The organism is Nocardia mangyaensis (assembly GCF_001886715.1).
GTDB classification, from domain to species: domain Bacteria; phylum Actinomycetota; class Actinomycetes; order Mycobacteriales; family Mycobacteriaceae; genus Nocardia; species Nocardia mangyaensis.
In genome coordinates this window covers 5164739-5219892 of the sequence record NZ_CP018082.1, presented here as the reverse complement: position 1 = coordinate 5219892, position 55154 = coordinate 5164739, and the positions used below count along the sequence as shown (strand labels likewise).

General features: G+C 68.4%; 56 protein-coding genes, 1 tRNA gene and 4 pseudogenes (2 of these 61 running past the window's edge). 34 read left to right on the top strand and 27 right to left on the bottom strand.

Features of this window, described 5'->3' with window-relative positions:
- Positions 1-779, top strand: partial view of a hypothetical protein gene (locus tag BOX37_RS23755; protein ID WP_071929567.1) — the 3' portion only. Its footprint begins 73 nt before the window's first position; 779 of the gene's 852 nt are visible here — the last part of the coding sequence; its start codon lies off the left edge, out of view; the stop codon is at positions 777-779.
- A gap of 287 nt (positions 780-1066) precedes the next feature.
- Here BOX37_RS23755 and BOX37_RS23750 read toward each other — a convergent pair whose 3' ends face one another.
- Entirely contained in the window at positions 1067-1528 is a 462-nt protein-coding gene (locus tag BOX37_RS23750) for a mycothiol-dependent nitroreductase Rv2466c family protein (RefSeq protein ID WP_071929566.1), read from the bottom strand.
- 279 nt (positions 1529-1807) lie between these two features.
- Here BOX37_RS23750 and BOX37_RS35505 point away from each other — a divergent pair.
- A pseudogene (locus tag BOX37_RS35505) lies at positions 1808-2053 on the top strand (helix-turn-helix domain-containing protein); the annotation flags it as partial.
- Positions 2054-2121: 68 nt separating this feature from the next.
- On the opposite strand, the gene BOX37_RS23740 reads toward BOX37_RS35505, so the two are convergent.
- Entirely contained in the window at positions 2122-2919 is a 798-nt protein-coding gene (locus BOX37_RS23740; RefSeq protein ID WP_071929565.1) for an adenylate/guanylate cyclase domain-containing protein, read from the bottom strand.
- A 572-nt stretch (positions 2920-3491) separates the two neighbouring features.
- Here BOX37_RS23740 and BOX37_RS35870 point away from each other — a divergent pair.
- Positions 3492-3623: a hypothetical protein gene (locus BOX37_RS35870; RefSeq protein WP_276207215.1), complete on the top strand. Its 132-nt coding sequence runs from the start codon at positions 3492-3494 to the stop codon at positions 3621-3623.
- Between the two features lie 227 nt (positions 3624-3850).
- On the opposite strand, the gene BOX37_RS36255 is transcribed toward BOX37_RS35870, so the two are convergent.
- The 3 genes and pseudogenes from BOX37_RS36255 to BOX37_RS23725 all read right to left on the bottom strand — a co-directional run bounded on the left by BOX37_RS36255 (position 3851) and on the right by BOX37_RS23725 (position 4907).
- Complete coding sequence (locus BOX37_RS36255) at positions 3851-4042, bottom strand: FAD-dependent oxidoreductase (protein WP_071929564.1); 192 nt, start codon at positions 4040-4042, stop codon at positions 3851-3853.
- 162 nt (positions 4043-4204) lie between these two features.
- Positions 4205-4420 (bottom strand): annotated as a pseudogene (locus BOX37_RS36250) (FAD-dependent oxidoreductase); the annotation flags it as partial.
- A gap of 67 nt (positions 4421-4487) precedes the next feature.
- The gene (locus BOX37_RS23725; RefSeq protein ID WP_071929563.1) at positions 4488-4907 is read right to left on the bottom strand and encodes a hypothetical protein; all 420 of its coding nucleotides are present in this window, start codon (positions 4905-4907) and stop codon (positions 4488-4490) included.
- 190 nt (positions 4908-5097) lie between these two features.
- Here BOX37_RS23725 and BOX37_RS23720 point away from each other — a divergent pair, with 190 nt between their 5' ends.
- Complete coding sequence (locus BOX37_RS23720; protein ID WP_071929562.1) at positions 5098-5694, top strand: DUF1707 SHOCT-like domain-containing protein; 597 nt, start codon at positions 5098-5100, stop codon at positions 5692-5694.
- Positions 5695-5794: 100 nt separating this feature from the next.
- A complete protein-coding gene (locus tag BOX37_RS23715) occupies positions 5795-6916 on the top strand; it encodes an NADH:flavin oxidoreductase (RefSeq protein WP_071929561.1) in 1122 nt (373 codons plus the stop codon).
- A gap of 17 nt (positions 6917-6933) precedes the next feature.
- Here BOX37_RS23715 and BOX37_RS23710 read toward each other — a convergent pair whose 3' ends face one another.
- The 3 genes from BOX37_RS23710 to BOX37_RS23700 form a co-directional block, all read right to left on the bottom strand.
- Positions 6934-9459, bottom strand: a complete 2526-nt coding sequence (locus BOX37_RS23710; RefSeq protein ID WP_071929560.1) for a polynucleotide kinase-phosphatase — start codon at positions 9457-9459, stop codon at positions 6934-6936.
- The gene (locus BOX37_RS23705; protein WP_071929559.1) at positions 9456-10853 is read right to left on the bottom strand and encodes a 3' terminal RNA ribose 2'-O-methyltransferase Hen1; all 1398 of its coding nucleotides are present in this window, start codon (positions 10851-10853) and stop codon (positions 9456-9458) included. The genes BOX37_RS23710 and BOX37_RS23705 overlap by 4 nt, the downstream gene beginning before the upstream one ends.
- Before the next feature lie 117 nt (positions 10854-10970).
- Entirely contained in the window at positions 10971-13871 is a 2901-nt protein-coding gene (locus tag BOX37_RS23700) for a UPF0182 family protein (RefSeq protein WP_071929558.1), read from the bottom strand.
- A gap of 141 nt (positions 13872-14012) precedes the next feature.
- Here BOX37_RS23700 and BOX37_RS23695 point away from each other — a divergent pair, with 141 nt between their 5' ends.
- Together BOX37_RS23695 and BOX37_RS23690 are read left to right on the top strand one after the other, a co-directional pair.
- The gene (locus BOX37_RS23695; protein ID WP_071929557.1) at positions 14013-14396 is read left to right on the top strand and encodes a DUF1304 domain-containing protein; all 384 of its coding nucleotides are present in this window, start codon (positions 14013-14015) and stop codon (positions 14394-14396) included.
- Between the two features lie 238 nt (positions 14397-14634).
- Positions 14635-15303 carry an LppP/LprE family lipoprotein gene (locus tag BOX37_RS23690; RefSeq protein ID WP_084760020.1) on the top strand — a complete coding sequence of 223 codons (669 nt, stop codon included), beginning with the start codon at positions 14635-14637 and terminating at the stop codon, positions 15301-15303.
- An 18-nt stretch (positions 15304-15321) separates the two neighbouring features.
- On the opposite strand, the gene BOX37_RS23685 is transcribed toward BOX37_RS23690, so the two are convergent.
- The 3 genes from BOX37_RS23685 to BOX37_RS23670 form a co-directional block, all read right to left on the bottom strand.
- Complete coding sequence (locus BOX37_RS23685; protein WP_240505031.1) at positions 15322-16464, bottom strand: metallophosphoesterase; 1143 nt, start codon at positions 16462-16464, stop codon at positions 15322-15324.
- Between the two features lie 233 nt (positions 16465-16697).
- Positions 16698-17672: a serine hydrolase gene (locus BOX37_RS23675; RefSeq protein ID WP_084760018.1), complete on the bottom strand. Its 975-nt coding sequence runs from the start codon at positions 17670-17672 to the stop codon at positions 16698-16700.
- The gene (locus BOX37_RS23670) at positions 17669-18544 is read right to left on the bottom strand and encodes a LysR family transcriptional regulator (RefSeq protein ID WP_206045705.1); all 876 of its coding nucleotides are present in this window, start codon (positions 18542-18544) and stop codon (positions 17669-17671) included. Before BOX37_RS23670 ends, BOX37_RS23675 begins: the two co-directional genes overlap by 4 nt.
- A 223-nt stretch (positions 18545-18767) precedes the next feature.
- Between BOX37_RS23670 and bla the strand changes: the two genes are divergently transcribed.
- The 8 genes from bla to BOX37_RS23630 all read left to right on the top strand — a co-directional run bounded on the left by bla (position 18768) and on the right by BOX37_RS23630 (position 25661).
- On the top strand, positions 18768-19634 hold the full coding sequence (gene bla / locus BOX37_RS23665; RefSeq protein WP_071931818.1) for a class A beta-lactamase: 867 nt from the start codon (positions 18768-18770) through the stop codon (positions 19632-19634).
- Between the two features lie 60 nt (positions 19635-19694).
- A complete protein-coding gene (locus tag BOX37_RS23660; RefSeq protein ID WP_071929555.1) occupies positions 19695-20102 on the top strand; it encodes a RidA family protein in 408 nt (135 codons plus the stop codon).
- A gap of 279 nt (positions 20103-20381) precedes the next feature.
- On the top strand, positions 20382-21842 hold the full coding sequence (locus tag BOX37_RS23655) for a sensor histidine kinase (RefSeq protein ID WP_240505029.1): 1461 nt from the start codon (positions 20382-20384) through the stop codon (positions 21840-21842).
- On the top strand, positions 21839-22249 hold the full coding sequence (locus tag BOX37_RS23650) for a roadblock/LC7 domain-containing protein (protein WP_071929554.1): 411 nt from the start codon (positions 21839-21841) through the stop codon (positions 22247-22249). Before BOX37_RS23655 ends, BOX37_RS23650 begins: the two co-directional genes overlap by 4 nt.
- The gene (locus tag BOX37_RS23645; RefSeq protein WP_071929553.1) at positions 22246-22590 is read left to right on the top strand and encodes a DUF742 domain-containing protein; all 345 of its coding nucleotides are present in this window, start codon (positions 22246-22248) and stop codon (positions 22588-22590) included. Before BOX37_RS23650 ends, BOX37_RS23645 begins: the two co-directional genes overlap by 4 nt.
- Before the next feature lie 28 nt (positions 22591-22618).
- Entirely contained in the window at positions 22619-23185 is a 567-nt protein-coding gene (locus tag BOX37_RS23640) for a GTP-binding protein (RefSeq protein ID WP_156910774.1), read from the top strand.
- A complete protein-coding gene (locus BOX37_RS23635) occupies positions 23182-24441 on the top strand; it encodes a cytochrome P450 family protein (protein ID WP_071929551.1) in 1260 nt (419 codons plus the stop codon). The genes BOX37_RS23640 and BOX37_RS23635 overlap by 4 nt, the downstream gene beginning before the upstream one ends.
- Positions 24438-25661 carry a cytochrome P450 family protein gene (locus BOX37_RS23630; RefSeq protein WP_071929550.1) on the top strand — a complete coding sequence of 408 codons (1224 nt, stop codon included), beginning with the start codon at positions 24438-24440 and terminating at the stop codon, positions 25659-25661. Before BOX37_RS23635 ends, BOX37_RS23630 begins: the two co-directional genes overlap by 4 nt.
- 55 nt (positions 25662-25716) lie before the next feature.
- Here the strand turns inward: BOX37_RS23630 and BOX37_RS23625 are convergent, their stop codons facing one another.
- The 3 genes from BOX37_RS23625 to BOX37_RS23615 form a co-directional block, all read right to left on the bottom strand.
- The gene (locus tag BOX37_RS23625) at positions 25717-26862 is read right to left on the bottom strand and encodes an acyl-CoA dehydrogenase family protein (RefSeq protein WP_071929549.1); all 1146 of its coding nucleotides are present in this window, start codon (positions 26860-26862) and stop codon (positions 25717-25719) included.
- Between the two features lie 12 nt (positions 26863-26874).
- Positions 26875-27483, bottom strand: a complete 609-nt coding sequence (locus BOX37_RS23620; RefSeq protein WP_071929548.1) for a QsdR family transcriptional regulator — start codon at positions 27481-27483, stop codon at positions 26875-26877.
- A gap of 125 nt (positions 27484-27608) precedes the next feature.
- A tRNA-Glu gene (locus BOX37_RS23615) sits at positions 27609-27681 on the bottom strand.
- 38 nt (positions 27682-27719) lie between these two features.
- Between BOX37_RS23615 and BOX37_RS23610 the strand changes: the two genes are divergently transcribed.
- From BOX37_RS23610 to BOX37_RS23590, 4 genes are all read left to right on the top strand, one after another.
- Positions 27720-27965 (top strand): VOC family protein, encoded by a 246-nt coding sequence (locus tag BOX37_RS23610; RefSeq protein WP_084760017.1) that lies wholly within the window; start codon positions 27720-27722, stop codon positions 27963-27965.
- 50 nt (positions 27966-28015) lie between these two features.
- Positions 28016-28969 (top strand): DNA polymerase domain-containing protein, encoded by a 954-nt coding sequence (locus BOX37_RS23605; protein ID WP_071929547.1) that lies wholly within the window; start codon positions 28016-28018, stop codon positions 28967-28969.
- A 262-nt stretch (positions 28970-29231) separates the two neighbouring features.
- The gene (locus BOX37_RS35865; protein WP_276207214.1) at positions 29232-29357 is read left to right on the top strand and encodes a helix-turn-helix domain-containing protein; all 126 of its coding nucleotides are present in this window, start codon (positions 29232-29234) and stop codon (positions 29355-29357) included.
- Between the two features lie 416 nt (positions 29358-29773).
- The gene (locus tag BOX37_RS23590) at positions 29774-30100 is read left to right on the top strand and encodes a transglycosylase family protein (RefSeq protein WP_071929545.1); all 327 of its coding nucleotides are present in this window, start codon (positions 29774-29776) and stop codon (positions 30098-30100) included.
- An 84-nt stretch (positions 30101-30184) separates the two neighbouring features.
- On the opposite strand, the gene BOX37_RS23585 is transcribed toward BOX37_RS23590, so the two are convergent.
- Together BOX37_RS23585 and BOX37_RS23580 are read right to left on the bottom strand one after the other, a co-directional pair.
- Positions 30185-30679 (bottom strand): DoxX family protein, encoded by a 495-nt coding sequence (locus tag BOX37_RS23585; RefSeq protein WP_071929544.1) that lies wholly within the window; start codon positions 30677-30679, stop codon positions 30185-30187.
- Between the two features lie 28 nt (positions 30680-30707).
- A complete protein-coding gene (locus BOX37_RS23580; RefSeq protein ID WP_071931816.1) occupies positions 30708-31460 on the bottom strand; it encodes a dioxygenase family protein in 753 nt (250 codons plus the stop codon).
- 96 nt (positions 31461-31556) lie between these two features.
- On the opposite strand from BOX37_RS23580, the gene BOX37_RS23575 reads away from it, so the two are divergent.
- Positions 31557-32033 (top strand): MarR family winged helix-turn-helix transcriptional regulator, encoded by a 477-nt coding sequence (locus tag BOX37_RS23575; protein WP_071929543.1) that lies wholly within the window; start codon positions 31557-31559, stop codon positions 32031-32033.
- A 22-nt stretch (positions 32034-32055) separates the two neighbouring features.
- Here the strand turns inward: BOX37_RS23575 and BOX37_RS23570 are convergent, their stop codons facing one another.
- Entirely contained in the window at positions 32056-33288 is a 1233-nt protein-coding gene (locus BOX37_RS23570) for a PucR family transcriptional regulator (protein WP_071929542.1), read from the bottom strand.
- A 194-nt stretch (positions 33289-33482) separates the two neighbouring features.
- Between BOX37_RS23570 and BOX37_RS23565 the strand changes: the two genes are divergently transcribed.
- Together BOX37_RS23565 and BOX37_RS23560 are read left to right on the top strand one after the other, a co-directional pair.
- Positions 33483-34640 (top strand): esterase/lipase family protein, encoded by a 1158-nt coding sequence (locus BOX37_RS23565; protein WP_071929541.1) that lies wholly within the window; start codon positions 33483-33485, stop codon positions 34638-34640.
- Positions 34637-35947 carry a lipase family protein gene (locus tag BOX37_RS23560; RefSeq protein WP_240505028.1) on the top strand — a complete coding sequence of 437 codons (1311 nt, stop codon included), beginning with the start codon at positions 34637-34639 and terminating at the stop codon, positions 35945-35947. Before BOX37_RS23565 ends, BOX37_RS23560 begins: the two co-directional genes overlap by 4 nt.
- Before the next feature lie 580 nt (positions 35948-36527).
- On the opposite strand, the gene BOX37_RS23555 is transcribed toward BOX37_RS23560, so the two are convergent.
- Positions 36528-37505, bottom strand: coding sequence for a cation diffusion facilitator family transporter (locus BOX37_RS23555; RefSeq protein WP_071929540.1), 978 nt, complete (start codon positions 37503-37505; stop codon positions 36528-36530).
- A 192-nt stretch (positions 37506-37697) separates the two neighbouring features.
- Entirely contained in the window at positions 37698-38033 is a 336-nt protein-coding gene (locus BOX37_RS23550; protein ID WP_071929539.1) for a hypothetical protein, read from the bottom strand.
- A 219-nt stretch (positions 38034-38252) separates the two neighbouring features.
- Between BOX37_RS23550 and BOX37_RS23545 the strand changes: the two genes are divergently transcribed.
- The 3 genes from BOX37_RS23545 (at position 38253) to BOX37_RS23535 (ending at position 42427) form a co-directional block, all read left to right on the top strand.
- A complete protein-coding gene (locus tag BOX37_RS23545; protein WP_071929538.1) occupies positions 38253-38789 on the top strand; it encodes a sigma-70 family RNA polymerase sigma factor in 537 nt (178 codons plus the stop codon).
- Positions 38790-38964: 175 nt separating this feature from the next.
- Positions 38965-41220, top strand: coding sequence for an N-acetylmuramoyl-L-alanine amidase (locus BOX37_RS36245; RefSeq protein WP_071929537.1), 2256 nt, complete (start codon positions 38965-38967; stop codon positions 41218-41220).
- Positions 41221-41383: 163 nt separating this feature from the next.
- Positions 41384-42427: a CobW family GTP-binding protein gene (locus tag BOX37_RS23535; RefSeq protein WP_071931814.1), complete on the top strand. Its 1044-nt coding sequence runs from the start codon at positions 41384-41386 to the stop codon at positions 42425-42427.
- 94 nt (positions 42428-42521) lie between these two features.
- On the opposite strand, the gene BOX37_RS23530 is transcribed toward BOX37_RS23535, so the two are convergent.
- The 3 genes from BOX37_RS23530 to BOX37_RS23520 are packed head-to-tail and all read right to left on the bottom strand — an operon-like array spanning position 42522 to position 45341.
- The gene (locus BOX37_RS23530) at positions 42522-42953 is read right to left on the bottom strand and encodes a molybdenum cofactor biosynthesis protein MoaE (RefSeq protein WP_071929536.1); all 432 of its coding nucleotides are present in this window, start codon (positions 42951-42953) and stop codon (positions 42522-42524) included.
- Positions 42946-44139: a bifunctional molybdenum cofactor biosynthesis protein MoaC/MoaB gene (gene moaCB / locus BOX37_RS23525; RefSeq protein ID WP_071929535.1), complete on the bottom strand. Its 1194-nt coding sequence runs from the start codon at positions 44137-44139 to the stop codon at positions 42946-42948. The genes BOX37_RS23530 and moaCB overlap by 8 nt, the downstream gene beginning before the upstream one ends.
- Complete coding sequence (locus BOX37_RS23520; RefSeq protein ID WP_071929534.1) at positions 44136-45341, bottom strand: molybdopterin molybdotransferase MoeA; 1206 nt, start codon at positions 45339-45341, stop codon at positions 44136-44138. Before BOX37_RS23520 ends, moaCB begins: the two co-directional genes overlap by 4 nt.
- Before the next feature lie 143 nt (positions 45342-45484).
- Here BOX37_RS23520 and moaA point away from each other — a divergent pair, with 143 nt between their 5' ends.
- The 3 genes from moaA to BOX37_RS34220 are packed head-to-tail and all read left to right on the top strand — an operon-like array spanning position 45485 to position 46938.
- A complete protein-coding gene (gene moaA, locus BOX37_RS23515) occupies positions 45485-46543 on the top strand; it encodes a GTP 3',8-cyclase MoaA (RefSeq protein WP_071929533.1) in 1059 nt (352 codons plus the stop codon).
- The gene (locus tag BOX37_RS23510; protein WP_071929532.1) at positions 46536-46778 is read left to right on the top strand and encodes a MoaD/ThiS family protein; all 243 of its coding nucleotides are present in this window, start codon (positions 46536-46538) and stop codon (positions 46776-46778) included. The genes moaA and BOX37_RS23510 overlap by 8 nt, the downstream gene beginning before the upstream one ends.
- Positions 46771-46938: a hypothetical protein gene (locus BOX37_RS34220; protein WP_206045704.1), complete on the top strand. Its 168-nt coding sequence runs from the start codon at positions 46771-46773 to the stop codon at positions 46936-46938. The genes BOX37_RS23510 and BOX37_RS34220 overlap by 8 nt, the downstream gene beginning before the upstream one ends.
- A gap of 4 nt (positions 46939-46942) precedes the next feature.
- Here the strand turns inward: BOX37_RS34220 and BOX37_RS23505 are convergent, their stop codons facing one another.
- The 4 genes from BOX37_RS23505 to BOX37_RS23490 are packed head-to-tail and all read right to left on the bottom strand — an operon-like array spanning position 46943 to position 49486.
- A complete protein-coding gene (locus BOX37_RS23505) occupies positions 46943-47446 on the bottom strand; it encodes a hypothetical protein (protein WP_071929531.1) in 504 nt (167 codons plus the stop codon).
- Positions 47443-48000: a TetR/AcrR family transcriptional regulator gene (locus tag BOX37_RS23500; RefSeq protein ID WP_071929530.1), complete on the bottom strand. Its 558-nt coding sequence runs from the start codon at positions 47998-48000 to the stop codon at positions 47443-47445. Before BOX37_RS23500 ends, BOX37_RS23505 begins: the two co-directional genes overlap by 4 nt.
- A 40-nt stretch (positions 48001-48040) precedes the next feature.
- Positions 48041-48865 (bottom strand): ammonia-dependent NAD(+) synthetase, encoded by an 825-nt coding sequence (gene nadE / locus BOX37_RS23495; protein WP_071929529.1) that lies wholly within the window; start codon positions 48863-48865, stop codon positions 48041-48043.
- 6 nt (positions 48866-48871) lie between these two features.
- The gene (locus tag BOX37_RS23490) at positions 48872-49486 is read right to left on the bottom strand and encodes a TetR/AcrR family transcriptional regulator (RefSeq protein ID WP_071931813.1); all 615 of its coding nucleotides are present in this window, start codon (positions 49484-49486) and stop codon (positions 48872-48874) included.
- 133 nt (positions 49487-49619) lie between these two features.
- Here BOX37_RS23490 and BOX37_RS23485 point away from each other — a divergent pair, with 133 nt between their 5' ends.
- The 6 genes and pseudogenes from BOX37_RS23485 (at position 49620) to nrdE (ending at position 54754) form a co-directional block, all read left to right on the top strand.
- Positions 49620-50189, top strand: a complete 570-nt coding sequence (locus BOX37_RS23485; RefSeq protein WP_071929528.1) for an NAD(P)H-dependent oxidoreductase — start codon at positions 49620-49622, stop codon at positions 50187-50189.
- 468 nt (positions 50190-50657) lie between these two features.
- The gene (locus BOX37_RS23480) at positions 50658-50891 is read left to right on the top strand and encodes a redoxin NrdH (protein ID WP_071929527.1); all 234 of its coding nucleotides are present in this window, start codon (positions 50658-50660) and stop codon (positions 50889-50891) included.
- A 24-nt stretch (positions 50892-50915) separates the two neighbouring features.
- On the top strand, positions 50916-51386 hold the full coding sequence (gene nrdI / locus BOX37_RS23475; protein WP_071929526.1) for a class Ib ribonucleoside-diphosphate reductase assembly flavoprotein NrdI: 471 nt from the start codon (positions 50916-50918) through the stop codon (positions 51384-51386).
- A gap of 35 nt (positions 51387-51421) precedes the next feature.
- Positions 51422-51919, top strand: a pseudogene (locus tag BOX37_RS36240) (ribonucleotide reductase N-terminal alpha domain-containing protein); the annotation flags it as partial.
- Positions 51908-52885 (top strand): annotated as a pseudogene (locus BOX37_RS36235) (LAGLIDADG family homing endonuclease); the annotation flags it as partial. The pseudogenes BOX37_RS36240 and BOX37_RS36235, both read left to right, overlap by 12 nt.
- A gap of 129 nt (positions 52886-53014) precedes the next feature.
- Positions 53015-54754 carry a class 1b ribonucleoside-diphosphate reductase subunit alpha gene (gene nrdE / locus BOX37_RS36230; protein ID WP_420811637.1) on the top strand — a complete coding sequence of 580 codons (1740 nt, stop codon included), beginning with the start codon at positions 53015-53017 and terminating at the stop codon, positions 54752-54754.
- A 55-nt stretch (positions 54755-54809) separates the two neighbouring features.
- On the opposite strand, the gene BOX37_RS23465 is transcribed toward nrdE, so the two are convergent.
- Positions 54810-55154 carry the 3' portion of a fatty acid desaturase family protein gene (locus tag BOX37_RS23465; protein WP_071929524.1) on the bottom strand. Its footprint extends 702 nt past the window's final position, so only the last 345 of its 1047 coding nucleotides appear in the window; its start codon lies beyond the right edge, outside the window — the gene reads right to left on this strand; it ends in the stop codon at positions 54810-54812.

Genomic DNA, 55154 nt, shown 5'->3' with positions numbered 1-55154 from the left:
CGCGCGGGCAGGTGGAGTTCTTCCTGAGGTCGCGCGACAGATCACTGGACGAGGTGGTGGAGCGTGACCGGCGGACCCGCGCGGCGTTGGCCGAGGTCAGCGCCGCGATTCCGTTGGGATGGCGACGTGGCATGGTCGAGCGGGAGGACCTGTCGCGGTTTCTGTTCGCGCCCGAGGACGTCGTCGTGATCGTCGGACAGGACGGGCTGGTCGCCAACGTGGCCAAATATCTCGACGGCCAGGCCGTCATCGGCATCAGCCCGGAGCCGGGTGTGCTCGCCGAGCACAGTCCCGCCGACACCGCGGACCTCCTGCACCGCACCGACGACACCGACGACCTCACGATGGTCGAGGCGAGAGCCGACGATGGCCGGACACTGCACGCGCTCAACGAGATCTACCTCGGCCATCCGAGTCACCAGACCAGCCGCTACCGCATCCACAACGAACGCCAGGCATCCTCGGGCGTCCTCGTCGGCAGCGGCACGGGCGCCACCGGCTGGTGCGCATCGACGCACCGTGAACGGAAAAGTCCAGTGCTCCTGCCCGAACCCACCGAGCGCAGACTCGTCTGGTTCGTCAGGGAGGCATGGCCTTCGCCGACCACCGGGATCACGCACACCGAAGGCGAGATCACTGACGAAAGCTTGCACATCGACGTCGAGTCCGACGGGCTGGTGGCCTTCGGCGACGGCATCGAGCACGATGCACTATGCCTGTCGTGGGGGCAGCGGTTGAGTGTCGGACTCGCTGCCACCCGACTTCGCCTCGTGCGCTGAGGTCCCGGGACCTGGTCGGTGGCGTTGTGGGGGCAGGGGTTCGAGTTCCCTTGGTGCCGCCGAAACAGCAGGTCAGCTCCGATCATGGACCGGGCCTGACCCCAGGGCCGCGGTGGGGACCCGTCCTCATCTCTTGCGGGGACGCCAGAAGGGGGTGCAGGGTTCGGGCGTCGGATGTCCCGGGCACCATCGCTCGGGCGCGACACCGGACCGGACGGCCTCGATGTGGTCACCGCAGCCGGACCAAGTGGTTTTGCCGCAGGTACGGCATGGGATCGGTGAGCACATCAGTGGGTGTCCTCTGGGGTGGTCTCGATGCGGGGTGGGCTTTGGTAGGGGCGATGTAGCGCGGCGAATCCGGGAGTGGTCGCGGCGGTGACGAGCGCGTCGAGCAGAGCCGGACCGTGTTGCGCGGTAGGACTTTCGGTGAGGACGGGGCCGTTGAAGCCGTGTCCGTCGATGACGATGATCGGACTGCCACCGCTGCCGCCGAGCGTGTCGTACAGCCGCGCGAACGCGTCGTGTCCTGCGGTGGCGGTGGCTGCGGTGAACACCCGTCCCAGTCGGCGTGAGCGCTCGATCATCGGCTGATGATCAGCGTCGACGTCGTGGTCGTCGTTGAGCACGGCCAGGCTCATCTGTCGCAGCCGCACCGTGTGTGGGCTGCCCTCGGCGGCGGCGAGCAGCCACCGGGAGGTGACCCACGCGAACGGGCATACGGGATCGACGTACAGGTCGATTTCGGCCATGGAGGGCCTCCTTCGGGTGGTGGCGCGGGAGGCGCCCGGCGGTAGCGGCTTTGATCGAGTTCGCAGGCGCGCACAGGGTCTGCGTCGTGCCTGACCGACCTCGCCTGATGACGTCGAAAGCGTCGAGATTGGCGGGCGGCGAGGCGGCTCGGATACCGGCTCGACACGACCCATACCGCGGCCATCGCCTGGAGTGACATTCCCGGTGCCGAACTCGATGAACCGCATCGGATAACCGGGGCCATCGCCCACGCTGCCGGCTGGTCACCGTCGGGGGAGGTGCCACTGACCTCGCTGATCACCGAAAACGGTGCCCAGGCAGACAGATTCATCAAGTACACCCTCGGCGATCTGGAGCATGCCGACAGCGAACTGCGCGAGTCGGTTCTCGCCTATGTCAACGAGCAGTGCAACGCCACCCGCGCCGCGGCGCGCCTGTTCACCCACCGCAACACGATTCTGCGCAGGATCGCCCGCGCCGACGAGTTGCTGCCCCGGCCACTGGCGGACAACAGCGTGCATGTCGCTGTCGCGCTGGACGCGCTGTACTGGCGGCAGAACCTGCCATCACGCGGTCGAATGGCGACGCCGGGTCAGCGCGCCGCGCACACCGGGGTGAGGCGGTGCGTGCCTCGCAGACCCTTCAGTGTCGCGTCACGAGCCGTCCCGATGGTGAGATCGCTCCTGCTGCCGATGGCCTCGAGCACCGGTTCGCTGATGAGGACCTCGCCACCCTCGGCCTGGGCGGTGACGCGCGCGGCCATGGCGACGTTGCGTCCGAACAGATCATCGCCCCGGCGAACGGAAGTCCCCATGTGGATACCGATCCGGACCCGGAAATCGGTCTCGCTGCGCGATTCGACATCCTTGTGCAATGCCGCCTGGATGGCCACACCGCATCGGACCGCACGATCGGGAGCGGCGAAGGCGATCATGTACCCGTCACCTTGGTTCTTGACCACATGACCCTGGTGGCTGTGCACGCATCGTTCGACCAGGCGATGGTGGCGTCCCAGCAGCTTGACCCAGGCTCGGTCGCCCAGTTGTTCGTTCAGGGCGGTCGACTGTTCGATGTCGGAGAACATGATCACGACGTTGCCGTCTGGGGCCAGCCTGGCCAGGTCGGGACGTTCGACCTGTGCCCAGCCCGCGAGGTCTTCGATGGAGGTCAGCACTGCGGCTCGAAAGCCTTTGGCCCGGACCAGGTCCGCGGCCTGCCAGGCGGTTCGCACCGCTTCGCGGCTGCCCACCACCAACCGCTGCGTAGTCGTCGACCGGCGCGGGGCTCGGCGTTTGCGCCGACTGCGGGCCAGCAGGATCGACAGGGTGATCAAGCCGACGGCTTCACCGGCGGCGACGATCGCGAGCACGGTGATCACGACTGTGGTCACCGGCGCGACCCCGGCGGAGTAGCGTAGCTGGTCGAACTCTGTAGCGGCTGCGCGCCCGAGCTGGTCACGGAAAAATAGTACATGTGTTCACTCGGATACCGAATGCGATAGTGCAGAGCATGCCGACGGCGGATCAGCGCCGTGGCCGTGGTGTCAGACCTCCCGTCGCGGGCCTGCTTGGCGGTCCTGTTCAGGTGAGATGTTCGGGTCGTCGAATCTCGCGGTGATCCGGCGGCGATGCGCGCAGAGGTCGCTCATCGATGCGGCGAGCCGCGGCAGGTGGAGCAACAGGACCATCTCGGTGAACAGGTGGTGCGCGTATCCAGTCGCTGGTGGTGCCTAGTGCACAACCTGAACGTCATTCGGGTGCGAAGCGCCATTGGCATGCGGTTGTCGAGACCACACGATGGAGAGCACTATCGGGAAGTAGGAAACCAGCGCATGTCCGACAGCATTCTGTTGGCCCGTTCGGTCACGCTGGCGGGCCGACCGGCGACCGACTGTCTCCCCGCGGCATCGATGATCTCGGGCACGATCATGAGCCGAATCCCCGTCAGCAGTGCCCTACCCAGGTGCCCATCGCGGTGGTGCGTCGTGAGGTCACTGCGTTGATGAGCATTGGCCGCGAGGTGACCACCAGGCTGCTGGCCGGTGATGACACCGCGGCACCGCTGGCCGAGTTCCGCGTCGGCCTGCTCGAATGATCCACGCGGGCGTCGCGATGGAAGCGACGCACAAGACAGTGCACGCGGGCGTGCGGGTGATGTTCGACCACCTCCCCGATGCAACCGGATGGAGCCTGGCGCCTTCGTTCTGTGCTCGTCGCGCGCCTGATCGGTGCCGAGGAGGAGTCGACCGACCTGCGCGACCCTGATCGGACGCCCACCGCGCAGGCGTGTTGATCGGGGTGGACGAGGCGACGGGCTCGGGCTCAGCGGCTCCCGTTCGGCTGCGTGAGAAGCGCTTCGACGGCACGTTCGGCGCTCTGGACGGCGCTCGCCATCGTGGCCGACCAGTCGGTGCGGGTCCAGTCGCCCGCCAGCATCAGGTTCGGGACCGAGGCGCGCTGGCCGGAGCGCAGGTTGTCGGTGCCGACGACCTGGGAGAACGTCGCCTTCGGCATCTCACGACGTGACCGGCCACGACCTGGGCCTCGGCGGCTTCCGGGCGGAACAGATTTCGGCATGTTGGGGCAGGTCGTCGAGGAGACCGCCGAGGGCGGAGTTCGGGACCGCGCAGATCACTGCGTCGGCCTCGACCGTCGAGCCATCCGCGAGCCGCACGCCGGTCGAGCGGTCCCGCGCCGAGTGCCCACGCTGTCCAGGTATCGCCACAGGCTTCGGTACCCGCTGGCCACGACGTGCTGGCCGTTGTCGGCGAGGTCGTCCACCTCGGCGACCCGCATCGCCTGCGTGCGGCCGCCGAGCCGACCTCGCCGCTCGAGCAGGGTCACCTGTCCGCCGGCCTCCGCCAGCCATACGGCGGCGGCCGACCCGGCCAGGCCAGGGAAATGGTCGACTGGGCGGACCGCGAAACCGCTGTCGTCCTGGAACCGACCGAACCGGTCCTCAGCTGGAACCGGGCAGCAGTCCCGCCGAGCCGCTGCCGAGTTGGGGGTCACCGGTGACCTCGACGACGAGGGTCTTGGTGGAGGTGCCCTGGGTGGCCACGATCGTGTAGGTGCCCTTGGCCAGCGGGCGCCAGGTGCCGCGGATCGCGCTGCGTTGCAGGTCCGGGTAGTCCAGGCGCTCCGGGGAATCGAGCTCGCGGCCGTTGACGGTCACGGTGGCGGGCAGTGCGTAGTCGGGGCCGAACATCCGGGCCATGACGCTGCAGTTGGCGCCTACATAGTCGCAGCCGACGGGTACTTCGCTGTTGCCGTAGGAGTAGATGGTGATGTCCTCCACCTCCGCGGAGGCCGCGGGTGCCAGGAAGGCGGGGAGGATCAGTGCGCCCGCCGCGAGCGCGGTCAGTCCTGCGATTCGCATGGTTCGGTGGTCCTTTGTCTCGGTGTGGTCAGCCCTGGCGCTCGCCAGGAACCCGTGAAGCGGAGCGTTCCACAGTTCCCGCGGGGCTGGTACCCCGAAAACCCAGGGCTTGACCTGGGGTTCCGGTAGCGAGGTAGGTGGCAGATGGACCCAGCACGGCGCGCCGGCGGTCTTCGTTAGGGTGTGACTCATGGCCGAATCACTCCCTGACGACGATTTGCGGGTCGGCAACCCGGAGCGTGAACGCGCCATCGCGTTGCTCAATGACGCGTTCGCCGCGGGATATCTCGAGATCTCCGAGTTCGAGGAGCGGTCGCTGGTGGCATACAGCGCACGGACGCGCGGTGAGTTGCGCGGCGTGCTGGCACAGCTTCCCGTTGCCGGACAGTTGTTTCCCGATGCGGTAGCGCGGCCGGGCGCGATGGTGCCGGCGCCGGTCGGCGTGGCGCCGATGGAGATCGAGGCGGATTGGACCACGGTCCGTCGCAAGGGTCTGTGGCAGGTGCCCGCGCGGCTGCTGATCATCGGTTCGTGGGGCACGATCGACCTGAACTTCGTCAAGGCCGAGTTCCTTGGTCCGAGTGTCGATATCGAACTGCAGGTGTCGGTGTCGACGGTCAAGTTGATGCTCGGCGCCGACCACACGATCGACTACGGCGATGTCGAGTCCATCGGCTGGTCCAGCGTGAAGGACAAAGCGGGGCCACCGAAACGCCCTGGCGGGCAGGTGATCCGGTTGTACGGGGCGATCTCGGGAATGAGTGGAGTCGTCATCCGTCGGCGTTGACCGGCGGAGACCTTCGTCACATCGGCTCCGGCGCGGGATGCGGCCGACTCGCGCGCGTGTTGCCGGCGGTGGATCGGACCGACTGCGAACAGGACACGATGTGACCGACGAGAACGCCCACCGGGCAGCCGACGCGCTCGCGCGACCCTTCACGGTGCGCGGCTCGACCTCGCCCAACCGCATCGCCATGGCGCCGATGACCAGGCAGTTCTCGCCCGACGGCGTCCCCGGTCAGGACGTGGCGGACTACTACGGTCGACGCGCGGCCGGAGGTGTCGGGCTGATCATCACCGAGGGCACCTACGTCGACCATGCCTCGGCCGGTACCAGTGACCAGATCCCACGGTTCTACGGGGCGGACGCCTTCGCCGGCTGGTCGAACGTGGTCGACACCGTCCATCGCGCGGGCGGCACGATCATGCCGCAGCTGTGGCACGTGGGGGTCACCCGCACCGAGGGCGCCCCGCCGATCGCCGACGCGCAGCCGGTCGGACCCTCCGGGATCTCGCTGACCGGTAAACCCAAGGGCCGCGCCATGACTCAGCGGGATCTCGACGATGTCGTCGCCGCGTTCGCCGCCGCGGCCGCCGCGGCCGAGCGCCTCGGCTTCGACGGCATCGAGTTGCACGGCGCCCACGGCTATCTCATCGACCAGTTCCTCTGGGCGGGCACCAACCGCCGCACCGACGCCTATGGCGGCGACATCCTTGCCCGCACCCGCTTCGCCGCCGAGATCGTGGCGGCCTGCCGCGCGGCGGTCTCGGACGCCTTCCCGATCGTCTTCCGCATGTCGCAGTGGAAGTCGGGCGCCTACGAGGCGAAACTCGCGCAGAACCCTCAGGAACTCGACACCATCCTCACCCCGCTGGTCGAGGCCGGCGCCGACGTCTTCCACGCCTCCACCCGCCGCTACTGGCTGCCCGAATTCGACGGCTCCGACCTCAACCTCGCCGGTTGGGTGAAGAAGATCAGCGGCGCGCCGACCATCACCGTCGGCTCGGTAGGCCTCGACGGCGACTTCTTCGGCGCCCTCGCCACTGGCGAGAACTCCGCCGTCACCGGCATCGACCAACTCCTCGACCGCATCGAACGCGACGAATTCGACCTGGTCGCTGTGGGCCGGGCCCTCATCGCCGACCCTGAATGGGCCATCAAAACCCTCACCGGTCGCACCGAATCCATCACCCCCTTCGATGGGGCAATGCTGAAAACCCTGCACTGAGCGGTTCGAGTCAGCGGTCAGAGTCGGGGATCGGTGGGGACCGATTCCATCGCCAGGATCGCGAAGACCAGTTCGTGGACCCGCCACAGCGGTTCGCCGGTCGCGACGGCGTCCAGGGCGGCCAGGCCGAGGCCGTGTTCGCGCAGGGCGAGGCCGCGTTTGCGGCTGAGGGCGCGCTCGCGTAGGCGGGTGAGGTGGTCGGGGGCGGTGTAGTCGGGGCCGTAGATGATGCGCAGGTACTCGCGGCCGCGGCATTTGATGCCGGGCTGGACGAGCTTGCCGTTGGCACGGTGTGACAGGCCGGCGTGGGGCTTGATCACCATGCCCTCGCCGCCCGCCTCGGTCAGCGCGAGCCACCAGGCGGTGGCCTCCGCCTCGGTGGCGGGGTCGGACAGGTCGACCACCCGACGGCCGGTGGCGCGGAAGGTCGACGGGTCGGCCTCGACCAGCCGGTCGCTGATCGCCAGGTGCCAGCCGTGGTCGCGTCCGGCGTGGCTGGCGCCCGCACTGGCGAGCAGGGCGAACGGCGCGAACTGGACGCCGTCGAGATCGGTTGTCGGCCAGCAGTATCGGCGATACGCGGCGACGAAATCCTCGGCGTGGGTGGCGCGCGCGGCCGTCCGATCGCGCAGGGCGCCGAGGTCGAGCCCGCGCGCCAGACCGGCATCGAGGGTGGCCACGGCTGCGGGCAGTGCGGCGCGCGCGGCCGCGCCGGTGGCGGCGTACTGCGTGCGGATCAGCGCACCGGCCTTGGCCGACCAGGGCAGCAGCTCACCGTCGAACAGCAGCCAGTCGGTGTCGAGTTCGTCGAACAGCGGTCCGGCCGCCGCGCGCACCCGGGTCAGCAGCGTCTCGGTCAGTACGGCATCGGCGAAGAACGAGCGCCCGGTCCGGGTGTGGATCGCCCCGGAACAGCCGTCGCCGATACCGAAACGTGTTGCGGCAACGTCGGTATCGCGGCAGACGAGCAGCACGGCGCGTGAGCCCATGTGCTTCTCCTCGCACACGACCCGGTCCACGCCCGCGGCGCGATAGTCGGCGAACGCCTCGGTCGGGTGCTCGAGGTAGCCCTCGACCGTCGACGTCGACGGCGGTGACATGGTCGGCGGCAGCCACAGCAGCGCGCGCGGGTCGATCGCGAACCGGCTCATCACCTCGAGCGCCGCCGCGGAACTCTCGGCGTCGACCAGTACCGTGCCGTAGTCGGTGCGCAGGTGCCTGCGCCCGGTGACATCGGCGAGGGACAGCGTGGTGTCGTCGCGCGCGGGTTCCACCTCACCCAGCGGCCGGATCGGCTCGTAGTGCGTGTCCTCGGCCGGCACCGCGACGAAGGTCTTCTCCGGATAGCGCAGGGCTGTCAGCTCACCACCGAACACCGCACCGGTGTCGAGGCACACGGTGTTGTTGACCCACTCCACCTTCGAGGTCGGCACATGCCCGTAGACGACCATCGCCGCGCCCCGATAGTCACGCGCCCACGGGTACCGCACCGGCAGCCCGTATTCGTCTGTCTCCCCGGTGGTTTCGCCGTACAGACAGAAATCGCGCACCCGCCCCGACGCCCGCCCGTGATACTCCTGCTTCAGACCCGCGTGCGCGACGACCAGATTCCCGCCGTCCAACCGCAGGTGACTGACCAGCTCGTCGATCCACCGCGCCGCCGCGTCGACGAACTCCGGCGGCTCGTGCTCGAGCTGGGCCAGCGTCTCGGCCAGCCCGTGCGACACCGTCACCTTGCGCCCGCGCAGTGCCCGGAGCAGCTTCTGCTCGTGATTGCCCGGCACACACAGCGCCGCACCGCTGGCCGTCATCCCCATCACCAGCCGCAGCACGCCAGGCGAATCGGGACCTCGGTCGACCAGATCACCGACGAACACCGCCTGGCGACCCGCCGGATGGGTGGCGTCGACAGCCCGGCCCGCCTCGTCGCGGACCAGCTCCCAGCCCAGTTCGCCCAGCAGGCTCTCCAATTCGGACCGGCAGCCGTGCACGTCGCCGATGATGTCGAACGGGCCGGTGAGCTCGCGCCGGTCGTTCCACGCGCGCTGGTAGCTGATCTCGACCTCGGCCGGATCGCGCACGATGTGCACCTTGCGGAACCCCTCCCGGCCCAGCTCGCGCAGCGACCGGCGCAGATCCTGGCTCTGCCGCTTCAACACCCCGCGACCGAAGCCACGATCGGTGCGACCCTGGGTCCGTTCCCAGGCGACGGACTCGGGGGTGTCGAGCACGATCGCCACCGGCAACACGTCGAAAGAGCGTGCCAGCGCGACCAATTCGGCACGGGCGTGCTTTTGCACGTTGGTGGCGTCGATGACCACCCGTCGCCCCGCGCGCAACCGGATCCCCGCGATGTGGCGCAGCGCGTCGAAGGCGTCCTTGGTCGCGGACTGGTCGTTCTCGTCATCGGAGACCAAGCCGCGGAAGACGTCCGAGGACAGCACCTCGGTCGGCTTGAAGTGTTCGCGCGCGAAGGTGGTCTTGCCGGACCCGGAGATGCCGATCAGCGCGATGAGCGAGAGCTCGGGGATGTCGAGATTCATGCGGCCCTCCGGAAGAACGCGAGCTGGGTGGGGGAGCCGAGCTCCTGGTCGAGATCGCCGACCGGACGCAGGTCGACGGTGTAGCCGAAGGTCTCGGCCACGCGGGCACTCCATGCGGCGAATTCCGCACGGGTCCACTCGAATCGGTGATCGTGGTGACGGTGCCCGTCGAGGGTTTCGTAGCGGGCGTTGTATTCCACGTTCGGCGTGGTCACGATGACCGCGCCGGGCGCGGCATGGCCGAACACGGCGCGTTCGAGCGCGGGCAGCCGGGCCTCGTCGAGGTGCTCGATCACCTCCATGAGCACCGCCGCGTCGAAGCCGCGCAGGCGGTCGTCGTGATAGGTCAGCGCCGTCTGGATCAGGGTGAGCCGGGCGCGCTGCCGGTCGGACTTGCGGTCGAACTTCAACCGTCGTTCCGCGATGGCCAGGGCGGCCGCGGACACATCAGCGCCGACGATCCGGGTGTAGCGGGGTTCGGCATCGAGGGCGAGCAGCAGCGCGCCGGGACCACAACCGAGATCGAGGACGCGGGCCGCGCCGGATTCGGCCAGCGCGGCGAGCACGGCGGCGGTGCGCAGCCGGACCAACGGCGTGCGCCGCTCGGCGGCTTCGGCGCGCTCGACGGCGTCGGCGGGTGCGTCCACGTCCTCGGCCTGCTCGTCCACCCCGCGCAGGCGTTCGAGCGCGGACTGGGTCAGCGAGCGTCGTCCGGCCAGGTAGCGCCGGGCGATCAACTCTCGATCGGGGTGGTCGCCGAGCCAGCCGTCACCGGCGCGCAACAGCTTGTCGACCTCGTCCTGATCGACCCAGTAGTGCTTGGCGTCGTCGAGCACCGGCAGCAGCACGTAGAGGTGATTGAGCGCGTCGGCCAATCGCAGCGTGCCGGTCAGCCGCAGCTGGATGTAGGGCGAATCGCCCCAATCCGGGAACTCCGGGTCCAGCGGCACCGTCGTCGTCGTGACGGTCCAGCCCAGCGGCGCGAACAGCCGCTCCACGATCGCGCCGCCGCCACGGCACGGCACGGCGGGCACCTCGATCTCGAGCGGAATCGCGGTGTCCGCCAGCTCGGCGCGATCACGGCTGGTGCCGTTGAGCGCCGACCGGAACACCTTGCCCAGGGCCACCGACAGCAGGCTCGACGCCACATAGGGTCGGTCGTTGACATACCGTCCCAGCGCGGAACCGTGGTGGCCCTTGGCCGGTCGCGCCAACTCCACCGGGTCGATCTCGAGCAGCAGGGCGACCGTGCAGCGCTCGACATCGGCGCGCGGGTAGAAGACATGTGCCGTCCCGCCGGTCGTTTCGAACGACTGCACCCGGTCGGGGTGTTTGACCAGCAGGTACCCGAGATCGGTCGCGGGTGAATGGGTCGTGGAGATCGTCAACAGCACTGATTGATCTTGTCACGGCCAATCCACTGGTTTTCCCGACCGGCCCAGGGGTCGCAGACGACGCCCACTCATCGTCGCCGCCGAGCTGACCGCACTGCGCCCGTCGGAGCGACCCCCTCACTCGCCGGGCCGCAGCACCTCACCGAGCTGCTGTTCGAGCCGGTCGAGCGCGCGCCGGGCCGCGTCCAGCTCCGCCTCCAGCCGAGCGATCGCCGCCTCGTCGAGCACGGGCGGCGCCACCGTCGGCGCGTCCTCGCCGGGTTCCTCGGGCGGCGCCTCCGGTCGGCCCGGCGGTGGCGGCGCGGCGGGACTTCCACCGGGCGCGGTGGCCAGATTGCCGGTCGCGGGGCCGAAGACCTGATCCAACGCCTCGGCCAGGGTCGGGGCATAACCGACTCGCACCCCGCCGGTGCCCGGCTCGCGGTAACTCACCAGCACCCGCGCCAACTGCGGGAAGGTCGACCCGTTCGGGCTCGTCGAAATCCGTTCGGTGAACAGCGGTTCCACATACAGCACCCCGCCGTCGGCGATCGGCAGCGTCAGCAGATTGCCGTACTGGATCCGGTTCGATCGTTCGAGCAGCGTTCGCTCGGAAGCCACTCTGGTGTCGGAGATCATCGAGTTCTGGATCTGCTGTGGCCCCTGGGTGAGGGTGTCGGTGGGCAGCTGCAGAATCGTGAACTTGCCGTAGTCCTCGGGGTCGGACCGCACGGAGATATAGGCGGAGAGGAATTCTCGACGGAACCCGACCATCGCGCTGGCGAGCCGGAACGAGGGTGCCGGGTCGCCGAGCAGTACGTAGAACGGTGGCTGCTGCGGATTGGTGTCGGAGGTCGGATCACTGGGCACGGACCAGAACGCGTTGTTGGTGAAGAACTCTCGCGGCTCGTCCACGTGGTAGCGGGCCAGCATCTCGCGCTGGATGACGAACAGGTCCTCCGGATACCGGAAGTGCGCGCGCAGGTCCTCGCTCACCGCGTCCTCGGGTTCGACAGTGCCGGGGAACACTCGCATCCAGGCCGCGAGCACCGGATCCTGCTCGTCGACCTGGTAGAGCGTGACGGTGCCGTCGTAGGCGTCGACGGTGGCCTTGACCGAGTTACGCGCGTAGGAGATCTCGCGCTGCGAGCCCGGCGCGGTCGGTTCGTCGCCGCCCAGTGCCGACAGTGAGGTCCGCGCCGCGTAGGGATAGCCGTCGATCGTGGTGTACGCGTCGACGATCCAGACGATCCGGCCATCGACGACCGCCGGATAGGGATTGCTGTCGACGGTCAGCCACGGCGCCACCCGCTCGACCCGCGTGCTCGGATCGCGATGGAAGATGATCTTCGATTCGGGACCGATCGCCTTGGCGAACAGGATGTTTCGCTCGCCATAGCTGGCAGCGAAGGCCAGCCGATTGAGCCAGTTCCCGATCGGCACCCCGCCGGCACCGGTATAGGTGTACTTGGTCGTGTCGGTGTCGTATTCGCGTGGCTCGTCGCCACCGCCGACGATGGCGTAATCCGGGTCGGCCTGGGCGATCACCTCGCCGTAGTAGATGCGCGGCTGCTCCACCGGGATCACCTGGTTGCCCGCCTGCTGGGAGGCGATGTCGCTGACCGCGTAGATCGGGTAGCCGCTGTTGCTGGCCGAGGCGTCCCCGGCCTCCCTGACCGCCGCGTTGACCCGGTTGGCCGGCGCCGCGACGAACCCGTCGCCGTGGGTGTAGACGGTGTGCCGATTGACCCAGTGCGCCTGATTGCCACTGAGCGCGCTGGGCGTCAACTCCCTGGCCGCCACCACGTAATCGCGCAGGTCACCATCGAGGCGGTAGCGATCCAGATCGAGATTGTCCGGGAAGCTGTAGAAGTTCTTCAGCTGTTGCTGCTGGGTGAAGGTCCGCGAGAGCACCTGCGGGTCGAGCAGCCGGATATTGGCGATGGTGGTCCGGTCAGCGGGCACCTGTGGCGGCGGCGCGGAACCGACACCGGGATAGGACTGGTACTCGACGCGATCACTGCCGATGTTGTACGCCTGCCGGGTGGCCGCGATGTTGCGCTCGATGTACGGGCTCTCCATATCGGCGGCGTTGGGTCGCACCGAGAACTGCTCGACCGCCAGCGGCCACACGCCACCGGCCACGATCGAGGACAGCAACAGCAGCGCTGCGGCCATCGCCGGCACTCGCAGATCGCGGAGCACCAGGGCCGAGAACACCGCGACCGCGCAGATCAGCGCGATGGCGAACAGAATGAACCGCGCGGGCAGCACAGCGTTGACGTCGGTGTACCCCGCTCCGGCGAAGGTCGGCTCCCGCCGCTTGCTCGTCAGCAGCGCGTACCGGTCGAACCAGTAGGCGACCGCCTTCAACAGGAAGAACGTTCCGACCAGGACCGCGAGCTGGATGCGGGCCGCGTGCGACAGCCCGACGCCCTTGCCGCGCAGCTGGATTCCGCCGAACAGATAGTGCGTGGCCAGGCAGACCAGGAAGGCGAAGAACACGATGACGAACAGCCAGCTGAGCACGAGCCGGTAGAACGGCAGATCGAAGACGAAGAAGCCCACGTCGAGTCCGAATTCGGGATCGCGCTGGCCGAACGAGCCGCCGCGCAGGAACAACTGCACCGTCTCCCACCGCGACTGCCCGATCGCGCCGCAGATCAGCCCGAGACCGATCGCGACGCCGAGGCCGAACCGCAGCGGCCATCGGGCCAGGAGCTGGCGATACACATCGAGCGGATCGTCGGTTTTCGTGCGCGGGAAGAAGGCGGGGCGAAAGCGGTAAGCCAGCCACATCGCGGTGAACACGGCGCCGCCGACGCACAGACTGATCAGGGCGAACAGGGTGATCCTGGTGAGCAAGACGGTCGCCCAGACCGCGCGGTAGTCGACTTCCCCGAACCACAACCAGTTGATGTAGGCGCCGATCAGCTGCGGCACGATGATCAGCGCCACGAAGAACACCGTGACCGCGATCAGTAGCCGCCGCAGCCCTCGCGGCAGCTGGGTCGAAGCGGATCCGTCGTGTGCGCTCATCTGCCACTCCCGTGACCACACCCGGCCATCCGGCCGACGCTGGCCATCTGGCTGCGATTCTACCCGGCCCCCACCTGTCACCGTGGGTCATAATCACGATCAGCGCGCGGCGTTCGCCGGGCCACGTCGGAAGGCGGATCGATGACGGTAGTGGCGTTGGTCTTCACCGGGATCGCTGTGCTGCTGCACGGCTACATCTTCGTCATGGAATCGCTGCAGTGGACCGCACCGCGCACGCGAGCGACCTTCGGTACCTCCGCCCAGGAGGCGGAGGCCACCCGAGAAATGGCCTTCAACCAGGGCTTCTACAACCTGTTCCTGGCTATCGTCGCCGCGGTCGGCATGGGTTTCACCGCCTTCGGCGACGCCGGAATCGGGCTGGCGCTGGTACTGGCCGGGGCGGGTTCGATGGTGGCCGCGGGGCTGATCCTGCTGATCTCTTCGCCGGACAAGGCCCGGGCCGCCCTGATCCAGCTCACCCCGCCGCTGATCGGCTGCGCCGCGTTGGTGATCGCGCGCCTGTGACCTACTCCGGCCCGGCCCAGTCGGTGGTGGGGCCGGGTCGACGTGGTGGCCGCGCCACTGCTCGATGTGGACCTGCGGCCCCGCTGGATTCGTCGTTTTTCGGTCCGGCCGGTCAAAGGGTGATGATTTCGCACCCTAGGGTGCAGATCCCGGAAAATCGCCTAACGGCCCCCTCGAGTGTCCCGATGGAGTCAGCAGTACGCGCGCACTGCGCGGGGGATACAGAATCGAGGACATCATGAAGAAGACCGTGCGCATGGGAGCGCTGATCGCCGTCGCCGCAGCGCTGATCGTCGGATGCGGCGACGAGAGCGGTTCGGCCACCGGCACATCCACGTCCCGGGCCACCACGAGCACCCCGGTTCAGCCCGCACCCGGCACGGAGACCGAAGCCCCGGCCGCCGAACAGCCAGGCCCGACGGCCGGAAACCCCGGACCGACGGCGGGAAATCCCGGCCCGACCGCCGGAAACCCCGGACCCCAGCCCGGCGACGACATCAGCGGCCCCGATCGCTGCATCGATCCCGCGTCGGCCGGTGTGCAGAACGCGCTGGCCGGATTCGGTGGGGGCTGGGTCGCCGTGCAGGCGTCCCCCGATCAGCCCGGTAACTGCGGACAACTGCTGTGGGTCCGCGCCGTGGGCGGCAACTCCGCGGGCGCCCCGATCCACATCATGTTCTTCCACGAGGGGGCCTACCTGGGCACAGCCACGTCCGAGCCCTACGCCTTCACCCATGTGGCCGGGGCGAACGGCAACGCGGTCACCGTCGAGTACAAGTGGCTCGTCGGCGACGAACCCTTCGCCGCGCCCCAGGGCGGCCCCGCCACGATCACCTACACCTGGACCGGCTCGGGCGTCGCGATGAGCGACCCGCTGCCGCCGGAGGTCACCCAGCCGCACCGCTGACCCGGTTGGCCGTGCTGGTCAGGAGGCGTTGCGCTCCACCCGCAGGACCAGCACGGTGATCTCACTCGGCGCGAACACCCGCAGCTGCGGACCCCAGAATCCGGTGCCCCGACTGGTGTAGAGCTGCGTGTTGTCCGCATGGCGACTCAGCCCGGCGACGACCGGCTGATCGAGCCGGACCAGGTAGTGGAACGGCCAGATCTGGCCGCCGTGGGTGTGCCCGGAGATCTGCAGGGCCACCCCGGCGGCAGCGGCGTCGACGATCTGTTTGGGCTGATGGGCCAGCAGCACGACCGGCACGTCCGGATCGGCACCCTCGAGCGCGCGCGGCAGATCCGGGCCGTGGCCGGGCAGGATCGTGCCGGTCGGGTCGTCGATGCCGGCGATGACGAGCTGGTCCTCGCCCCGGGTGACGGTGCGGTGCTCGTTGTGCAGCGGCTGCCAGCCGAGCGAGGCCATGTGGTCCATCCAGCTCTCGGCATCACCGAAGTACTCGTGGTTGCCGGTGATGTAGAACCGGCCCAGCGGCGCGTCGACCTTGCCCAGCGGGTCGACCTGCGCGCTGCGCTGCTCGACCGAGCCGTCCGCGAGATCGCCCGTGTGCGCGACGATGTCGGGATTCTGCGCGTTGATCACGTCCACCACATCCTCCGACCAGCGCTGCCGGTCGAGAGCGGCGAAGTGGGTGTCGGTGACCACGACCATGCGCAGCCCGTCCATCCCGTCGGGCAGGCCGGTGATCGCGACCTCGACGGTGCGTACCTGCGGTACCTTGCGCGCCTCGTACACGCCCCAGGAACTCAACGAGACCGCTACCACCGCCACGCCGACCGCGACGATCTTCGCGGCCAGCCTGCCGTCGACCCCGCCGACCGCGAGCACCCCGCGCACGAACACACCGATCACCGACCAGCAGAACACCACCCACAGCACGCCGAGCGCGGTGTCACCGATGATCGACGCCGGATCGGACTGCATCGGTCCGTGTCCGAGGAACATCGCCAGGGGCAGGCCGATGACCCCGAGCACGCACAGTGCGGTGCCGATCCGGAACAGCGGCCCGCTGCCGCCGGTGGGCGCCGCGACCAGCGTCCACCACGGCACCGCGAACATCACGGCGGGGACCAGCAAGAACAACAGCAGTTGCACAGCGAGCTTCACGGGGTTCCGTCCTGGGCAGGGTCGCCCGGTGGCGCGACCACGAATCGACCACCCAGCCTAGCGTCCAGCTCCGCGACCGGGTCGCCCAGAATCCGTCGGCGACGGTAAACCGCCTGATCGGGTGTCGCGAGGTCGACGGCGACGAGCACGCGCCCGCCGTGCGCGACTCGACGAACTCGGTGGTCCGGATCGACGCGCCCCCGACCGATGTCCGTCACCTGTCACGGCGGCGGTCAGCGGGGACGGCGCAGTTCGGTGACCGCGATGCGCGCGGCCTCGCCGATGGCCGCATCGACCACAGGCAGCATCGGATCGGCGCGGGCCGCCCGCGTGAAGACCGCCACCGCGACCGGGGTTTCGCCGGGGAACTCCACGACAGCCACTTCGTTGCGGATCACCCCGATGGTCCCGGTCTTGCCCGCGACCAGCACTCCTCGATGGGGGAAGGCGGCGGCTATCCGATGCGGCCAGATCTGGCGTCCCATCACCGAGCGAACGAATTCGACACTCGCGGTCGACAACACCTCGCCAGTCCACAGCCGCCGCAGCAGCCGGGTCATCTCCTCCGGTGTCGTCGCGCTCGCATAGGAGGGGTCGTATGCCGCAACGGTCCAGGCTTCGTCGTTGTCGGCCAATGCGGCGAACGCCTCGGCGGTACTGTGCGTGTCGGTGTCACGCACCAGGCTTCGATGCTGGTCCGCGGTCCCGCCGAGTACCCGCGTCTCGGTCAGATCGAGTTCGTCGACCAGCTCGGTCATCGCGGCGAGACCGACTTCACCGAGCAGCACGTCGGCGGCCGCGTTGTCGGACACCGTCATCATCGATGTCGCCAGATCCCGGCGACTCAACGTCACCGGATCATGCAATGCGGCGAGGCCGGTGGGCCCCGGCGTGCACTCGGCCGGATCGATGGTGAGCCGAGCCGTCGGGTCGATCGTTCCGTCCTCGACCCGTCGGCAGAACGCCACCAACAGCAACACCTTGTACACCGACGCGAGCACCACCCGGTCCCGACCGTCCACGCAGACCTCCGCGCCGGAATCATCACACCGGCGGGCATGTAACCATCCGCTGCAACCGGCATCGGCGAAGACCGCGCGAATCCGGCCCACCGTGCCATCGGACGACCTCGCGCGTGTGCTGCCCCTGGCGACCGCATCGCCACGTCGTGGCCCGCCGCGGACACCGTCGGCGTGCGGCGCGTTCATCGCAGCCGCTCCCGGTACAGCACCCGATCCAGCGCATCTGCCTGCGTCTCGGCATCGGCGCGCCGAACCACCCTGACCCGCAGGGCAACCGACTGCGGTGCCAATGTCATCCAGGCCACCCCGGGCGTCGGGGTCGGCGGTGTCGCCGTCAATCCGAAACTCGATCCCGCGGCGACCGCGGCGAGCACCGCCCGATCATCGGCGGCGGCGAGCGGCTCGGCGTCGAGTCCGCGCTCGCGCAGCAGATCGCGCACGCTGTCGAAGGCGGGCGGGTTGGCCGAACGCGGTGGATGCGCGAACCGCAGGCCGGCCAGCATCGGGAAGGTGGGCCGCTCGGCGGTGGTGGTGCGATGCCGGCCGGGCACGACCAGCCAGCGCGGCAGCTTCACCACCGGCCCGGCCTCGACGCCGTCGACCAAGGCGGGATGCTCGATCACCGCGACATCGCACACCCCCGCGCGCACCTCGGCGACGAGATCGACGGTCGGCCTCAGCGTCGTGGACACCTCGGCGCCGTCCACCCGCAACGCCGTGACGCAGGCGGCGACCAGCCGATCAGGCAGCGCCGTCGTCGCCGCGAACCGCACCGACCCGCTGAGCTGGGCGATCCGCCGCGATTCGGCGAGCAGCCGATCGGCATCGTCGACGAGCAGCCGGGCGCGCGGCAGTAGCTGCCGCCCCGCCTCGGTGAGCATCGCGCCCTGGCTGGTGCGGTGGATGAGCTCGACCTCGAGATGCTGTTCGAGCCGGCGCAGACCCTGCGAGAGCGGCGGTTGGGTCATCTGCAGCGCGGCTGCCGCCTTCCCGAAATGGCCCTCGTCCGCGACGGAGACGAAGAACCGGAGATGGCGGAGCAGATCCATGACGGCCATTGAACCAGCGCGGCCGTTCTCGCCACGCCGATCGACCGGAAATCCGCTGGTCCACCCACCCGGTTCCGCCCACGCCGACCTGCCCCGATATCGAACGCGACTCGGACGCGCCGAGACCGGGTATTGGCCGCGAGCAGGCCGACGATGGTGTGGTGCACCGGTGACCACCTACACCCCATCCCACCGCGTGTTCCCGATCCGCAGGCGCCTCGCCGCCGTCGCCATGGCCATGGCCGCGGTAGCCGTGACCGCCTGCTCGACCAGCACCGAATCCGCCGTCCCCGAAACCGCGACAACGCTGGCAGCCACCCCGTCGTTCGCCGACCTGGAGTCGGAATACGGTGTCCGCCTGGGCCTTTCGGTGGTCGACACCGGTACGAACACCGCCGTCGATCACCGTGCCGACGAGCGCTTCCCGATCGCCTCGATGTTCAAGGGCATCGCCTGCGGCGCGCTGTTGCAGGCCCATCCGCTCGACACCGGCTACTTCGACAAGGTCATCCACTACACCGCCGACGATCTCGTGGAGTATTCCCCGGAAACCGAGCAGCACGTCGAGACCGGGATGACCGTCGCCGAACTCTGTCATGCCGCGATCACCGTCTCCGACAACACCGCGGGCAACCTGCTCCTGCGCGAACTCGGTGGACCGGAGGGATTCACCGCCTTCGTCCGTACCCTCGGTGACACCGTCACCCGCCTCGACCGCTGGGAGACCGAACTCAACACCGCCATCCCCGGCGACGAACGCGACACCACCACCGCGGCCGCCATCGCCGCTGACTATCGCGCCCTCGTCCTGGGCACCGCTCTGCCCGCACCCGAACGCGCGCAACTCGCCGACTGGTTGCGGGCCAACACCACCGGCGGCGAGCGCATCCAGGCCGGGGTGCCCGCTGACTGGACCGTCGGCGACAAAACCGGCACCCCCGCTTACGGCACCGCCCTCGATGTCGCCATCGCCTGGCCACCCGGTCGCGAGCCGATCGTGCTCGCGGTGCTGTCCACCAAGTCCGAGCGAGACACCGACCCCTCGAACGAGAGCATCGCCGAGGCGACCAGGCTCGCCGTGGATGCGCTCGGCCGATGACCGAAACCTGTCGGACCCCGCCGCTATGTTGAGCGAAACCGTCGAGGAAGGGGAGCGAGCATGGCCGTGGTACTGGTGAATCCGGAGGGACTGCCGCAACCGGAGGTGTATCGGCAACTTTCGATCGCGAGCGGCTCCCGGCTGGTCTTCCTCGCCGGACAGGTGGCGCGCGACGGTGAAGGCAATCCCGTCGGCGCGGGCGATTTCGCCGCACAGGTCGAACAGGCCTACCTCAACATCGGCACCGCGCTCGCCGCGATCGGCGGTTCGTTCGATGACGTCGCGAAGCTGACCATCTACGTCGTGGACTGGGGGCCGGACAAATACCCGCTGCTCGGCGAGGGCGTGGCACGAGCCGCGGCCAAACTCGGCGTCGACCCCGTCAAGCCGATCACCCTGCTCGGCGTGGCCGCGCTGGGTGAGCCGGATCTGCTGGTCGAAGTCGAGGCCACCGCCGTGCTCGACTGAGCGGCGGCGGTTGGGCCGCGCGTGATCGTTGGCACGCCGACGGCCGGTGACAGGGGGCGGGGCCAGAGGTGATGCGGGGTCGCGCACCAACGTGACCAGCGCGGAGCCGGTCAGCGGGGCGCGGTGGTGATCCGACGGTCCGCTGACCGGCGTCCGAACGGGCGATGAACCGTTTCCGTAGGAGTGGCAGGCAGGGCGAGGGCTCGATATGCTCTGCCGCGTTATCGAAACGTGCTGTGATGCCGCGTGTTCGATGGAGCGATCGGCGGTTGGGGGCCTGTGAGTACTGCGGAAGTCACGCCGATGGCACCGGTGGGGGAGTTCGTGCCCCGCGGTGAATCCGGGGGCTACGCGGGATATGTCGTGTTCGGTGCCGGTGTGGCCATTGTCGCGATCGCGGCGGTGACCGCGGTGTTCGCTCCGCAAGACATCGGCATTCCGGTGCTGGCCGCGGCACTCGGCGCGGTTCTGATCGGTTGCCCCGCGGTCTTCGTCGCCCTGCGCCAGCGCGCGCACGCCGCCACCGCCCGCGCCACCGCCCAGCGCGCCGAACAACAGGTGGCGGCCACCGTCGCCGAGGCGAGCACCCGCATCGCCAAGGCCGAGGAACACTCCGCCGCCTACGCCTGGGAAGCGCAGGAGAACGCGCGGCGCGGCGCGGCGGCGCTGGCCGCGTTCGCCGGCGCCGCGGGGCGCATCCAGGCGATGACCACCAGCATGCTGGCCGAACTGCGCGAGATGGAGCACCGGCACGCCGATCCCCGGGTGCTCACCGACCTGCTGCACATCGACCACCGCACCGCCCAGGCCGGGCGCCTCGCCGACAGCATCGCCGTGCTCAGCGGCGCTCGCACCGGTCGCCGCTGGGCGAAACCGATTGCGATGGAATCCATTCTGCGCGGTGCGATGGGCCGGGTCGCCGGATACCAGCGCGTGCGACTGCGCGCGGTCGCCGAAGTGGGCGTCGCCGGACACGCCGCCGAGGGCGTCATGCACACCCTCGCCGAACTGCTCGACAACGCCTGCAACTTCTCTCCGCCCACCACCGAGGTGCACGTTTACGCCGCGGAAGTGCCAGCGGGCGTGGTGATCACGATCGAGGACAGCGGCTTGGTGATGAGCGATTCGGCGCTGCGCCGCGCCGAGGCCGCCGTCACCGGCCGCGACCACAAGGGCAAGGGCACCGACCTCGCTTCGCTGTCGGGCACCAGGCTCGGACTCGCCGTGGTCGGCCACCTGGCCCGCAAGCACGAACTGACCGTGTCCTACCGGCCCTCGGCCATCGGCGGCACCGCCGTGGTCGTCGTCGTCCCGCGCGAACTCACCGCGCGCGCCGAGCGCCGCAGCCACACGCCCAATCAGCTCACCGCGCCCACCCCGCGCCCCACCGACACCCAGCTCACCACCCTCGGCCAGTTCAGTACCCCGACCCCGCGCGCCCAGCACACCAGGGCCGACACCCCAGACCTCGGCTGGGCCGACACCGTCGGGCAGCACGCGCGACCCGCGCCGGAGCAGCCGGCGGTCCCACCTCGGACCGCCGACACCCCCGCCCTGCCCCGCCGCCGCCGCGGCGACACCCTGGCCCAGGTTCATCCCGAAGGTCTGACCAGTACGCCGCCCGCGCCGGCCGCACCGGCCAGGCCTGGCGCACTGGGCGCCTTCCAACGTTCCGCGCCCGGCCACGGGCACGAATCAGGCAGCGCCGCCGCCGCTTCCGACCCCCTGGAGGACCGATGACCACCACCGCACCCACGAACCTGAGCTGGCTGCTCGAGAAGCTGCTCGCTCGCACCCCGCGCACCCGGCACGCCCTGCTGCTGTCCGGTGACGGCCTCAAGATCTGCCACACCCCGGAACTCGACGTCGATCGCGCCGACCAGCTGGCCGCCATCGCCGCCGGATTCCAGAGCCTGTCGCACGGGGCCTCCGTCGAGTTCGGTGACGGGCGTGGCGGTGTTCGCCAGTCGATGACCGAGTTCTACGGCGGCATCCTGTTCGTGGTCGAGGCGGGGCGCGGCGCGCATTTAGCGGTGGTCGCGGCCGAGGACGCCGACGCGGGCCTGGTCGGGCACACCATGCACGAGCTGGTCGAGCAGCTCGGCGAGCATATGGCTGCCCAACCCAGACACGGAGCGCCGAATTGACCAGGGCGGGCCGCGACGACGATCCCGACCGGTTCTACACGCTGACCGGCGGACGCACCCCGGTCACCGAGGATTTCGACCTGGTCACCCTGGTGGTCAGCGAGTCGGCGCCCACCGCGGGCATGACGTCGGAGCAGGTGGCGATCCTGGACATGTGCCGGGCGCCGACCGCGGTGGTGGAGATCGCGGCGGAACTACGGCTGCCGGTCGGTGTCGCCACCGTGGTGCTGTCGGATCTGCTGCACGCGGGCAAGATCACCGTCCGTCCGCCGCTGTCGGCGGCGATGTCGCTGGACGCATCCACTCTGGAAAAGGTGCTCGTTGGACTCCGCAAGCTCTGAAGACAAGCCCGAGCGTGCCCGTGCTCCGCTGAATTCCACGGCCAGGCACGGGTTGAAGATCGTCGTCATCGGTGGATTCGGGGTCGGCAAGACGACCCTGGTCCGCTCGGTGAGCGAGATCCGGCCGCTCGACACCGAGGCGACCATGACCGATGTCGGCGAGGGCATCGACGACGCCACCGCGGTGCCGGGCAAGTCGACCACCACCGTCGCCTTCGACTTCGGCCGTATCACCCTCGATGACGAGCACGTGCTGTATCTGTTCGGTGCCCCGGGGCAGCAACGGTTCTGGTTCCTGTGGGACCGGCTGTTCGCGGGCGCGCTCGGCGCGATCGTGCTTGTCGATCAGCGCCGGATCGCCGACTCCTGGTACGCGATCGACCGGCTCGAACACCAGGGCACGCCCTTCGTGGTGGCCTGCAACGACTTCGGTGACTCGCACGCCCCGCAGGACGTGCGCGACGCGCTCGACCTCGACCCCGCGGTGCCGCTGCTGATGTGTGACGCGCGCTCGCGCGAATCGAGCAAACAGGTGCTGATCGCCCTGGTCGAGCATCTGTATTCCGCTGTCCCGCAGGGGGAAACCATTTCATGAGCACATCGACCGGCACCGGCGCGTGCCCGATCACCGGCGCGGTTCCGCTGAGCGGACCCGAGTTCCACATCGAACCGCACGAGGTCTACCGGCGGATGCGGCGCGAGCACGGTCCGGTCGTCTCGGTCGAACTGCCCGGCGGCTTCCCGGCCTGGCTGATCATCGGCTACCGCGAACTGCACCAGGTGACCAGCGACCCGCTGCTGTTCCCGCGCGATGTCTCGCTGTGGAACCAGTGGGGCCGGGTGCCCGACGACTGGCCGCTGCTGCCGATGGTCGGCCGGCCCATGCCCTCGATCTACTTCACCGCCGGCGCCGAACATCGCAGGCATCTGGCGATGGTGGAACCCGCGCTCGACGCGGTGGATCACTTCGAATTGCGCCGCGCCTGTGAGGAACTCGCCGACCGGCTGATCGACGGCTTCTGCGGACGCGGCACCGCCGACCTGGTGGCCGAGTTCGCCGAATCGCTGCCGGTGCTCGCGCTGGCCCGCATCCTCGGCCTGCCCGACTCCGACGCCGCCGACCTGGTGCTGGTCATGAAGGCACTCGCCGACGGCGGCGCCGACGCCCAGGCCGGGCACGCGCGCTTCGCCGAGCACATGGTGCGCCTGGTGGCGACCAAGAAGGTGCACCCCGCGGGCGATCTGGTCTCGCTCATGCTGGCCGACCCGGAGCCGTTCACCGACGAGGAATACATGATGGACCTGATGGCCATCACCGCCGCCGGTCAGCTGCCGACGGCAGACTGGATCGGCAGCGCCATGCGGTTGATGCTGGTCGACGACCGGTTCTCCGCGGCGCTGGGCGGTGGCCGGCGCAGCGTCGGACAGGCCATGAACGAGGTGCTCTGGGAAGAAGGACCCACCTCGATCCTGGCCGGGCGGTGGGCCGCGCGCGACACCCGCCTCGCCGATCGGACGATCCGCGCCGGCGACATGCTGCTGCTCGGCCTCGCCGCGGCCAATCTCGATCCGCATGTGCGCCAGTCGTTCACCGACGGCGATGTGGTGCCCACCGGCAACAACGCGCACTTCGCGTTCAGCTATGGCGAATACCGCTGCCCGTTCCCGGCGCAGCAGATCGCCGAGATCATCGCCAGGACCGGGATCGAGGTGCTGCTCGACCGGCTCCCCGATGTCGACCTGGCGGTTCCCGCCGAGCACCTGACCCGGCGACCTTCGGCATTTCTACGGGGCATGACCGCACTGCCCGTTCGTTTCACACCAGTTCGACCCGTCGGAGGTTCCACGTGAGTTCGCAATGCCCTTTCGCCATCGACCCGATGGTCGGTGACCTCGACGGCGAGACCGCCCGACTACGCGAGCAAGGCCCGATCACCCGGATCGACCTGCTCGGTGTCCCGGCCTGGACCGTCACCGATCACGCCGTCGCCCGACAGCTCACGACCGATTCCCGCCTGGTCAAGGACATCGACGCGTGGTCGCTGTGGACCGATGGCGTGGTGACCCGCCAGTGGCCGCTGATCGGCATGATCGCCGCCGGTCGCTCCATGTTCACCGTCGACGGTCCCGAGCACCGTCGCCTACGGCTCAAGACCGCGCAGGCGCTGGCCCCGCGTCGCCTGGAGAACCTGCGCCCGGTGATCGAACGGCTCACCGTGGAACTGCTCGACGATCTCGAGGCCGCCGGGACCGATGGCGCGCCGGTCGACCTCAAGTCGGTCTTCGCCTACGCGCTGCCGATGCGGGTCGTCGGCGAGCTGATGGGCGTCGACCGGGAGGACCATCCGCAGCTGCTGCAGTGGTACAAGGCGTTCTTCTCGGTGATGACCCCGCAGGACGAGCGGCTGCGGGTGATCGACGAGCTCGACGTGTACTTCACCGATCAGGTCCGCCAGAAGATCGCGAATCCCGGCGACGATCTCACCTCGGCGTTCATCGTCGCCGACGAGGAGGGCGGCGAGCCGCTCACCGAGGAGGAGGCGATCGGCAATATCAAGGCCCTGGTCGCCGCCGGGCACGAGACCACCGTCAGCCTGATCGTCAACACCGTGCGCGCGCTGCTCAGTGAACCCGAGCAGCTGGCGAAAGTCCTTGCCGGAGATGTGGAGTGGAAGCAGGTGATCGAGGAGTCGCTGCGCTGGGACGGCCCGGTCACCCACCTGCTGATGCGCTTCGCTACCGAGGACATCACCGTCGGCGACACCGTGATCGCCAAGGGTGAGGGCGTGGTGATGTCCTATCGCGCCATCGGCCGCGACACCACGGTGCACGGCGAGACCGCCGACGACTTCGACGTGACCCGCCCGACCGCCAACCGCCACCTGGCCTTCGGCTACGGTCCGCACATCTGCCCCGGCGCCGCGCTCTCGCGGCTCGAGGCGGCCATCGCGCTGCCCGCGCTGTTCGAGCGGTTCCCGCACCTGCGGCTGGCCGTCCCCGAGACCGAGCTCGGCAACCTGCCGGTGCTCACGCAGAACGATCTGGCCGCCCTGCCGATCCACCTGAGCTGACCGGCGCAGCGTCGCGCCCGGTGGGTTTCCACCCCGGGCGCGACGCACCTACGTCCTACAGGCCCAGATCGCGGCCGATCAGTTCCTTCATGATCTCGTTGGAACCCGCCCAGATCTTGGTGACCCTGGCATCCATCCAGGCCCGTGCGACCCGGTACTCACGCATGTACCCGTAGCCGCCGTGCAGTTGCACGCACGCGTCGAGCACCTCGTTCTGCACCTGCGCCGACCACCACTTCGCCTTCGCGGCATCGACAGCCGACAACGTGCCGGCCGCGTGCGCGGCCACCCCCTGATCGACGAACGCCTGCGTCACTTCGATTTTGGTGACCAGCTCGGCGAAAAGGAATTTGTTGTATTGGAAGCTGCCGATCTGCTGTCCGAAAGCCTTGCGCTCCTTGGCATAGGCGAGCGTCTCGTCCAGGATCGCGGCGGCGTGGGCCAGATTGGAGACCGCGGCGCCGATGCGTTCCTGCGGCAGCCGCTCCATCATGGCGATGAAGCCGCGGTCGACCTCGCCGATCCGGTTGGCGTCGGGGACCCGCACATTGTCGAAGAACAGTTCGGCCGTATCGGATTCGGGTTGGCCCACTTTGTCGAGCTTGCGGCCGCGGGTGAACCCGTCCATGCCGTTCTCCACGGCGAAGAGGGTGATGCCCTTGGCCTTCTTCTCCGGGCTGGTGCGGGCGGCGACGATGACCAGGTCGGCGTTGAAACCGTTGGTGATGAACGTCTTCGAGCCGTTGACGATCCAGTCGTCGCCGTCGCGCACGGCGGTGGTCTTGAGCGCGGCCAGGTCCGAACCGCCGGACGGCTCGGTCATGCCGATGGCGGTGACGATCTCACCGGTACAGAACTTGGGTAGCCAGCGCTGCTTCTGCTCGTCGGTGGTCAGCTCGACCAGGTACGGCGCGCACACGTCGTAGTGGATGCCGAACGAGGACGACAGGGCCGCGCTGGCCTTGGCCAGTTCCTCGCCGAGCACCGCGTTGAACCGGTAGTCACCCGCGTCGCTACCGCCGAACTCTTCGGGCACACCGAGGCCGAGGTAGCCGAGTTCGCCTGCTGCCAGCCAGGTCTCGCGATCGATCGCGCGCTCCTCGGCGAACCGTTCGGCGTTCGGTTCGATCGTGCGCTTGACGAATTCGGCGACCGAAGCGCGGAAGGCCTCGTGGTCCTCGGTGTAGACGGTGCGCTGCATGGGTGTCCTCTCTCAATCTTTGCGTTCGGGCCGTTCGCCCAGCAGAACCAGCGACGCGCGGACGACCTTGTCCGCGTCGGGTTCCTCACCGATGATCACGTCGGTGTAGATGAAGGTCTCGGTGATCCGCGACAGCAGCAGGGCCAGTTCCGGCACTGGCAGCGGCGGATCGAGTTCGCCCGCGGCGATCTCCTCGGTGAGCAGTTCGGCGATCACCGCGACGATGCGGCGCTGCACCGAGCTCGCCGTGGTGGTCAGCAGCCGCAGTGCCCGTTCGGGTTCGCGCTGCAGGAACTGGCGGAAGCCCTCGGAGGTGTTGGTCGCGTGCGCGAAATCGCCCAGCGCCGTGGCGATTCGGTGCGCGCCGCGACCTTGGGCGGCCTGGGCCGCGCGGCGCAGCGTGGGTTCGGCCACCGACCAGATCACCTCGGCCTGCAGCTCGTCGCGCCCGCCGACCCATCGGAACAGCGTCGCCCGGTTGACCCCGAGTTCTACGGCAAGTTCCTTCATCTCGAGTCGGCGCCCCGCGAGAAACCCCGCACGCGCCGCCCGGAACGCGGTCACGGCATCGGGTCGAGCGGCGACCTCCGCGAGCCGTTGCCCCAGCGCCGTCTGCTCCATGCCGCCACCTCCTGTGCCCGCCGCAACATTTTCCACAGTGTATGGCGTGTGCAACATCTGTCAATGTGTCGCATCGCTGAGGGCGCAAAAAACTCCCCGGTCGCGATGACCGGGGAGTTTCGCTGTAGCCCCGACGGGATTCGAACCCGCGCTACCGCCTTGAGAGGGCGGCGTCCTAGGCCGCTAGACGACGGGGCCAGAACTGTTCACCCTGGGGTGAACGTGCGGGTCATACGATAGCCGACGAGCGGTCGTTCGACCAAAACGGCAGGTTCGAGCCTCGCCATGCCCTCCTCTACTTCGAGACCGACGACCTCGACGCCGAGTTCGCCCGTCTCGTCCGCGCGGGTGTCGCGTTCGACCAGCCGCCCACCGACATGCCCTGGCTCTGGCGCGAAGCCAGACTCCGCGATCCCGTCGGCCACCGCCTCTGCCTCTTCCACGCTGGCGAGAACCGTCACAATCCCCCCTGGCGCGTGTAGACCATCGCGCGGCGATTGACGGACGCTCGGTGCCGGGGGAGGGTGGAGCGATGGCGGGAGGCGAGGTGCGTGACGGGGTCGCGATGAGCAATCTCGATCAGTTGCTGTTCGACGGAGCCGAGGCGACCAAGCGGGATCTGGTCGACTATCTCGAGTTCGTCGGGGAGCGATTGGTGCGGGTGTTGCGCGCGCGGGCGCTGTCGGTGGTGCGGGTGCGGCCGGGGCAGGAGCCGTTCATGCAGAAGAACCTGCCCAAGTACACGCCGGAATGGGTGCCGCGGGTGACGGTGTGGGCGGAGAGTTCGCATCGGGAGGTCACCTACGCGCTGGGTGACGATGTGCGGACCCTGCTCTGGTTCGGCAATCAGCGCGCGGTCGAATACCACCCCACCCTGCTGCCGGTTGAGCACAGTGCGGGCCCGACGCATCTGGTGCTCGATCTCGATCCCTCACCGGGCCAGACATTCCGGGATGCCGCGGCAGGCGCCCACCTGATTCGTGCGGCCCTTACCGCCGACGGCCTCGACGGCGCGGTGAAAACCAGCGGCGCCAAGGGTTTACACGTCTTCGTGCCCATCGAACCGGGCGTCGCGATCGAGGACGCGGCAGCGGCGACCAGAGCGATCGCGGCCAGAGCCGAACGGATCGACCCGAAACTGGGAACCACGGCCTTCATCCGAGAAGACCGCGAGGGCAAGGTGTTCCTCGATTCCACGCGGGCGGGCGGGGCCACCGTCATCGCCGCCTACAGCCCCCGAATCCGCCCTGGAGTCCCCGTCTCGTTCCCCTTGCGCTGGAACGACATCGACGACGTGACCCCCGCCGACTTCACCCTCCGCTCCGCCCCGAACCTCCTCGGTGACACCGACCCGTGGACAACGGAAATGCCCGCACCCCAGAAACTCCCACCCGATCTGATCGCCGAGGGCCACACCATCCCGATCGCCCGAGTTCAGGCGATGCACGAGGGTAAGCGCCGAGCCCGCGCACGCCGCGAGCAATGACCAAGTGGCTGGGGCGCCGGGACGGACTGATCTGAGTCGCATCGTGGTCGCAGCACAGCGCTGACGTCTTCTCGAGGCGAGGCAACAGCCGCACCGTTGGCCCGCACCGGCGCCCCACCACCGAGGAACAGCGTGCTCGATGTCGCCGACGACGGCCGCGGCTTCGGCGCCGCGAATCCGGCGGACCACGCCGAACACCGGGGACAGGGGCTACCGGCCATCCGTGCGCGCGTGGGCCGGCTGCCCGAGGATGCCGAGGGTAGTGCGCCGCGACATCCTCGGGCAGCTGGCCCAGGGCCTGGGCAACCGCGAGATCGTCCGCGCGCTGCACAACAGTGAGGCGACGGTGAAACCCACCTCGGCCGGATTGACGACAAATTGGGCGTAGGCACGCGTACCGCGGCCGTCGCGGTGGCCACCGAACGCCGCCTGCTCGCCTGAACGCGAGCGCGTCGTGCCCGATTTGTCGGGTGGTAAACGTGACCGGGCTCTCTATCACCGGGTGATCCCGGACACATAACATGCCTATAACAACAGTGCTGTGATTACGGATTTGTCACGGCCGACCAGCGGCGAACAGTGTCCCTTTGGACAATGTCCGCTACAGATGCCCACGTGATCGGGGCGTGATCTCAGCGTGCATCCCGGCTACATTCGGTCACGGCTTGAACAACAATCCGAGCCGAATCGAATCGCAGAACACCGGAAAGCCTGCCCCGTGATTCGAGGATCCCCGACATACCTGAGGGGCAGGGACGCGGTAGTTTCCATCACCGAGCCGGTGGGCGCAGGCAGGAAATACTTATGTCTTTGAATCGCAAGTTCACCCGTGTCCTCGGCTTCGCCGCTGTCGCCGGTGCCATGATCGCCGTTCCGGCCGGTCTGACCACCGCCACCGCCTCGGCGAACAACTGGGACGCCGTGGCGCAGTGCGAGAGCACGGGCAACTGGAACATCAACACCGGTAACGGCTACTACGGCGGCCTGCAGTTCTCGCAGAGCACCTGGGAGGCCTACGGTGGCACCGGCTACGCGCACAACGCCAGCCGCGAAGAGCAGATCCGCGTGGCCGAGAACGTGCTCGCCGGACAGGGCCCCGGCGCCTGGCCGACCTGCGGCGCCTACCTGTAAAGAGCGCTGACTGCAAGACTTTCCTTGTCGGGAAACGAATTGCCCGCTATTCGATGCACACATCGAATAGCGGGCTTTTTCGAGTCAATTTCGAATGAGTAGCGTGATTCCCGCGGCGATGAATGCCAGCGCGATGGCCGCGATGCCATAGGAGAGCTTGTAATTACGCAGTCCGGGGAGGAACCGGTCGAGCGCGAAAGCGCCTGCGCCGGTGAGGGCGAGGCTCGCCGCGGCGACCGCGAGAATCACTTCGTATTCGACGCCGTTCGGCGCGAAGAAGCTGCCCCATTTCACCGAGATCGCGTTGAGCATCGTGCCCAGGATCGCCGCGGCGGCCAGTGGGGTGAGCACCCCGAGGATCAATCCGATACCACCGAGGGTCTCGCTCAGGGCGGCGAGGAGGGGGAACATCCTGCCCGACGGGTAGCCGCTCGCGGTGAAGAAGCGATCGGTGCCGTCGAGCCCGCCGCCGTCGAACCAGCCGAACAGCTTCTGCGTGCCGTGTACGGCCATGATCGTACCGACGCCGAGGCGTAGCACGAGCAGACCGGAGCTGGTGGCCGTGGTCGATGTCGTCATGACGTGTGTCCTTCCGTGTCTGCCCGGCTCAGCCGATCTGAACCGAGCGTCGTGCCATCCCGAACCAGTAGCCGTCGATGACGGTCCGCAGGGAGTCGATGTCCTCGGCGCCCGCACCGAGGCTGAGGAACAGGGGAGCGAAGTGCTCGGTGCGCGGATGGGCCAGTCGTGGCGCGGGTGCGGTGTGCTCGAAGTCGAGTAGCGCGTCGAGATCGCGATCATCGAGCGCCCGGCGGCCCCAGTCGTCGAACTCGGCGGTGAACGAGTGCACGTGCTGGTCGTCGGGGGTGAGCGCCCGCAGGTTGTGGGTGAAGAACCCGCTGCCGATGATGAGCACGCCATCAGCGCGCAGCGGGGCGAGTGCGCGGCCGAGCTTCATCAGGTCCTGCGGATCCAGTGTAGGGATCGACAGTTGCAGAACGGGCACGTCGGCATCGGGATACATCTGGGTCAGTGGTACGTAGGCGCCGTGGTCGAGGCCGCGTTCGGCGGCGTCGGTGACCGTGCCACCGAGCAGCGCGCGTACCTGTCGCGCGAGGTCGGGTGCGCCTGGCGCCGGGTAGCGCACATCGTAGTAGCGCGGGGCGAACCCACTGAAGTCGTAGACCAGCGGCACCGTCGTGGTGGCGCCGAGGGCGATCGGGGCCGACTCCCAGTGCGCGGAGACGATGAGAATCGCTCGCGGATGCGGCAGGTCATCGGCCCATGCGGCCAGTTCGGCGGGCCAGGTGTCGTGGTCGATCAGCGGCGGGGCGCCGTGGGACAGGTAGAGCACCGGCATGGTCACGGTCGGCTCCTTCACGCTCGGTCAGTCTTGTTCAAATTTGAACAACCTCGCGTGCGATGCTATTCCGCGCCGGTGGCTAGGGTTGTGCGCATGGACGAACCCAGGTGGCTCGACGCCGAGGAGATGCGGCTGTGGGATCGATTCCTCGCCGCGGGCGCCCTCGTCGACCGCGCGGTCGACCAGCACCTGAAAACCGAAGGACTCTCCCACACTCAATACGAGGTCCTGGTCCGCCTGTCCGCCGAACCCGGCGGCGCCATGCGCATGACCGATCTCGCCGCCGCCCTCTACACCTCCAAGAGCGGCCTCACCTACCAGGTGGGCAAGCTGGAAGACGCCGGACTCGTCCGGCGTGTCGACGACGACACCGACGTCCGCGGCGTCAACGCCGTCCTCACCGAGGCCGGTCGGACCCGTCTCGTCGAGGTGGCACCCCACCACGTCGCCCTGGTCCGCCGAGTTTTCCTCGACGTCCTCGACCCCACCCAACGCGCCGCCATCACCGCCGGCCTCAGCGCCGTCGCCGACCGCCTCACCGACCGCCCGGACGCGGATCTGGACCGTTGATCACCATGCTCTGGTGACGCTGCTACTCCTCGGCGCGCTGGGGGTGGAGGCGGTGGACGGTGAGGGCGGCGGCGAGCATGCGGGAGTCGGTGGGGTCGGCGGGGTCGAGGCCGGTGACCTCGGCGATGCGGCGCAGGCGGTAGGTGAAGGTGTTGGGGTGGACGTGAATTCGGCGTGAGGCAGTCTTGCGGTCGGCGCCGTGACGGAGGTGGGCCTCGAGCGCTTCGATCAGGTGTGGGCTGGACAGGAGGGGAATCACTCGCTGGGCAAGGCGTTCTCGGGCCGGGCCCGGTCGGGTGAGCTGGTATTCGAGCAGCAGATCGTCGAGGCGGTAACAGCCGCCGGGGCGGCCGCGGAGCCGGGCCAGCTCGGTCAGTTCGCTCGCGTCCTTGGCCGCGGCCGGGATGGCTTCGCGGCTCACGCCGGAGAATTCGGCCAGATAGACCGTGACCCCGAACTGTTCGCTCAGCAGGGCGGCCAGGTCGTCGAAGCGCTGGGCGTCGAGGACGTCGGTTTCGGAGTTGTTGCTCAGCAACGCGATTCCGCTCGCACCGTCGAAGGTGGCCGGCGTGGTGGTGCCGGTGAGTTCGTCGAGCGCGCGCTGGAGCACGCGGATTCGACGTCGCGTCACCAGGTTCGCGGCGCTGCCGGGGCGGGGCGGTTCGCTCAGGTGGATCGCCAGCACCGTGTACTGCTCGGCGAGGAGCGTGTCGGCGCGCGCGGCCAGTTCCTCGGCGGGCAGCCCGCGCACCAGCGCCGAACACAGCTCGCGCCGCGCCTCGCGTTCGGCGTGGTAGATCGACTGCTCGACCTCGGTGTAGGTCTCCACGACGGTCATGTTGATGTGGCGCAGCAACTCCAGCAATCGGCCGAAGACCCGGAGGAACTCGCCCATCTCCGTCGGATCCGCCAACGCCGACGCCTCGGCGAGTACTGCCTGTGCGGACCCGTGGATCGCGCTGACCAGCATCGGCAGCGGTAGCCGGTCCTCGGCATGGCGTTCGGCGACCGGCGCCACGAACGCCGACACCTCGGCATAGGTGAACTCGCGGTCGGCGGCGATCGCCTCGAGCACCGCTCGACCGCAGGCGTAGATGGTGGGCAGAACTTCCGCGGTGAAATGGTCGGCGGGCAGTTCGGCGGGCGCGGTGGCGCCGAGGCCGTCGGCGAGGATGCGCTCGGCGATCTGCGGCCAGCGGGTCAGCAGACGGACAGTCAATGTGGGTGACGCGGAGACAGGGTGTTCGACGAGCATGTCCTGATTGTGTCCGAGAACAGGGCGATGGGGGGCACTCCGGTGGAAGTCGTACAGAACTTGGCGCCCGCGCCAAACCGCCGGCCGTTTTCTCGGTTCACGGTGCAGTGACAGCGATGTGGTGTGGGTCATAGATTCACAGAGCGCGTCCGAGCCGTCCGCTCGCCGACGCGGTTCTACGGAAGTGATACCCCTTGATTGCAACGACGCATTCCCTTCGCCGTGTCCTGTGTGGACTCGGCATCGCCACCGGCCTGATCGCGGGGCTCGCGACCGGCTCGGTCGCGGCTGAACCGACACTCGAACCGACCGTCGAGTCACTGGCCGAATACCTCGACAGCACGGTCGCCGCGGCACCCGACGGGCGCCGCCCGACCGCCATCGCCGACACCGGCAGCAGTTCGGGCAGCGGCACCGGCTCGGCGTCGACCAGCCGGTCCTCCGACACCATCGGTGAGGGCCCCGCGATGTCGGCCTACCTGCCCGCCTTCGGCTATGGGCTCCTGCATCCCGACGCCGCACCGCCCAAGGCCAACCGCTGGGACTGCAAACCCACCGCGGAGCGCCCACGCCCGGTCGTGCTGCTGCACGGGACCTGGCTCAACGCCTACGACACGTTCTCCTACCTGTCCCCGCGCGTCGCCGACGCCGGGAACTGCGTGTTCACCCTCAACTACGGCAAGTCCGCACTGCTGGAGGGCGGCGGCCTCGGCGCGATCCTGCCGGGCCGCAACGGTGTCGGCCCGATGGGCGAGTCCTCCCGTCAGGTCGCGACGTTCATCGATCGAGTCCTCGCCGCGACCGGCGCCGACCAGGTCGACATCATCGGCCATTCCCAGGGCGGCACGATCGCCAACCACTACCTCAAATTCGAGGGCGGCCAGGGCAAGGTCGGCAAGCTGATCACCTTCGGCGCCACCCATCGCGGCACCTCGCTGCTCGGCATCGCCTCGCTCGGTCGCATGATCAACAACGTCGGCATCGACATTCTCGGCTTCTACCGGCCGATCATCGGCGTCGCCAATGTGGAGCAGGTGGTCGGCTCACCGTTCTACGACACGCTCAACGCGGGCGGCCACACCGTCCCCGGTGTCGACTTCACCGTGGTCGGATCCCGCTGGGACGAGGTGATGAATCCGCTCGAATTGACCTTCCTGCACGCCGGTCCCGGCGCCACCGTCGACAACATCACCCTGCAGGAGGGCTGCGAACAGGACCTCTCCGATCACCTGACGATGATGTACTCGCCGCGCGCCATCTCGATCGCGCTGCGGGCCCTCGATCCCGTCGGCGACGCGCCGCTGGCCTGCGCGTTCAATCCCTGGTTCTTCGGCGGTGGCGGCAGCCTGTGACGATCATCGATCGCGTCGGCCCGGACTCGGACGTCACTGTCCGGTCCGGGGTGCCGCTCCTGCCGCCCGAGGATCCGTTCTATGCGGCTCCGCCCGGCGTCGAGCTGCTCGCGCCGGGGGAGGTGGTGCGGTCCCGTCCGGTGGAACTCGGACTGTTCGGGGTGGTCCGCCAGCGCATCACTGCCTGGCAATTGCTGTACCGCACGTGCGATCTCGACGATGCGCCGGAGGTCGCGGTGACCACCGTGTTGATGCCGTGGGGCGCCGATCCCCGGCAGGCGCGTCCGTTGGTGTCGTTCCAGTGCGCCATTGATGCCGTTGCCCCGCAGTGCTTTCCGTCGTACGCCCTGCGGCACGGGGCGGCGACCATCGGCTCGATCGCGCCGCTGGAACTGCCGATCGTCGCGATGGCCTTGCGGCAGGGGTGGGCGGTGTCGGTGCCCGATCACGAAGGGCTGGGTGGGCGTTTCGGCGCGGCCCGCGAGCCCGGATACCGTGCGCTGGACGGGATCCGGGCCGCCCTCGGTTTCGCTCCCTTGGGTCTGGCGGCCAGTACTCCCGTTGCCCTGTGGGGGTATTCGGGCGGTGGTCTGGCGACGACCTGGGCCGCAGAACTGGCCGAGGACTACGCCCCGGAGCTCACCATCGTCGGCGCCGCCGCCGGATCCCCGGTCGGTGATCCGGCGGCGGCGTTCGTCCGGCTCAATGGCGGCTGGTTCGCCGGATTCCCCGCCGCCTTCGTCGCCGGGCTGCGTCGCGCCTATCCCGAACTCGACGCGGTCCTGCACGATCACCTCGACGAGCGCTACCGCGCCCTGCTCGGGGAGGCCGAGCGGCGCAGCACCTTCGCCCTGCTGCTGCGCTTCGCCCGCCGCGACGTCACCCGGCATCTGCGCGACGGCATGGCCGGACTGCTCGCCGAACCGGCCCTGCGCCGCATCCTCGCCGACATCGAACCCGGTACCCGCGCACCCGCCGCCCCGCTCCTGGTGGTCCAGGGCGTGCACGACGAGGTGATCGCCGTCGCCGACATCGACGCCCAGGTCGAGCGCTACCGGGCCGTGGGCGCCACCGTCCACTATCTGCGGGTACGTCGCGGCGCCCACCTGTCCCTCGAATTCCTCGCCGTTCCGGTGATCCTCGACTGGCTCACCGACCGCTTCGCCGCCCGCCCGGTCACCCACGGCACCACCACCATCGCCTCGATCGCCCGCACTCCCACCACCGTGCGCACCCACCTCGACTTCCTCACGCTGGTCGCTCAGATGCTCGGCGGCCGACCGGTTCGCGGCAAGCGCCCGGAGTAGCTGTGACCCGACGTAGCGCAATCGAGATTGGCGCCCCGATTTCCATGGGCATTGGAAACTCGGCCTTATCTGATTGCGAAACATGAATCTCAAAGATTTCTCATATTACCCTCAGGATGATGCTGTATTCGCGCATAAGGCCAGGTAGTGATAGATTTCGATGGGTTGTTGTTACGAGAGTCACGAAATCGGAAATTCGGTAACTCGGAGTGTTCGTGGGTCGATGTTCCCTCTGTAAGCCAGCTCCGGCTGGGCCTATGCGAGAAACAGAGGAATTACCATGATCCCCGTTATCATCGACACCGGTAGCGCCGCCCTGAACGGCCTCTTCGACACCTTCGGCGCTGCCCTCCACGGCCTGGTCGACACCCTGTGGACCGGCTCCTTCGGCGGCTGATCACGCCGCACAGGTCGATGAAACGACCGGGTCCGCCCTGACGCGTGACCGACGAGAAGGCCCCGCACCTGTCCGGCGGATTCCAGGTGTGGGGCCTTCCGCGGTGATCGACCCGTCACCGTCGCGCCTCGCCTCGCCCATGGCGCCATCGCCCCGCTGTCTCCGGTCCGGATCTCACTGGTATCAGTGCCGGTGCGCCACACTCGCGCGCGCGAGGTGTGTCGGTCCGTGCGGTCCGCCGCAGTGGCCGGAGTCGCTGTCGCGAACGCCGATGTCGAGCAGCTTCGGGCTGGCGTGGTCGACCTGCAGGGTGACGTGCTCGATGTGGTGTTCGTGGTCGAGCATGTGCGCGATGTCCTCGCGGACGGCGTGGCAATCGTGGCCGGTTCGCACCAGCACGTGTGCCGAGAGCGCGGGGGAGCCGGAGGTGATCTCCCAGATGTGCAGGTCGTGCACCTCGGTGACGCCGTCGCGATCGGCCATGTCGCGGCCGATCCGCTCGGGATCGAGATGTTCGGGGGCGGCCTCGAGGAAGATCCGGCTGGACTTGCGGATCAGGCCGACACCGGCCTTGGTCATCAGCGCCACCACGATCAGGGTCGCGATCACGTCGGCCCGCACCCAGCCGGTCAGGATGATGACCAGGCCCGCGACCGCGGTCGCGATGAACGCGTACAGGTCGTTGAGGATGTGCTGGAACGCGCCCTCGATATTGAGACTGGTGCGATCGGCCCGGCTGATCATCCAGGTGGCCAGCACATTCACCGCGACACCCACCAGTGCGGTGATCAGCACCAGCGGACCGTGCACGTCCGGCGGCTCGAACAGTCTGCGGATCGCCTCGTAGCCCAGCCACAGCGCCAGCAGTAGCAGCGTGAGGCCATTGGCCTGCGCCGAGAGGATCTCCACCCGCTTCCAGCCGAAGGTCATCCGTCCGGTCGCCGGCCGCGCCGCGAGCCGGATCGCCACCAGGGCGAGCACGATGGAAGCGGCATCGGTGGTCATGTGCGCCGCATCGGACAACAGGGCCAGCGACTGGGCGATGATGCCGACGATCACCTCGCCGATCAGGAAGGTGACGATCACCGCCAGCGCCCCGGCCAGCCAGCGTTTGTCGCTGTTGGCCGACACCCCGTGGTCGTGTCCGTGTCCTGCGCCCATCGCGTTCCCTTCTCCCCGCCATTCGATCGTCGCCATAGTATGCACACATGTCTATATATGCAATTTGCTCGTTGCCGAGTGGCACGCGATGTCCGAATCGTCGCTGGTCACCGCCCTGCGGGCGGGGGTGTTCGCACCGGAGTTCAGCCTAGGCCCGAGCGCGCGATCGTGGTGTAGCCACGTCCCGCGTGGTCAGTCCGGATCGGGCCAGTTCGCCTCGACGATCAACCGCCCCGACTCTCGCATCAGCGCGTACTGCGCGGCGATCAGGTCGGACGGATAGGTCGGCCAGAACGACACCGCCCCCGTCTCCTTGTCGATCACGTGTACCGAACCGCCCACCGGGATCGGTCGATCCGATGGCGCGTGCAGTGGCCGCACGTCGAAAACGGTGAAACCGTCGGCGAATTCGACGATATGCCGGTCGGTTTCCGGAATCTCGCCGGGCAGATGTTCGGCCGCGATGCGGATGGCTTCTTCTCGATCGACCGGCGTGCGTGCGTCGGTCGGGTATGCATGGATGTCCACGTACTCAGCTCCTCGTCGCGATTCTCGCCGCCGACGCGCGATCGTGTCAGCGATTCGGGCGAAGCCGGAAAAGGAACGAGCCCGGTGGCCCTGCTCCCCCCTCCTGGAGCAGGCCCGGCCGGGCTCGTGGGAAAAGTGTCGCGCGCCGGGCCATCAGGATCCTGAAGAGTCGCTTAACGCGACCGTTGTCATCGGAGGCGCCTGCGGCGATAACCGAACATGACGGAGAACTCCTGCGGTCCGCACTGCGCGCGACTGTGTACCACAGACGGGCTGGCCGAGGTGCTGGCCGCCGATCGTGGCCTGCTGCACTGGCGGGCGCTGCGCGACCTCGGTGATTCCGGGCTGGCCGAGCACGCGGTGCAGGAGGCATTACTGCGCGGGTGGCGGGCCTGCGGTGACTTCGACGCGCGCAAGGGCAGCGTGCGGACGTGGCTGCTGGCGATCGAACGCAATGTCGTCGTCGACATCGTACGGGCGCGCGCGATCCGGCCCGGTGATGTGGGCTGGGCCGACATCACCGAGGTGACCGGTTGCGGCGGGCCGGATTTCGCCGATGGTCTGGTCGACGGGTTGCTGGTCGATGACCTGCTGTCGAGGCTGCCGGAGCCGCAGCGCGCGGCCGTGGTCGAGGTGATCCTGCGCGATCGTGGCTACCGGGAAGTGGCCGAGGATTTCGGTGTTCCGGTCGGCACCGTGAAGACCCGGGTGCACTACGCGCTGCGTTCACTGCGTCAATTGCCCGAAGTTGCCTGACCGTCGCCCAGATCGCCCATTTGGGCGTTTTACCAGCGGAAACGGATCGTTGGGCGCGGTCACATTTCGGTAACTGTGCTTGCTCTGATGATACTCACGTTGCAAGAGTGAACCACTGGGTTTGATGTTACCAATGGGAAGGGAGGGGTGCTCCGTCCCGGGGCACCGACCGAACATGCAGCCAAACATCATCAAGGCCGGTCTCTGCTCCACTGTCTCCGCTGCGGTCGTCGTGTCGCTGTCCGGGCTGGCGCCCGTGAACGCACACGCGGCGCCGGATCCGGCTACCGGCGACAAACTCGCAGGCAGAACAATCTTTCTCGACCCCGGGCATCAGGGCCCGGCGCATTCGGAGAACCTCGCCCGCCAGGTCGACAACGGCCGCGGCGGCACCAAGGACTGCCAGACCACCGGCACGACTTCGCTCAACGGCATCCCCGAACACACCATCAACTGGGAAGTCGCCCAGCTGGTCAAGGCGTCGCTGCAGGCACTCGGTGCCCAGGTGGTACTGAGCCGCACCGACGACGCGGGCTGGGGCGGGTGCGTCGACGATCGTGCCCGCGCCGCCAATGAGTCGGGCGCCGCGGTCGCGGTGAGCATCCACGCCGACAGCGCCCCCGGCGACCAGCGGGGATTTCACCTGATCGTCCCGCAGTTGCCCATCCCCGACGCCGCTGCCGATCGCGCCCAGTCCGGCCCCGGGCGCACCGCCTCCGCCGCCGTCCGCGACGCCTACCTGGCCGCCGGATTCCCCGCCGCCACGTACGCGGGCGTCAGCGGCGGTCTGCAGACCCGCGCCGATATCGCCGGGCCCGCGCTGACGCAGGTCCCCCTGGTCTTCGTGGAGATGGGCAATGCCGCCAATCCCGCGGACGCGGCCCTGCTCGAATCTCGAGAGGGTCAGCTCGAGCACGCCATCGCCATCGTCACCGGCGTCGCCGGGTACCTGCTGAACACACCCGTCGCGGCCGCGATCCCGGCCGCCGAGCCCGCGCCGGCCGAGGGCGCGTCGGCTCCCGCCGATCCGGCCCCCGCCGCCGAGGCTCCGGTCGATCGAGCTCCCGCCGAGTCGGCCCCGGTGGACGAAGCCCCGGCCGACGCGGCTCCCGTCGAGCAGGCGCCGGCCGAGGGAACCCCGACCGACCAGGCCCCGGCCGAGGAGAATTCGACCCAGCCCGACGAACCTCCCGCCGAGGACCCGCCCCCGGCCGAATCGGAACCCGGCACCTCGACGGCACCGGCATCGCTGGCCGCGGGCCGGATCTCCGCCGCGATCCCGACCGGATCCAGCGGAGATTCTTCGCAGGCCGAAGGAACGGAACCGTCGACCGGTTCGAGCATCCAGATTCCGCCAGGGGCGGATCGTAGCCCCTCGACGGGCTCGAGCATCGAATCCGAACCTGCGACGGGCAACTCGGGCAGCGAGATCGAAATACCTGCCGCGAAAACAGCTTTCGGCCCGGTTGTGGCACCCGCAACCGGTTCGAGCGACCAGGCGGCACCAGCCGACGAAACGGCTCCGCCGAGTGGTTCGAGCGACGAGGCACCCTCCACCGAACCCGCGCCCGCTGACCCGAATCAGCCGCCGACCGAGTCCGACCCGGAATCCGCCGCAACCACCCCGGCATCCTCGGTGCTCGGCCGGATTCCGACCGCTGTCCCTCCGCCCAGTCCGCCGACCAGCCCGAACGAGCAGGACCGGCCCGCTGAGGATTCGAGTCGCCCCGGCACGGATTCGGGTCAGTCCGCCACCGCTGTGCCGACCACCTCTCACGGGGTGGTGACACCGCCCGCGAGCGACCCCACTGATCCCGCATCGGAACCGACCGCCACCACACCGGAAGCGGCACCCGCCGCAGCCCCGCCGCCACTCCCGAACGGTACGAGTGACCAGGCACCCCAGGCCGACGGGGCAGGCACGAGCGAATCCGCCCCACAGAACGGAACCGCCGCCCCCGACTCCGCTCTCGGACCTCTCCTGCCGAGCGGATCGAGTGACGGAGTCTCGCCCACCGACGAACCGACCCAGTCGGACCCCGCACCCGGTCGGCCCGCAACCGAACCCCAGGAGCCGGAGGCTCCCAACGGGCAGCCCGCCGCCGCACTGGCGTTCGCCCCCCGCGTGCTCCCGGTCCGCGCCCCCGCGCCGGCCCCGATCCCCGTCGCCCCGGCCCGCACCGCAGCCCCCGACGCACCCTCCGCGCCCTCCAACACCACGCCGAGGACGCGCGGCACCACGCCGAAGGCCGAACCCGCCCCGGAAGAGGCAGCCCCGGACCTGAGCTCACTCGGCGGCCCGATCACCACCGTCCTCGACCTGCTGATGCCACTGGCCAGGGCACTCGGCATGGACAACACCGCGATCACCAGCCAGCTGATCAACCTCGCCTACACCCTGGTCGGCCTGGTCTTCGGCCCGACGAAGTAGGACCGCGGCGCTTCGCCGTCGATGGTGACCAGCCAGATGTCGGTGACGCCGGCCGGTGCGCCGAGTCGGCGATTCGATCAGCACCGCAACACTGGTCGGCACCGGGCAACCAGTCGGATCGCGCGGGTGGGTGCTCGGGGGTGTCTGCGCGGCGGCTGGCACCATGGGTTCGGTGATTCCTGTGGTGATCGTTGCTGGGTTTCTCGGGTCGGGGAAGACGACCCTGCTCAACTATTTGTTGCGCAACAATCGGGGGACCCGGATCGGGGTGGTGGTCAACGACTTCGGGGCGGTGAACATCGACGCGATGCTGGTGGCGGGGCAGGTCGACGCGATGGTGTCGCTGGGGAACGGGTGCGTGTGCTGTGCGGTGGACGCCTCCGAGCTCGACGATCTGTTCGGGCGGTTGGCGCAACCGCGCAGCGCGGTGGATGTGATCGTGGTGGAGGCCAGCGGGCTGGCCGAGCCACGGAATCTGATCAGGATGGTGGTGGCCAATCCGAACCCGCGGATCGGATACGGCGGGTTGGTCGAGGTGGTCGATGCCGAACAGTTCGGTGCGGCGAGCGAGCGGCACCCGGAGTTGGTGACGCATCTGCGGCTGGCGGATCTGGTGCTGGTGAACAAGGCGGATCGGGTCGCACCCGAAGCGCTCGCCGCCCTCCGCGCGCAGGTCGCCGGATGGGTCGGCCAGGTCCCGGTCTACGCGACGACGCACGGCCGGGTAGATCCCGGCCTGCTGTTCGACGAGCACGCGCCCGAGGAACCGAAGGTGGCCCAGCAGCTGAGTTTCGACTCCCTGCTCGACGAACACGACCACGATCACGACGACCCCGAGCACCGGCACCTGCACGACGAGTACGTCTCGGTCTCGTTCACCAGCGAACGCCCCCTCGACCCGCGCGCCCTGGTCGCGTTCCTGGAAGACCCGCCACCGGGGGTGTTCCGCGCCAAGGGCTGCGTGGCGTTCGCGGTACCCGGAGAACGTCGCAAGTTCGAGGTGCACCTGGTCGGCAGGCATGTGGTGTTCACCCCGGGCACCTGGGCTCGCGGCGAACAGCGGGTGACGAACCTGGTCCTGATCGGGTCGGGTCTGAACACCGACGACGCACGGAAACGATTGGCCGACACCGTGTTCGACGGCGATTCACCGCTGGACGAACAGGCTATGCTCGGCATCTGGCGCTACACCCCGACCGTCGACTGACCCCCGACCCGGACAGCTGATCACCAGGCTGTGGTGGCCTCGCCCACTCGACCGATACCTGCACCAGAGCCTGGTGATCGCTGGTCCAGTGCGGTTAGCCGCAGGCGTTGACCCATTCGGAGAGTCCGTCGGCGAAGAGTTGGCGTTTCCAGATCGGCACCTCGTGCTTGATCCGCTCGACGAGCTCGGCACAGACGGTGAACGCCTCGCCTCGGTGGGGAGCGGCGACTGCTACCACAATGGCGAGGTCGCCGATGCTCAGCGAGCCGATCCGATGCGTCGCCGCGACCGGCAGCCCACTGCCGGTGGACACTTCGGCGCACACCTGGCGCAGGAACCGCTCGGCTTGCGGATGCGCGGAGTACTCCAGTGCCGAAACCGCTTGCCCGCCATCGTGGTTGCGCACCTTCCCGGTGAACACCACGACCGCGCCGAATTCCGGTCCGTCGACCGCCTTCTCGACCGCGATGGGGTCTAGATCGTGCTCGAGGATCGCCGTCAGGCGGACCGCCCCGTCCTCAGTCATGGGCGCCCCCTCCGGCTACTTGCGCGAGCAGATGATCCAGCAGCGGTTCCAGAACCGCGATCCCGTCCTTCACCCCGCCGGGCGAACCGGGCAGGTTGACCACCACGGTACCGCCGACCAGCCCCGCGACACCACGGCTGAGCGCGGCCAAGGGAAACTTCGCGGTGCCCCGCTGCCGGATCGCGTCGGCGACACCGGGCAGTTCCCGGTCGAGCACGGCGCGCGTCGCTTCTGGGGTGGCATCGGTGGGGGAGGCGCCGGTGCCGCCGGTGGTGACGATGAAGGAGGGCGCACCGTCGAGCGCATCGCACAACCCGGCCGCGATGTCGGCATCGGCGTAGACGAGCGGCCCGCGCACCGAGAACCCCTGCGCGGTGAGCCATTCGGCGAGAACAGGGCCGGTCGTGTCGGTGCGCGTTCCCGCCGCGGTACCGGTCGAGGCGACGACAACCACGGCGGTCCGCGACGAGACCGCGCGCCTGGAGCTGTCGGTGACGACCGGCGACGGCTCTGCGCGCTCGGCGCTGTCCGTAACCACCGCCGCTGATGCTGTGTGCTCGACTGCGGCATCTATCGCCGCTGTTCGTGGCGATTCCACCGACACCGTCTCCCGATGTCCGGCAGCACCGGCCGTCTCCGTGCGCCCAGCCGCAGCGTCGACCGGTGCCCAACGACTCAGCGCCTCGCTACCCGCAGTCTCGGATGCCACCCGCGCCTCGGGCCGCATCCAATGCCCATGCTTGCCACCCTCTTTGGTCAGCAACCGCACCCCGTTGAGCACCGCCGCCGGATCGACCGCCTTCACCATGTCGTGCAGCGTGAGCCCCGCCACGGCGACAGCGGTGAGCGCCTCCATCTCGACCCCGGTCGGTCCGGTGGTCTTGGCCGAGGCCTGGATGGTGATCGAGGTGTCGGTGAACCCGAACTCGACCTTCACCGACGACAACGCCAGCTGATGGCACAGCGGGATCAGCTCCGAAGTTCGCTTGGCCCCGGCGATTCCGGCCAGCCGCGCCGTGGACAGCACATCCGCCTTGGGCATGCCGTCGGCGCGCACCAGTGCGACAACCTCGGCCGTGGTGGTCAATTCCCCTGCGGCGACGGCGATCCGAGTGGTGTCGGCCTTGGCACTCACATCGACCATGCGCGCGCGACCCTCGCGGTCGACGTGGGACAACTCGCTCATAGCGACAAGATTCGCACAGGGGAACCGGCGGGCAGCGTGGTGACCTCGGCGGGCACGTCGACGAGTGCGTCGGCCCAGGCCATGCCCGCGATGAGATGAGAGCCCGGTCCCGAGATCACTTCCACTCCATTCTCGGTCATCAGACCGCGCAGGTATTGGCGTCGCCCGGCGGGTGAGCGCACGGGGGTCAACAGGGTCACCTCGCGGGTCTCCGGCGCGGGCAGCCCGCCCAGCGCACGCACGACGGGCCGCGCGAACACGGCATAGGACACCATCGTGCTCACCGGATTTCCGGGGAAACTCAGCACCGGAACGCCGTCGACCACCGTGTATCCCTGCGGTCCGCCCGGCTGCACGGCGACCGGCCCGAAGGTCCCGCCCAGCGGCGCCAGCACATCCTTGACAACCTCGAAATCGCCCTTGGACACCCCGCCCGAGGTGAAGACCACATCGGCGGCGGCGACCGCGGCGCGCAGCACGGCGGTGAACCGCGCGGGATCGTCGGTGCTGTGCGCGACCTCGACCACCTCGACGCCGTCGGCCCGCAACGCCGCGGCCAGCGCGATCCCGTTCGAGTTGTAGATCTGCCCCGGCGCGAGCGCACTGCCCGCGGGCCGCAGTTCGTCACCGGTGGTGACGCACACCGCCCGCAGCCGGGTCAGCACCGGCACGGTGGGCAGCCCGACGGCGGCGAGCGCCGCGATGTGCCGGGGCGCGAGCACGGTGCCCGCCCGGGCGACCAGCTCGCCGGTGCGCACATCGGTGCCGGCCTCGCGCACGAACTCGCCCCGACCACGACCGCGCTCGACCACGATCCGGTCCGCGCCCACCTGCACATCCTCGACCGGGATCACGCAGTCGGCGCCGGGCGGCACCGGCGCGCCGGTCATCACCTTCATCGCCGACCCGGCGTCCAGCGCTGACGTCCCCGCATCGCCCGCCGCGATCACCCCGGCCACCGGCAGCTGCGCCGGGGTGACGGCCACATCGGCGGCCCGCACGGCGTAGCCGTCCATCGCCGAGTTGCGAAAGACCGGTAGATCGGTGGGTGAGACCACATCGGTGGCGAGGACCCGGCCGAGCGCGGCCGGGACCGGCGCCTGCTCGTCGGGGCGCTCGAACAGGTGGGCCAGCAGCGCGGCGACGGTGTCGCGGTACTCGTCGACGCTGCGCGCCGACGCGGTGGCGGGCCGGGGAGTCATGCTGTCAGCCTAATCGCCGCCGGACCGGTGGGTTCGGCCCGCGTCGCTCACCGCGGGGGGTTGCTCGCGGTGAGCCCGACGAGTTCGTGACCATTCGGCCCGCCGCACGGATCCGGCGGGGTCCGACAGGTCATACTGGAGAAATGACGCTGGTCGATATGGGGATTCCCGCTGTGCGATCGGAGCTGCCGTCCCTGCACGGCAGACCCGAGACGCCGCTCCTCGTCGACCGGTTCGGCCGGATCGCACGCGACCTGCGCGTTTCCATCACCGAGAAGTGCTCGCTGCGCTGTACCTACTGTATGCCCGAGGAGGGGCTGCCGCCGATCCCGCGCGAGGAGTTGCTCACCGCCGACGAGATCGTGCGCCTGGTCTCGCTGGCCGTCACCGAACTCGGGGTGCGTGAGGTGCGGTTCACCGGCGGTGAGCCGTTGATGCGCCGGGAACTGGAGCAGATCGTCGCCGGCTGTCACGCGGCGGTGCCAGGGACACCGCTGGCGATGACGACCAACGGCGTCGGCCTCGAACACCGCGCCGCCGCGCTGGTCAAGGCGGGATTGTCGAGGGTGAATGTCTCCCTCGACACCGTCGACCAGGCCGATTTCGCCCGCCTCACCCGCCGCGACCGCCTCGAGTCGGTACTCAACGGCATCCGCGCCGCCCGCGATGCCGGTCTCACCCCGGTGAAGGTCAACGCCGTGCTCATGCGGCAGAACCTGGCCGGTGCGCCGGACCTGCTCGCCTGGTGCCTGGCCGAGGGCTGCGAACTGCGCTTCATCGAGGAAATGCCGCTCGACGCCGACCACGAGTGGGCGCGCGAGCACATGGTGACCGCCGCCGACCTCCTGGACGTGCTCGGTGAACGCTTCACCCTCACCCCCGCCGGTCGCGTCGACCCCTCGGCACCCGCCGAGAAGTGGCTCGTCGACGGCGGCCCCGCCACCGTCGGCATCATCGCGACGGTCACCCGCAAGTTCTGCGACAGCTGCGACCGCACCCGGCTCACCGCCGATGGCATGCTGCGCTCGTGCCTGTTCAGCGACCAGGAGTTCGACGTGCGTACCGCGCTGCGGGCAGGCGCCGACGACGCCGAGGTCGCCGAGCTGTGGCGCGGCGCGATGTGGCAGAAATGGGCCGGGCACGGTATCGATGCCGCCGGTTTCGTCCCCCCGGAACGCACGATGGGAGCCATCGGTGGTTGAGGTCCGCTATTTCGCCGCCATCGCCGACGCGGTCGGCAAGAACACCGAATCACTCGAACTACCCGACGGCGCCACCGTCGCCGACCTGCGCGCCACCCTTGCCGCCACCTACGGCTCCGAGGTCGACGGCCTGGTCGGGGTGTGCGCCTTCCTCATCGGTGACGAACTCACCCGCGACCCGTCAGCCATGCTCCGCGACCGCGTCGACGTGTTGCCCCCGTTCGCGGGTGGCTGAGCAGGTGGTGCAGAGCAAGGCCCCCGAAGTCCGCGACGCCTTCGCCGACCGCCTCGCGAGCCACGACATGGGCAAGGGCTGCCTGCGCTTCCGTACGGGCGCGGACTTCGACCTAGTCCGAGACCTGTTGCGCGCCAACGCATCTGGTGAGGCGCCGTGATCTGCTAGCGGGTTGTCGGCTCCAGGTAGGACAGCAGCAGCTTGATCAGCAGCACCGGCGTGAACCACAGCACCGCTTCGGGCGCGGGCAACAGCGTGAGGCCGAGCACGGCGATCGCGAACCCCGCCGGGCGCCCCACCCGCAGCACGAGCACGGCACCGGCCAGCGCGAGGACGTAGATCCCGAGCGCTGTGGCCCAGGTGAAACCGGGGACGACCAGGGCCATGATGAACGGCTGGACGTGGAGCGCCACGAAGGCGAGATGATGGCGGGCCGTCCGGTTCGGGCCGTGGAACTTGCGGGTGGCTGCCGAGGTCGCGTTGACGACAGCACCACCGAACAGATCGAAGGCGATCACCGTGACGATGGCCAGCGTCCACCACGGCCACCCTTCGTCGACCGCGAGTGCCCAGGCCAATACCCCGCCCGCCACCGCCGTGCCGTAGCAGAGCACCCGGTCCGGCACGGTCGTGCCCGGCGCGATCAGTACGTTGTGAATCGCGCTCATCGCAGACCCTCCACACAGACCTCGACGATCGGGTCGGCGAGCTCGAGCAGCGAGATCTGCGGATCCAGCAGCCACTGCACCAGGCATCCCTCGATCGCGCCGATGATCACCGTGGCCGTGCGGTCCGGGTCGAGGCCGGGCCGGAGCTCGGCCTCGCGAAGCAGGGCGCCGATGCGCGCGCGGTAGTCGCGATAGACGCCCGAGATGTCGAGGGGGGTCGACCAGAGATCCAGCTGGATCCGGGCCAGATCGGCGTCCTCGGCGAGCATGGTCACCGTGGCGCGGATCAGCGTGGCGAGCCGATCCAGCGGCTCGGCGCTGTCGTCGGCCGCGGCGAGGGTGTCGGTGACTCTGGCGGCGTGCGCGTCGAACGCCGCCTCGAGCAGGGCGTCGCGGCTGTCGAAATACAGGTAGACACTGCCTTTGGCGATACCGGCCTCGGCGGCGACGTCATCGATGCGCGCGGCCGCGAAACCTTTGCGCGCGAACACCCGCACGGCAGCGGCGAGGATCTCCTGCCGACGCGCGGCCTTGTCGACTATCTTTGGGCTCACCCCATCATTATGACTGACCAGTCAGTCATAATGCAATGGCTCAGCGCCACCAGGTGTCGAGGGGGGTGACCGGCACGGTGCGCTTGTGCCGGGTGTTGGTGAAGATCGTCTCGATGCGCGAGGCGACCTCGTCGGTGACGTCCTTGCCCTCGAGGTAGTCGTCGATCTCGCTGTAGCGCAGACCCAGGGCGTCTTCGTCGGCCAGGGCGGGGCGATCGTCTTCGAGGTCGGCGGTGGGGACCTTGGACCAGATGCTCGACGGCGCGCCCAGTTCCTGCAGCAGCGCCGCGCCCTGCCGTTTGGTGAGGCCGGTGAGGGGCGTGAGGTCGACGCCGCCGTCGCCGAACTTGGTGAAGAATCCGGTCACCGCCTCGGCGGCATGATCGGTGCCGACCACCAGCAGGCTCTCCTGCCCGGCGAGCGCGTACTGGGCGACCATCCGCTCGCGCGCCTTGATGTTGCCGCGCACGAAATCGCGCAACCGTTCGTGATCGAGTGCGCCGGCGACCTCGGCGGCCACCGCGTCGGCGCTGGGCCGGACGTTCACCACGACCGCGCGATCGGGGTCGACGAAGTTCAGCGCGATCTGCGCGTCGTGTTCGTCGGCCTGCATGCCGTAGGGCAGGCGCACCGCGAGGAACTTCGCCTCGACACCGTCAGCGCGCAACTCCTCGACGGCGAGCTGGCACAGCCGACCGGCCAGCGCGCTGTCCTGGCCACCGCTGATGCCGAGCGCGAAGCCCTTGGCCGGTGTGGTCGCCAGGTAGTCCTTGAGGAAGTCGACGCGGCGGCGGACCTCCTGCTTCGGCTCTATCTCGGGCAGCACGCCCAATTCGGTGATGATCTGTTCACGCAGTGTCCCCATGCCGTCTCACTCTACGTGCGCGGCACCGGAAACGACTCGGCGAACAAGCCATTCCCAGTTGTCGCCGATCTGCGCGCGGGTGTAGCCGCTCACCGCGAGCTGGTGGGTGATCAACGCTGCCGACAGGGTCGCCAGCAGGGTGTCGGCGACCAGCGGCAACTCGCCGGCCACGCCCGCCTCGCGCAACAACAACACCACGTGCGCCCGGTGCAGTGAATATGGTCCGTCGCCGAAACGGCCGCCGTTCTCCTCGGCGGCCCGGTGTAAGTCCCCCTCGACCTCGATGTCGAGCAGCCGGGTCCGCCCGAAGGCGATCAATCGCTCGACCGGGCTCGCATCGGGACCCATCGGACCTGGCCCGAACATGAACGCCGCCTGGAACTTCTGCTCGGAGTGGTCGAGCAGAGCGAGCATGAGCCCGGTGCGGTTGCCGAACCGGCGGAAGACGGTGCCCTTGCCCACGCCCGCGCGTTTGGCGAGCGCGTCCATCGTCAGCCCGGCGACACCGTGCTCACGCACCAACTGCTGGGCCGCGTCGAGCAGCAGCGCGCGATTGCGCGCGGCATCGGCGCGCTCGACGGGTTCGGCACTGCCGGGCGTCGGTGGTCCGATCCGCAGCATGGGCGGTTCGTCGGACCTGGGTGTGGTGTAGCTCACGCCGCTCACACGTCCTCCGCGGGAAGTAATCGGACCGGGGTCCGGTTATTGTCGGATGAAACTTTGCAACAGTCCATTGAGTACACCAGGAGTTGTCATGAGCGAGACCCGCATCCTCACTCTCGTCGGAAGCCTGCGCGCGGGCTCGATCAATCGGCAGCTGGCCGAGGCCGCGGTGCAGACCGCGCCCGACGGCGTCGACATCAGCATCTACGAGGGTCTCGCCGAGATCCCGTTCTACAACGAGGACCTCGACGTCGCGGGTTCGGTGCCCGCGCAGGCCGAGTCGCTGCGCGCCGCTGTCGCCGCGGCCGACGCGGTCCTGCTGCTCACTCCCGAGTACAACGGCACCCTGCCTGCCGTGCTCAAGAACGTCATCGACTGGGCTTCGCGTCCCTATGGCACCGGTGCGATCAAGGGTAAGCCGGTCGCCGTGGTGAGTGCGTCGATCAGCCCGAACGCCGCCGCGTGGGCGCACGGCGACACCGTCAAGTCGGTCGGCATCGCCGGTGGCGTCGTCGTCGAGGCCGCCACCGCGCAGTTCGCCACCATCGGCGAGCGCTTCGGTCAGACCCACCCCGCCCAGGACGCCGAGGCGCTGACTCAGCTCGGTGCGACCGTGCATCAGCTCGTCGCCGCCGTCGAGAGCGCGCGGGTGAACGCGTAAGCTGTCGTTCGGCTCCAAAAGGGGCGTCGCATCCGGTAGGGACGCGACGCCCCTTTCGCGTGTCCGAGGAGTTTGCTGAAGACTCGCCGGGATGCGAAATCGTGATCTGGGACACTGTTTCGCCTGCTTGCCGATCGGGTGTACTGGGACTTACGACGTCGGAATTACATCTGTGCGACTCGCAACACCTTGTGTTGTTCACATCTGTCGGACACTAGGTGTAGTGTCTTCGGTACTGGAACACGGTGTGAAGCCACCACTGATCGGGCCCAAGGGAAGGGGTTACGAGCAGGGCTTTCTTCGCCAGATCCAGGAGTTTGCGCAGCATCACCGTTCGTGCACTTGCATACGGATCACAGGCTGTGGATCAGGCACTGCGGTGTGAGCTCGGAGGCCGGAGGCGGAAGCCTGCGTCACCACGGAGGGCTCGCGAACGCCGCGAACAGGCTCAGGAGAGGGAGAACCTAGATGACCATCACCGTGTACACCAAGCCCGCTTGCGTCCAGTGCAATGCCACCTACAAGGCGCTCGACAAGGTCGGGGTGGACTACGAGATCATCGACATCTCCGAGAACGCCGAGGCGCGCGATTACGTCATGGCGCTCGGCTACCTGCAGGCTCCGGTCGTCGTCGCGGGCGAGGATCACTGGTCGGGCTTCCGTCCCGACCGCATCAAGTCGCTCGCCGTCGCGGCCGCTTAGGACTTCGCGCCGAAGGAGGCTCCCATGCCCGAGCGGACGACTCCGGGCGGGCTGGTCTACTTCTCCAGCGCTTCGGAGAACACTCATCGTTTCGTCGAGAAGCTGGGTCTCCCGGCCACTCGACTACCACTGCACACCGCTGAATCGCTGCGCGTCGACGAACCCTACGTGCTGATCACCCCCACCTACGGGGGTGGTCGGCACGTGATGGGTGGACAACGGTCCGACAAGGACCTCGTACCGCGGCAGGTCGCCAAGTTCCTCAACGACCCGCACAACCGCGCCCTGCTGCGCGGGGTGATCGCGGCCGGAAACACGAACTTCGGCGATACCTATTGCGCCGCAGGCGACATCATCTCGCGCAAGAGCGGGGTGCCGTACCTGTATCGCTTCGAACTCATGGGAACCGCTGAGGACGTCGCGCGCGTCCGAGAGGGATTGGGATTGTTTTGGCAACAGCAACCACAGCACCGGCAGGCAAGTCAGCCCGTCTAGAGCAGGCCGCCACGCGTGCCGACGCGGGCGAGGTTCTGGACTACCACGCTCTCAACGCGATGCTGAACCTGTACGGCCCCGACGGCGAGATCCAGTTCGACAAGGACCGCGAGGCCGCGCACCAGTACTTCCTGCAGCACGTCAACCAGAACACCGTCTTCTTCCACAACCTGGACGAGAAGCTGGACTACCTGGTCAAGGAGAACTACTACGAGACCGAGGTGCTCGATCAGTACGATCGCGCCTTCGTCAAGCAGCTGTTCCAGCAGGCCTACGCCAAGAAGTTCCGGTTCCCCACCTTCCTCGGCGCGTTCAAGTACTACACCTCTTACACGCTCAAGACCTTCGACGGCAAGCGCTACCTGGAGCGCTTCGAGGATCGCGTCTGCATGGTCGCGCTCACCCTCGCCGCGGGCGACGAGGTGCTCGCGGGCAAGCTGGTCGACGAGATCATCGACGGCCGTTTCCAGCCCGCCACCCCCACCTTCCTCAACTCCGGCAAGAAGCAGCGCGGCGAGCCGGTGTCGTGCTTCCCCGCAGGTACTCCCGTGGACACGATCGACGGCCAGCGGGCTATCGAGACGTTGCTGCCGGGTGACAAGGTACTTTCGCACGACGGGTCTTACCGTGTGGTGGAAGCTATGATCGAGAATCCGAATACCGAAGCGCTGGTGTCGATTTCGCACTTCGGTCACAAAGAGCCGATTCGCTGTACGCCCGAGCATCCGATCCTGGTGTGGACGTCGAGGGATGTCGAAACGTTGATCGACGGTGACGGGGCAGACCCGTTCAACGGCTTTGTGTGGTTGGCCGCCAAGGACGTGCAACCGTCCGACTTCGTCGTGACCACCGCACCGCTCGGTGAGCGCGACCGGCGCACGTTCGACCTCATGGAGTATGTCGGCGCAGGCGTCTACGAAGAGGTCGATGGCGCGATCCGCAAGGTGAATGTCGATGCCAAGCATCGCAACAAGCAGCGGCACAGCCAGCGCTTCGTCTCGGTCAACCGTTACGTCGAGGAGTCCTACGAACTGGGTTTGGTTCTCGGTTGGTATGTCGCCGAGGGGTATGTGTCCAAACGGTCGGGCGTCGAGGGCGTTCAGCCGAACGGCGTCCACTTCACGCTCGGAGCACACGAGGCCGAATATCACGTCGAGCTCGGTATGGCATTCAAGCAGGTGTTCGGCGCGGATCTTTCCCTGCACACCAATCACTCGGATCACTCGACGAAGATGGTGTGCAACAGCAAGGTCGTTGCGTCGCTGCTGATGTCCCTGGCAGGAACCGGCTACGGGGAAAAGCGGCTCAACCACGATGTTCTGACCGCGAACGAGGACTTCCAGCGCGGGCTGCTCGCCGGGTTGTTCCGTGGGGACGGCTGCAGCACCACCGGTGGGATGGTGCTCGACCTGGTCAATCCTGAACTCATCGACCAGGTGCAGCTGATGCTGCGCCGCCTGAGCATCGTGTCGACCGTTCGCCAGTACGTCAATCAAGCGGGCAACACGACCGGTCAGGTCTTCATCCCAGGTCTCCCCGGCAACAACGAAGAATTCATCTTCGACATCGGTAAGAACCTGCACAATTACGTCGGGCGTAAGGGTACGAAGCGCGCGACCTACCAGGTTGTGCACGGTCGCCATGTCTACGGTGTTCGTGCGATCACGTGCACGACCGAAGCGCCGGAGAAGGTGTACAACCTCCATGTCGAGGGCACACACACCTATTCGATCCGCGGCACGGTTGTGCACAATTGCTTCCTGTTGCGCATCGAGGACAACATGGAGTCGATCGGGCGCTCGATCAACTCCGCGCTGCAGCTGTCCAAGCGTGGCGGCGGTGTCGCGTTGCTGCTGAGCAACATTCGTGAGCACGGCGCGCCGATCAAGAAGATCGAGAACCAGAGCTCGGGTGTCATCCCGATCATGAAGCTGCTCGAGGACTCCTTCTCCTACGCCAACCAGTTGGGTGCGCGTCAAGGCGCCGGTGCGGTGTACCTGCACGCGCACCACCCCGACATCTACCGCTTCCTCGACACCAAGCGCGAGAACGCGGACGAGAAGATCCGGATCAAGACGCTGTCGCTGGGTGTGGTGATCCCCGACATCACCTTCGAGCTGGCGAAGAAGAACGAGGACATGTACCTGTTCTCGCCGTACGACGTCGAGCGCATCTACGGCAAGCCGTTCGCCGATATCGACGTCACCGAGAAGTACTACGAGATGGTCGACGACAAGCGCATCCGCAAGTCCAAGATCAAGGCGCGTGAGTTCTTCCAGACCATCGCCGAGCTGCAGTTCGAGTCGGGCTACCCCTACATCATGTTCGAAGATACGGTCAACAGAGCTAATCCCATCGCAGGCAAGATCACCCACTCGAACCTGTGCTCGGAGATCCTGCAGGTCTCGACCCCCTCGGAGTTCAACGACGATCTGTCCTACTCCAAGGTCGGCAAGGACATCTCGTGCAACCTGGGTTCGCTCAACATCGCCAAGGCGATGGATTCGCCGGACTTCGGTCAGACCATCGAGACCTCGATCCGTGCGCTGACCGCGGTCTCGGACCAGACCCACATCTACTCGGTGCCCTCGATCGAGCAGGGCAACAACGAGTCCCACGCCATCGGCCTCGGGCAGATGAATCTGCACGGCTACCTGGCGCGGGAGCGGGTCCACTACGGCTCCGAAGAGGGTGTTGACTTCACCAACATCTACTTCTACACCGTGGTCTACCACGCGATCCGGGCCTCGAACCTGATCGCCAAGGAGCGCGGCAGCGCCTTCGGTGGCTTCGCCGACTCCAAGTATGCCTCCGGCGAGTACTTCGACAAGTACACCGATCAAGTGTGGGAACCCAAGACCGCCAGGGTCGCCCAGCTGTTCGCCGACGCGGGCGTGCACATCCCCACCCAGGACGATTGGCGCGTGCTCGAGGCGTCGGTCCGGGAGTACGGCATCTACAACCAGAACCTGCAGGCCGTCCCGCCGACCGGTTCGATCTCCTACATCAACCACTCCACCAGCTCGATCCACCCGGTGGCGTCGAAGATCGAGATCCGCAAGGAAGGCAAGATCGGCCGCGTCTACTACCCGGCCCCCTACCTCGACAACGACAACCTCGAGTACTACGACGACGCCTACGAAATCGGCTACGAGAAGATCATCGACACCTACGCGGCGGCCACCCAGCACGTCGACCAGGGTTTGTCGCTGACCTTGTTCTTCAAGGACACCGCCTCCACTCGCGACCTCAACAAGGCCCAGATCTACGCGTGGCGCAAGGGCATCAAGACGCTCTACTACATCCGCCTGCGACAGATGGCTCTCGAAGGGACCGAGGTGGAGGGCTGCGTCAGCTGCATGTTGTAAGCGTTTGACGGACGCGGGCGGCCTCGAATCGGGGCCGCCCGCGTCCGTCTGCCGATCAGGGGTTGCGGAGCGGGGCGCCGACGTTGTGCAGGTGCCTGAGTGCCTCTCGGTACGAGGCGATCAGCCCGGTTTCGTGGTAGGGCACGCCGATTTCGGTGCAGTAGTCGCGGACGATCATTTGGGCGTGGCGCAGGTTCGGGGTCGGCATGCTCGGGAACAGATGGTGTTCGATCTGATAGTTGAGGCCGCCCAGGGCGAGACCGGTCAGCGCGCCACCGCGCACGTTGCGGGAGGTCAGTACCTGGCGTCGCAGGTAGTCGGGGCGGTCGTTGCCGGTCAAGGTCGGCATGCCCTTGTGGTTCGGGGCGAAGATGCAGCCCATGTAGAGGCCGAAGAGGCC

Coding starts and splice junctions, on each gene's coding strand:
- BOX37_RS23750 (WP_071929566.1), bottom strand. CDS start 1,528: ATGGCCGAAATCGACCTGTACGTCGATCCCGTATGCCCGTTCGCGTGG.
- BOX37_RS36255 (WP_071929564.1), bottom strand. CDS start 4,042: ATGCCGAAGGCGACGTTCTCCCAGGTCGTCGGCACCGACAACCTGCGC.
- BOX37_RS23725 (WP_071929563.1), bottom strand. CDS start 4,907: ATGCGAATCGCAGGACTGACCGCGCTCGCGGCGGGCGCACTGATCCTC.
- BOX37_RS23720 (WP_071929562.1), top strand. CDS start 5,098: ATGGCCGAATCACTCCCTGACGACGATTTGCGGGTCGGCAACCCGGAG.
- BOX37_RS23710 (WP_071929560.1), bottom strand. CDS start 9,459: ATGAATCTCGACATCCCCGAGCTCTCGCTCATCGCGCTGATCGGCATC.
- BOX37_RS23700 (WP_071929558.1), bottom strand. CDS start 13,871: ATGAGCGCACACGACGGATCCGCTTCGACCCAGCTGCCGCGAGGGCTG.
- BOX37_RS23695 (WP_071929557.1), top strand. CDS start 14,013: ATGACGGTAGTGGCGTTGGTCTTCACCGGGATCGCTGTGCTGCTGCAC.
- BOX37_RS23690 (WP_084760020.1), top strand. CDS start 14,635: ATGAAGAAGACCGTGCGCATGGGAGCGCTGATCGCCGTCGCCGCAGCG.
- BOX37_RS23675 (WP_084760018.1), bottom strand. CDS start 17,672: ATGAACGCGCCGCACGCCGACGGTGTCCGCGGCGGGCCACGACGTGGC.
- BOX37_RS23670 (WP_206045705.1), bottom strand. CDS start 18,544: ATGGCCGTCATGGATCTGCTCCGCCATCTCCGGTTCTTCGTCTCCGTC.
- bla (WP_071931818.1), top strand. CDS start 18,768: ATGGCCATGGCCGCGGTAGCCGTGACCGCCTGCTCGACCAGCACCGAA.
- BOX37_RS23660 (WP_071929555.1), top strand. CDS start 19,695: ATGGCCGTGGTACTGGTGAATCCGGAGGGACTGCCGCAACCGGAGGTG.
- BOX37_RS23650 (WP_071929554.1), top strand. CDS start 21,839: ATGACCACCACCGCACCCACGAACCTGAGCTGGCTGCTCGAGAAGCTG.
- BOX37_RS23635 (WP_071929551.1), top strand. CDS start 23,182: ATGAGCACATCGACCGGCACCGGCGCGTGCCCGATCACCGGCGCGGTT.
- BOX37_RS23625 (WP_071929549.1), bottom strand. CDS start 26,862: ATGCAGCGCACCGTCTACACCGAGGACCACGAGGCCTTCCGCGCTTCG.
- BOX37_RS23620 (WP_071929548.1), bottom strand. CDS start 27,483: ATGGAGCAGACGGCGCTGGGGCAACGGCTCGCGGAGGTCGCCGCTCGA.
- BOX37_RS23605 (WP_071929547.1), top strand. CDS start 28,016: ATGGCGGGAGGCGAGGTGCGTGACGGGGTCGCGATGAGCAATCTCGAT.
- BOX37_RS23590 (WP_071929545.1), top strand. CDS start 29,774: ATGTCTTTGAATCGCAAGTTCACCCGTGTCCTCGGCTTCGCCGCTGTC.
- BOX37_RS23585 (WP_071929544.1), bottom strand. CDS start 30,679: ATGACGACATCGACCACGGCCACCAGCTCCGGTCTGCTCGTGCTACGC.
- BOX37_RS23580 (WP_071931816.1), bottom strand. CDS start 31,460: ATGCCGGTGCTCTACCTGTCCCACGGCGCCCCGCCGCTGATCGACCAC.
- BOX37_RS23575 (WP_071929543.1), top strand. CDS start 31,557: ATGGACGAACCCAGGTGGCTCGACGCCGAGGAGATGCGGCTGTGGGAT.
- BOX37_RS23570 (WP_071929542.1), bottom strand. CDS start 33,288: ATGCTCGTCGAACACCCTGTCTCCGCGTCACCCACATTGACTGTCCGT.
- BOX37_RS23555 (WP_071929540.1), bottom strand. CDS start 37,505: ATGGGCGCAGGACACGGACACGACCACGGGGTGTCGGCCAACAGCGAC.
- BOX37_RS23545 (WP_071929538.1), top strand. CDS start 38,253: ATGACGGAGAACTCCTGCGGTCCGCACTGCGCGCGACTGTGTACCACA.
- BOX37_RS36245 (WP_071929537.1), top strand. CDS start 38,965: ATGCAGCCAAACATCATCAAGGCCGGTCTCTGCTCCACTGTCTCCGCT.
- BOX37_RS23535 (WP_071931814.1), top strand. CDS start 41,384: ATGGGTTCGGTGATTCCTGTGGTGATCGTTGCTGGGTTTCTCGGGTCG.
- BOX37_RS23530 (WP_071929536.1), bottom strand. CDS start 42,953: ATGACTGAGGACGGGGCGGTCCGCCTGACGGCGATCCTCGAGCACGAT.
- moaCB (WP_071929535.1), bottom strand. CDS start 44,139: ATGAGCGAGTTGTCCCACGTCGACCGCGAGGGTCGCGCGCGCATGGTC.
- BOX37_RS23520 (WP_071929534.1), bottom strand. CDS start 45,341: ATGACTCCCCGGCCCGCCACCGCGTCGGCGCGCAGCGTCGACGAGTAC.
- moaA (WP_071929533.1), top strand. CDS start 45,485: ATGACGCTGGTCGATATGGGGATTCCCGCTGTGCGATCGGAGCTGCCG.
- BOX37_RS23505 (WP_071929531.1), bottom strand. CDS start 47,446: ATGAGCGCGATTCACAACGTACTGATCGCGCCGGGCACGACCGTGCCG.
- nadE (WP_071929529.1), bottom strand. CDS start 48,865: ATGGGGACACTGCGTGAACAGATCATCACCGAATTGGGCGTGCTGCCC.
- BOX37_RS23490 (WP_071931813.1), bottom strand. CDS start 49,486: ATGCTGCGGATCGGACCACCGACGCCCGGCAGTGCCGAACCCGTCGAG.
- BOX37_RS23485 (WP_071929528.1), top strand. CDS start 49,620: ATGAGCGAGACCCGCATCCTCACTCTCGTCGGAAGCCTGCGCGCGGGC.
- BOX37_RS23480 (WP_071929527.1), top strand. CDS start 50,658: ATGACCATCACCGTGTACACCAAGCCCGCTTGCGTCCAGTGCAATGCC.
- nrdI (WP_071929526.1), top strand. CDS start 50,916: ATGCCCGAGCGGACGACTCCGGGCGGGCTGGTCTACTTCTCCAGCGCT.